Consider the following 54,493-nt stretch of genomic DNA (forward strand, 5'->3'; position numbering starts at 1 on the left):
AATCGGTCAGGACATCACGCGGGTCGTCGTGGCGACGTTCAAGAAACCAGCTAAACATGTCATCGCGAAACAGCGCAATCGCGCTACTCATGACGGCATTCAACATGTCGTCCAGACTCTTAAAATGGTAGGTGGTGGACCCCAGCGGCACGTGAGCCTCATTCGCCACAGCGCGGTGTGTCAGGGCACCAATGCCGTCACGTTTGATGATGTTCGTCGCGGTTTCAACGATATGAGCCGCACGTGAATGCGTGCTTTCCAACCCCGTACCGCTTGGCGTGACGCCTTTTTCCGCCAGCCAGGCAATCGCCCGTTCAGACGTCGTTTCGCCAGAGGAAATAATAGACGTGTCTTGCTGTAAAACGGTGGTAGACGCTAGCGGCGCGGCGTGAGTTGTTCCACCGGTGTGTGCTGTGATCGTGTGCGCGGTATCGTCTGGCGAGAATAAGGATTTGGCATCATTAAGCATCGACTGCCGTTCCTCGCGATCTAGCGTCACGAAGCCTAACCCTTGTAGCAAAAAAACGCCTTCTGTGGCGAGGAACGCCAGGCGGATACGGCGCATTGTCGGCGTGGCATCGCGTAGCTGGTCCAGTCTGGTGCGATAGAATTCCCGCACAGGTTCCAGCATGGCAGGGGAGTGAACCAGCGCGGTAAGCAGGCCAACGGCACGGGATGTGGTTTCGTCTTCTTCCTGAGCAATGGCCGTAATGTGGCCTAGCACATCGGCGTGAGGCTGAGCGTTATAGCGTGAGGTTTGCAGCAGTGCTTCCTGCTCAAAACGGCTGAGTTCGCGCGACAGCATAGTCATGATCAACAAGTCTTTGCTGGGAAAACTGTAAACCAACCCGCCTTTGCTAATACCTGCTTCTGCAGCAACGGCATCTAGCGTGAAGCGATGCACGCCATCGCGTAGCAGCACCTTTTCTGCGGCATCCAGAATCAGATCGTTTTCAATGGTTTTTTTGCGCGCCATCACATTGCCTTGTATTTTCGACTAGTCAGTCATATATTGCGCTCAGCAACACGCATCTTATCCGATTCGCAGTCCCTTTGCTGTCGGTTCTTCATGATTAAGTCGTCTATTTTTGAGGTGTTATCGATGTCTGATTCGTCTTTACTGGCGTCGCGCAGTTTTGTTCTCATCGGCATTTTAGGCATTCTGTGTGCCTTTGATGCCATGTCGATTGATATGTATCTCCCTGCTTTTCCTGCGATCCAGCAGGATATTGGGGCCGATGCGGCGGGAATGCAGACCTCGTTGTCTGTCTTTCTGATCGGGTTGGCGCTTGGGCAACTGGTTTATGGGCCGCTGACCGATCGCTATGGCCGCAAAGGTCCGCTGCTGCTCGGTATCGTGCTGTTTGCCGTGTCTTCTTTGCTTATCGTTCATGCCTCCACGCTATCGTGGTTTGTCTTCTTCCGCCTGATGCAAGGCCTCGGCGGTGCAGCCGGATTGGTGATCCCGCGTGCCATTGTGGCGGATTTGTACTCGGAACGTGATGCGGCAAAGGTATTTTCTCTGCTCATGCAGGTGATGGCGATAGCGCCGATTATCGCGCCGCCGCTGGGCAGTGTTCTGCTCGGCTCGCTGGGTTGGTCGGCCATTTTCTGGGTGCTGACGGTGGTGGGTATGCTGATGCTGTTTGCCACCTGGCGCTGGGTGCCGGAAAGCCTGCCACGGCGTGAGCGCGTCGGTGGCGGTATGTTGTCGGCCTTAACGGGTTACGCGGCGTTACTGCGGCAGAAAAAATTCATGGGCTATACGCTTTCCGGCTCTTTTGTCATGGGCGGCCTGTTTACCTACATTGGCGCGTCTGCCTTTATTTTTATTGAATATTTCCACCTGTCGCCCACCACCTACAGCTATATTTTTGCATCGAATGCGCTTGGCATGGTGGCGCTGGGGCAAATCAATATCTTTCTGCTGAATCGCTGGCGCGAATATCAAATCTTGCCCATCGGGATTGCTCTGCATGTTGCGGGAGGGCTGGTGTTATCCGGTGTTCTGCTGGCTGGCATGACGTCGCTGTGGGTTGTTACGGCATTGCTGTTCCTGACCATGAGTTTCCTGAGTCTGGTGTTCGGCAATGTGGTGGCGGTGGCGATGAATGCGGCACCGGGCCAGACCGGTTCGGCTTCTTCGCTGCTCGGCGTATTGCAGTATGTTTTCGGCGGGGTTGCGGGCGTCATCATGGGGATGGTGCATGACGGCACGCTGCTTCCGCCAGTGATGTTATTGACGGCCTGTGCGATAGGGGCACTGCTGAGTTGGTGGTATGCCTCGCGCCAAGTGGATATCGATACGGCGAAAGAGGCGTTGGCAGATAACGGTACGCCGCAAAGGGAAGGGAACTAAGGCGAATCGAGATGCCGCCTGCGGTGATCGGCAGGCGGTAGAAGATTAATCCAAATCAGATGCCTGATGGCGCTCGGCGACCTGCTCAGATTCTTCGCCCCAGGTCCGGTTGACCTTGCGACCACGAATCACTGCCGGACGAGCGGCAATCTCGTCAGCCCAACGAATCACATGCGTATAGTCGTGTACGGATAGGAACTCTCCGGCGGAGTAAAGCGCGTTTTGTACCAGCCCGCCGTACCACGGCCAGACGGCGATATCGGCAATCGTGTAGCTGTCACCTGCCAGATAACGGCTCTCTGCCAGTCGACGGTTGAGCACATCCAACTGGCGCTTGGTTTCCATCGTGAAACGGTTGATCGGGTATTCAAATTTTTCCGGCGCGTAGGCGTAGAAGTGCCCGAACCCACCACCAACGTAAGGGGCTGAGCCCATCTGCCAGAAGAGCCAGTTCAAGGTTTCGGTGCGCGTGGCGAGGTCATTCGGCAGCAGTGCGCCAAATTTCTCGGCCAGATACACCAGAATAGAACCGGACTCGAACACGCGAACCGGTTTTTCGCCGCTTTGGTCAAGCAAGGCGGGGATCTTGGAGTTCGGGTTGACGTCGACAAACCCGCTGGAGAACTGATCTCCATCACCTATCTTAATCAGCCAGGCATCGTACTCTGCTCCCGAATGGCCTAGCGCCAGCAGCTCTTCCAGCATGATTGTCACTTTCACGCCATTTGGCGTTGCCAGCGAGTAAAGCTGAAGTGGATGCTTGCCAACGGGCAGCGCTTTTTCGTGCGTTGGGCCAGCGATTGGGCGGTTAATATTGGCGAAGGCACCGCCGGAAGAGGCGGGCTGCCAGACTTTTGGCGGCACATAGGTTGGGGACGTAGCCATTCAAATCTCCTTATGCATGAAAAGAGAGCGAGTTAAGTCAACACCATAACAAACTCACGCGGCTCGCTGATACCGTTCTGTTCTATCTCTACTTATTTAGGGTATAACGCGAGATCCGCACATTGCTGAGGGAAGAAATCAATGTACGGATCGCCGTCAAGGCTTAATAGCCGACGGTAAAGCGCTGACGAGTGTGTGCCGGGTTTTCAATTTCATCAACCAGCGCAACGGCATAGTCTTCGAAGGAGATACTGCTGCCTTTATCGTGACTCAGCAGTGTGTCTTTGCCGAGGCGGAAGGTGCCGGTGCGTTGACCCGGAACAAATTCGGCGGACGGTGAGAGGAACGACCAATCAAGATCGTTTTCCTGTTTTAACAAGTCGAGGAAGGCTGCGCCGCGAGAGGCTTCAGGACGATAAGCATCAGGGAAATTTGGCTGATCGATCAGGCGCTGGCCGGGTGCAATTTCAAGGCTTCCCGCGCCGCCGACGACCAGATAGCGTTTCACGCCTGCGGCTTTAACGGCTGCAATCAGGGTAGTCGGATCGGACGAACCAAATTTAACGGCGCTGACCACGACGTCATGTCCTTTGAATAATGCGACGAGAACCTCTTTGTCCAGTGCGTCACCCTGCTTAGCAGTAACGTTCGGCAGTGAAGCAATTTTTTCTGGCGAGCGTGCGATGGCGGTGACCGTATGTCCACGGTCCGATAGTTCTTTAAGAATGCGTGAACCGGCATCGCCTGAAGCGCCAATGAGAGCGATATGTGACATGTGAACTCCTTATTCTCTTGTTTTGGGACTAAGTAACAAAAATAGACTATAGAGAATCTGGATGGTACATTCCCGACTTTCTCTCCACAAGAAGTCACCGGTATGCAACCAGGTCACACAACAATGACTAATGACACCCTCAACGATGACGCGGTTAGCCAAAAAACATCGCCAGCGGAAAACCCCAACGATTCCGCGTTTGATCATCCTTGCCCGATCCGTGATGTGCTGGATCGCATCGGCGATCGGTGGAGTTTGTTAATACTAGAAGCGCTGGCGCAACAGACGCTGCGTTTTAATGAATTAAATCGCCATATCGACGATATTTCGCGTCAGATGCTGTCACGCACGCTAAAACGACTCGAAGCTGATGGGTTCATACATCGGACGATCTATGCGGAAGTTCCCCCGCGCGTGGAATACACGCTGACGCCATTAGGGCACTCCTTTTTGCAACCCATGCAGTTGTTGATTCAGTGGGCTGATAAGAACCATGCCGAAATTTGCCGCTCTCGCCGTCAGGCCAGACAAAACAATGCTTGAACGGCCATTTGACTCTTAATCAATTGCTCTCTCCAATCTAAATATCACCTCATTGTGCGACCTTGCTCGCACGGTGTTGGCAATGCTATTTCATCTGCATAGAAGTATTGGAATTCGCCTTCCGATTTCTCTCACTGACCTGTGCATATCTTCTGCTGTCGCTTCATAATCTGAATTATAGCTTTTCATCTATATAGGGTGTGATCTATATTTATAAGGAGGATTTGTGTGGAGAATTGAAACGACGGACGTGTTTGATAGCTGGTTCAGCGCCTTAAACGATAGGGATCGAGCTTGCGTGCTTGCAGCACTTATCGTGTTGCGGGAAAAAGGTCCAATGTTATCTAGACCTTATGCCGATACGGTTAAAGGTTCTCGTTATAGCAACATGAAAGAGCTGCGTATTCAGAGCCGAGGAACGCCGATACGGGCATTTTTTGCCTTCGACCCACATCGTACAGGGATCCTGCTCTGCGCGGGCAATAAGTCCGGCAATGAAAAGCGCTTTTACGATGAGATGCTCCCGTTTGCTGAGCGGGAGTTAACAAATTATCTGAAAAAATCAGAGAAGAGGGAGTAATGCTATGGGCAGAACGCTGGAACAGCTTCTTGCGGATGAAAAACCAGAGGTTGTGGTCGATGCTCACGCTATAGCGACAGAGATGCTGCTCAATATTCATCTCGCTGAACTGCGTGAGAGGGTGCAAAAAACGCAAGTAGAAATGGCACAGGTGCTTGGGTTAAAACAGCCGACCGTGGCGGTAATGGAGAAACCCGGCCGAGATCTGAAACTTTCCACGCTTAAACGCTATGTCGAAGCGACCGGCAGTAAGCTACGTCTTGATGTTGAACTGCCGGACGGCTCGCATTACGAATTTATGCTGTAGCGCCTCCCGCAGGTTACCCAGCAAAGAGGCGCTTGTTCTACCGGTTTACGTCGGCTGTCGCCTCATTAAGCAACGTTAGGTAGCGTGACCCCGAAATGTTCCTGCCGGTGACGACGCAGACGGTTTTGCGTCCGCCAATTTCTTTCGCGTAGCGAATGGCTCCCGCGACGACAGGTACCCCAGAAGGTTCGACAACATGGCGATGCAGATCGAGCATTGATCGCATCGCGGCTTTGATTTCGTCTTCTGAGACGGTGAGCACGCGATCGACGCGATCACGAACCAGTGGCCAGGTCATTGCACTGGGCTCTATGTAGCCACTGACGCCCTCGGCGATGGAGGGAGCCAGATCGACGGGAAGTGTTTCACCGGCTTCTTTCCAGCGAGCGAACGTCGGACTCGCTTCACTTTGTATGCCCCACACTTCGATAGCGGGGTTGATTGCTTTGGCCGCTGTCGCAATCCCTGAGACCAGCCCGCCGCCGCCGATATTCACCAGGATGATCTCCGCATCCATCCAGTCTTCCATAATCTCAAGACCGACGGTTCCACCGCCTGCAATCATCTGTGGGTTATCGTAGGCCGAAACGAAGGTGGCACCAGACTGTTGTGCAGCCACTATCGCCGCCTGCCGCGCGTCTTCTATGTCATCAAAGAACGTAATACGCGCACCACAGCCTTTCATGGCTGCGACTTTCATGGGATCTGCCGCGCGTGGCAAAAAGATGGTTACGGGGATGCCCGCGACCTGCCCGGCATAGGCGAGCCCTAACCCGTGGTTTCCTGCCGTTGGGGCGATGACGCCAACGCGGCGCTGTTCTGCATCCAGATTGGCAAGAACGTTTGCTGCCCCCCGTAGTTTGAAGCTACCGGTCTGCTGGAGGTTTTCCATTTTGAGTCGAATTTCTGCACCAACAAGAGCGGATAATTCCTGCGAGTGATCTAGCGGTGTTCTGCTTATTGTTGCTTTGATCTGCTGAGACGCAGCATAAATGTCCTTCAACGTTACAGAGTCGGTTGCCCTTTGATATTGGTCTGTCATAGTATTTCTCTATCAGCTGTATATGGAAATGACTATATAGGTATTTGGCTATATGAACAAGCAGGCAACGACAACGGCCGATCTATTACGGGCGCTCGGCAATGAACAGCGGCTCATCATTCTGGAGTGGTTGGCCGATCCTCGGGCACATTTCCCAGAACAGCAGGATGGCGATCTGGTTAAGGACGGGGTGTGTGTAGGGTTTATCACTGAGAAGATCGGCCTGAGTCAGCCGACTGTCACCGGCCATCTTCAATATCTATCGAAAGCCGGAATTGTCACATCGAAACGCATCAAAAACTGGGTGTTCTATAAACTCGTCCCTGAGCGCTTAGACGAGGCAACCACCGCATTATCTGAGCTTGCAAAGCTCGCCTCTCGTCAGCAGTAAAGGGCGCTAAAATTATTACTTTCCCTGCGATTTTGGCCTGGCTGTGCGTCCCCGCGCAGCAGGTTTGACGGGCACCGTTTGGCCGTATTCTATCCACCATGCGGTTAACGCCTGCATTGTCGGCCCAAGCCCGCGAGCCTTATCCGTAATTTCATACTCGACACGTGGAGGCACTTCCGCGAAAACGGTGCGAGATACCAGACCATCCGTTTCCAGCTCGCGCAGTTGGGCCGTCAGCATGTGTTGCGTAATGCCGGGTATCGCTTTTCGGAGCTCTCCGAAGCGATAAATCCGTTGATTGAGCAGCCACATAATTTCTAGTTTCCACTTGCCTGCCAGCAGCCCAAATGCACGGCGCATTTCCTCGTGCATGTTGATCTCAGGATCGCCATTAGTCTTATTTTCCATACTAACCATCACTATTTCATCCTACTTGCGGTAATTCATGTTAGCAGACATTCTGCACCAACGTTGGAAAACACCTTTGAGGAAATGTCATGCAAGCACACTATATTTACTGGATCAGTACCGCACTGTTGTCACTGCTGTATATCGCCTCAGCGACGATATATATCACCAAAAGGGAGTGGGTTCGCCAGACCATAATTAATTTTGGTTATCCCGGTTATCTTGTGCCGATCCTCACCGCAGTGAAGCTCCTCGCTGTCGCTACCATCCTCTCCCGCATTAGCGTGCCGCTCAGCGATCTGGCCTATGCGGGCATGTTCTTTCATCTGCTTCTTTCGGCTATTGCGCATATTGGCGTGCGCAAACCTAGCGGCGCATTACCCGCAGGACTGGGGCTGGTCTTTTTGCTCGTTTCATTTACCACCCAAAATACTGCGCACGATACTTCTTCACCCTATGGCGGCGTTATCGCGGGGCAACACCTGACGTTCAGCGGACAGGGGAGCGCGCACTGAAGCGTCTGAGTCTGGTAAGCCGTCGGTTATTACTGACTCGCTTACCTGCCGATGGCAGCCTTGTTTTTTGACATTTCACATCTTGGTTATTCATTTTGATAAATACATAAAGGTGCAACATGAAAGTGACATTGTTCGGCGCGACGGGGAAAACAGGGCGTTATTTAATCGCCGAAGGCCTTAAACGTGGAATTGAACTGACGGTGTTTGCGCGCACAGGTTCTTTATTTGACGATCCAAACGTCCGTGTTATTCGCGGTGAATTCACTGACAAAGAAGCGCTGAAAAATGCGATTCAGGGTGCAGATGCTGTGTTGTCCGCGCTTGGCCCAACCGCATTCAAGCACCCTAAAGCGTTACCGATTACCCGAGCGATGCAATCCATTATTACGGTGATGAAACAGGAAAATGTCACCCGCCTGATTGCTATATCGACCGGAACGGCGGCTGACCCAGACGACGGTTCGGACTGGAGAATTCGGTTGCCTGCATGGTTGATCAAAATAATGATGGCGAGCGCTTATCAGGACATTATTGCTCTCGCAAAAACAATCCGCGCCTCGGAATTAGATTGGACGTTGGTCCGCGTCGCCTTTCTTAATAATAATCCTGCGTCGAGTTACCTCAACGTGGGGCTTTATGGTAAGACCAAACACACCATGATGTTATCCCGGGAAGAAGTAGCGACGTTCATGTTCGATCAGCTATTGGATGGACAATTTATAAACATGGCACCGGGAATTAGCACCGGATGAAATACGTCTAGATTATTGCTCCAGCATGAATGTAGTCGCATTGCTTCTGATTCATTATTCGTCCAAATCAGCCGGTTTGGATCGTGTCTAACCAGTGGGTGACTGTTTCTGTTGTCTTTCTTTCCTGATCGCATTCAATGACGAGTGGCTTTCTCCATCGGTTCCCTGGCGTCAGGGCGGCAAGAATATCCTCACTGTTGCCGAGGCCGTATCCCCCGTGGGTAATGAAAGGAATGAGTATTTTTCCTGTCAGGTTATGTGAACGAAGAAAGGTTTGCACGATAGGAGGAACGGTTGTCCCCCAAATGGGGAAACCTAAATAAATCGTCTGATAGCGTTCGATATTGGCGACGTCATTTTTTAATGGTGGTCTTATTTCGCGGTCACGTTCGTCTTTTGCCTGCGCCACGGTCTGAAAATAATCCTCTGGGTAGGGATTCGCAGGCTCAATTTCAAAAAGATCGGCTTTCAGGCTGCGATGAATTACGCCTGCGATGACCCGCGTATTACCGCTTCTGGAAAAGTACGCGACCAAAATTCGGCTATTGATGGGCTTATTTCTGGCGTCGGCAGCAGTGGACGGCAAAGCGACGTTCGCCAGCGTTAATCCTGCCAATGCGGTAATCAGCATCCTTCGAGTGGAATCATGTTCGTCAGTCATGGCCTCAGGTTCCTTATCGTTCCGATGATGGACAAGTTTGATGTGTTACTCGCTAACTGGCTGTCTTCGTGACTGGTGTGGTGAGTGCGATTACCGCGCTGGCTGCGGTAAACAAGGCGATGATCCACGCCATGGTCCACGGCGTCCCATCGCTCAGTAGCGCAAGCAGTAAGGAGGAGATAATGCCGCTGCCGTACTGTAGCGACCCTATTAATGCTGACGCTGAACCGGCCATGTTTGGCACCGCATCAAGTGCGGCGGCTGTTGACGTTGCGGCGATGATGCCGTTCATCGAAAAGAACACGAACACCGAGACCACAATCAGAATTATTCCCCCGATATGCAGTTTCGTGCCAATAGCCAGAATGAACGATGCGGCGGCTGCGATCAGCACGGCAAATTTAAGCAGCTTCTCAAGCGGATAACGCTGAACCAGACGGCGGTTTACCACGCTCATGCCCATCACGCCGACGATATTCAGCGCAAATAGCCAGCCGTAATGCTGTGGATCGATACCGAAGTAGGTGATGTAGACAAAGGCCGAGCCGGTAATAAAGGCGTAGGCGGCAACATAATAGAACGTCAGGCATAAGGTGAAACGCATGAAGTTCGCGTTCGTCAGCAGGGCATAATAGTTGCGAAAGGCGCTGGGCAACGACGCTTTCACCCGCCTGTCTTCGGGTAACGTTTCGGGCAGCCAGCGTAATGAAATCAGCATAGCGACGCCAATCACCGCCAGCAGCCAAAAAATGGCATGCCATGATGTCACTTTGATCAATTGCCCGCCGAGTAGCGGCCCGGCAATCGGCGCAATCGCCATCACGATCATGAGTGTCGAGAGCATTTGCGCTGCACGGGTACGGCTAAAGAGGTCGCGAATCATAGCACGAGCCAGCATTGGGCCTGTACATGCTCCCAGTGCCTGAAAGATACGCCAAAAAACGATCTGCGGCATATCCGTAGACAGGGCGCAGCCGACGGAGCCAATGATAAACAGGACCATACCAATAAACAGCGGTATTCGGCGACCCAGATGATCGCTTAACGGCCCCCAAATCAGCTGTGCGATGCAAAAGCCGATTAAAAAGCCGGTGATGGTTAGCTCTGCATTCCCCTGTAAATCCTTCGCCATGATGGGCATAGCCGGTAAATAAATGTCTGTCGATAAAGAGGTAAACGCCATCAGTGCACTGAGAATGGCAATAAAAAATAGCCCTGACGTTTTTTCTGGGCGCGTCTGAACTTGAGTCATATCTGTCCGTTTGGTTTTACATTCTTTGGATTATCTTACCGGGATTACGCCCCGTGATAATCGTGCGCGACTGGATAGACGTTATGAATGACGCTCATAAATCATTGGTGATTTATAGCGGGAAAGGGGCGCCGGCGCCCCGAATTCAAAAGGTGCATGTCTGATCTGTTATCGGGCGGCCTGTTTCCACTTTGGTAGTCGGGTAAATGCGATGGCGACAAGCACCATAGCGCCAGCCAGAAAGAAGGTGAGCTGCATGCCATTCGCGAGGGAAGCAGGTGCAGCATGGGTAAAGTCTTCCGTTCCGACCCCTAAAGCGAAAACCTGCCCCATGATCGAGGCACCGGCGATCAACCCAATATTGCGCGACAGGTTAAGCAGGCCAGAGACGGTACCGCGCTGGTTCCCGGGAACCTCGGCAAGGGTGGCGGTGTTGTTGGCCGCCTGAAAGAGCTGGTAGCCCGGTGTCAGGACAATAATGGCAAGAATGTATCCCGTGACGCCGAGCAGATTGGGCAAGATCGCCAGCATAAAGGTGCCAGTAACCACGAGAGAGAGTCCGGCGGTGAGAGCCCGTCTAAACCCCCAGGTATCAACCAGTCGCCCTGATGGAATCCCGCTAAAGGTCGCAACGGCAGGGCCAATGGCCATCACCAATCCCACCAGCGTTTCCTTCAGTCCAAGACCTAGGCCAAGATAGTAGGGGCCGACGATTAGCGTCGTCATAATAACGGCAGTGACGGCCGCATTGATCGTGAGATTCGACAGCAGCGTGGTGTTCCGCAACGATAATCCCCCTGAGTGCGACGCTTTTTCCTTCACCTGCGTGGCTGGCAGTAGAGTAAAGGCCATGAAAAGAACGATCGTGACCAGCGGGATTTGTATCCAGAACAGGCTACGCCATCCTGCTATCGCAAGAAGGAACCCTCCGACAGAAGGGCCAAGCGCGGTACCGAGTGCGGATACTGTTCCCACTATCCCCATTGCTCGCCCGACATGCTTCTCACCGGCTGTTTGCCTCAGCAGTGCCATGCCGAGCGTCATCAGGAAGGCCGCGCCGATCCCCTGAAGTGCTCTTGCCGCGATAAGTTGCCACAGCTGGGGGGCAATGGCGCATAGCAGCGAAGCGATGGCGAAGAGCCCAAGACCTGTGATGAACACGGGCTTCAGCCCATAGCGATCGCCAAGGCGACCCGCGATCACAACCGAAAGCGCCATGGCCGCAAGATAGGCGATGACAACGGCTTGCACCTGCGCGAAGGGCGCTGAAAATACCGCTGTCAGCGTCGGAAGGGCAATATTGGCAATACTTGTTCCCAGAGAAGCCGACAGTATTGCGAGTGCCAGTGTGAGGGTGATCCCCGGTTTGGCCTGATCTGGTTCGTCCGGTTGGTTAATTGTCATTTTTTATCCTTGTCAGAATGTGGGTTCCAGAGCATGCTACGAATTAAAGTCGACTTGAGGTCAAGCATGAAATTTCTGGATATAGGTGAAATCGCAGAGAAGAGTGGGATCAAGCCTTCCGCGCTGCGTTATTACGAGGAGATTGGGCTGATTGCTTCGGTGTCCCGGAATGGGCTCCGGCGGCAGTTTCCTGCTGACGTGCTGCTGCAACTCAGGCTGATTACGATGGGGAAATCGGCGGGGTTTTCACTGCAAGAAATCGCCGGAATGTTTAACAAGGATGGGATGCCGGATTTGCCCCGCACCACGCTGCATCAGAAGGCCGACGACATCGATCGGCAAATCCATGAGTTGACGATATTGCGCGACACGCTGCGGCACGTCGCCGACTGTTCTGCGCCATCGCATATGGAGTGTCCGACGTTCAGGAAGCTCGTTGAGACCACGCATCGAAGGGGCCAGATTCAGGATAAAACGCGTAAATCAGCCACGCGAAAGGTGCCTCAGAAGACGAAAAAATAAAGCGCAATCCGCTGGCCGTGGCGAATGTTCTTATGCTGGCGGACCCGCATACACCGGATATGCAACCGGTTTCTTATTGCTGTTCATGTCCTCTTTTTTCCTCTAGAATTTCTGCCATTCGGGCCGCGCTGAATCAAATCAACATCAGGCAGACCCACCACATTAAAGAATCATCATCGATAAATAATCAGCATTGATAAAGGATAAGTGCCATGAGCGAAAGATTTCCGCACGGCTTTATGTGGGGCGGGGCAACTGCAGCGAATCAGGTCGAAGGGGCCTACAATATCGACGGCAAAGGGTTGTCGATTGTGGATGCTATTCCCGGTGGTAAAGCGCGTTTAAACATCGTGGCTTCCGACGCGTTTGACTTCACGCTGGATGAACAGCGTTACACCTATCCTAACCATAAAGGCATCGATCACTATCATCGCTTTCGTGAGGATATTGCGCTGTTTGCCGAGATGGGCTTCAAATGCTATCGCTTTTCTATTGCCTGGACGCGCATCTACCCGAACGGCGTTGAGCTGCAGCCCAATGAAGCGGGGCTGAGTCACTACGAACAGGTGATTGATACCTGCATCGCCCACGGCATTGAGCCCGTAATTACGATCTCTCACTATGAGATGCCGCTGCATCTTGCCACCGTCTTCGGCGGCTGGAAAAACCGTGAGTTAATTGGTCACTTCGAGCGTTTTGCCCGCACGGTGCTGGAGCGCTTCGGCCACAAAGTGAAGTACTGGATGACCTTTAACGAGATCAATAGTGCTGCCCATTTCCCAATCATGAGTCAGGGGCTGACGGTACAAACCGGCGCACTGGAGCCACAGGCGAAGTTCCAGGCGTGGCATAACCAGTTTGTTGCCAGCAGTCTGGCGGTGAAAATTGCGCATGAGACCAATCCGCAGATCCAGATTGGCTGCATGATTCTGTTTGCCACTAACTACGCTTATGACTGTAACCCCATCAATCAGTTGGCGGCGCTGAAAGAGACTCAGTCATTTAACTTTTACTGCGCGGATGTGCAGGCGGGCGGGAAATATCCCTACTACGCGAAAAGCCTGTGGCAGTCGCTGGGCGTCACGCTGGATATTCAGCCGGGGGATCTGGAGCTGATTAAACAGCACACCGTCGACTATATCGGCTTCAGCTACTACATGTCTTCCACCACCTACAAAACTGACCCGGATGCGGCGGCAGCCCACGGCAACCTACTGGGCGGGGCGCGTAATCCGTTTCTGGAAGCCAGTGAGTGGGGCTGGGAAATTGATCCCGTGGGGCTGCGAATTGCGCTCAACCAACTGTACGACCGCTACGAAAAGCCGTTGTTTATCGTCGAAAACGGGTTGGGTGCGGTGGATAAGCCAGATGAAGATCGCTATATCGCCGATGACTATCGCATCAACTATCTGCGTCAGCATATTGAAGCAATGGCAGACGCGATTGCTGACGGCGTCGAACTGATGGGCTACACCCCGTGGGGCTGCATCGATCTGGTCAGCATGTCTACCGGCGAGATGAGCAAACGCTACGGCTTTATCTACGTCGATCTGGATGACACGATCTCCGGTAGCGGCAACCGCTATAAGAAGAAATCGTTCCACTGGTATCAGAAAGTGATTGCCACTAACGGTGGTGATGTCAGCTAAATGGATCTTTCCCGATGCTGAGGGAATTGGCATCGGGAATGTTCCTTCGCATACCCGAAATTTATCATCAATACTTAACCCAAAGACGTAGTCTGCGCAGGCATTGTGCTTTACACTGCGCGCTGCAAAAACTGAGTAGATAAACGATTAAGTAGGCGGTAATGGCGATGAACGGAACGATCACAACCTGGTTTAAAGATAAGGGCTTTGGATTTATCAAAGATGAAAACGGTGAGAACCGGTATTTTCATGTGATTAAGGTCGCCAACCCCGATCTGATTAAGAAAGATGCGGCGGTCACTTTCGAACCCACGACGAATAACAAGGGGTTGTCAGCTTATGCTGTGAAAGTGGTACCGGAAAGCAAATACATCTATATCGCGGGCGAGCGCATTAAGCTCACGTCGATCAAATCTTATCTGGTTTACAGTGAAGAAGTGCCTGCCGATATTCGCATTGATAAAGAAAATACGGTGCTGTCTGTGGGGGCTCTGATGGGTAGCATCAGGCCGAAGTCAGCCACTAAACCTGGTGACATGCGCTCCCTGAAAAAATTGGCAATCACTACCTTCCAGGGAACGACGTTAATCTTCTCGGAAGATGAGATCGACGTGGATGCCACGGTGAAACTGCTCAAGGTCTGAAATCATTCGGACTGACTCAGTGCCGAAATCCTGCGTCATGCATAAGCAGAATTTCGGCATTGTTTCTGCTAGACCCCTCCAAACTCACCCCACACAGCGATCGGCCCCTGCAACCTGGTGCAGCCTCAAAAATTACAGGTATAATCCCATATATTATTCAACGGGTTTAGGAACGAAGATGACAAAGCTCACTTTACAAGAGCAGATGCTAAAAGCTGGATTAGTGACCAGCAAAAAAATGGCCAAAGTTCAAAGAACGGCTAAAAAGTCACGGGTTCAGGCTCGTGAGGCAAGAGAGGCTGTGGAAGAAAATAAAAAAGCACAGCTTGAGCGTGATAAACAGCTAAGTGAACAACAAAAACAAGCGGCTTTATCTAAAGAGTATAAAGCTCAGGTGAAGCAACTTATTGAAATGAATAGAATCACTATTTCAAAAGGCGATATTGACTTTAACTTCACCGATAATAATTTAATTAAGAAAATAACGGTGGATAAGCTGACTCAAGCTCAGCTAATTAGCGGTCGTCTCGCCATTGCTCGTTTGATGGTTGATAGCAGCGGTGAGAATCAATACGTTATTATCCCTGCGAGCGTAGCCGATAAAATTGCGCAGCGAGATGCGAACAGTATTGTATTAAATAGTGCGCTGAGTCAGGAAGAGCAGGATGAAGACGATCCATATGCTGATTTTAAAGTGCCTGATGATTTAATGTGGTAATTAACGTTTTTGCCAATCCTTATCGATGAAAAGCCCTTCGGGGCTTTTCATGAAGACACTATGTTCAGCCAGTTCATGTAACAACGCAGTGTTATTCTGAACATCTTTGCGACCAGCCGATCGGATTACATCTTTTATCTTCCGCGCTTTTTATCACCTCTACGTTAGTATCTTTTTGCTGTTCTGGATAAACACAGACGTGATCGTCAACGTGTTGCGTGGCGGGATAGAGAAAATGGTCGTCCGATTTTCGGTTGTGGGCACTTCGTGGAGTGCTCTAGAGTCATCCTGTACATTACAACAGGATATCATCATGAACTTCACTGAACTTCATAATCAGAACAAACCATTACTCATCGCGAATGTCTGGGATGCTGGCAGTGCTATTGCCGCTCAAGAGGCGGGTTATCAGGCTCTGGGTACATCAAGCGCAGCAATTGCTGCAATGTTAGGTTATGAAGACGGAGAAGCAATGTCATTTGATGAATTGTTTTATGTCGTCACTCGTATCAAATTCGCCACTCACCTTCCATTAAGCGTTGATGTTGAAGCGGGGTTTGGCAGAACAGCAAGCGAGATAACTGATAATCTTAAGCGTCTCGTTCAACTCGGGGTGGTTGGTGTCAACCTTGAGGACAGCAGAGTCGTTAAGGGTGTCCGACAACTTGATGATGCAATGGCATTTGCCAGCATGTTAAAAGAGATTCGCAATATGTTGGTCATGGAGAGCGATCAATTATTTCTGAATATTCGAACCGACACTTTTCTTCTCGGTCATCATCAGGCTTTGCAGGAAACGCTATTACGCGGCCGGTTATATCAAGAGTCCGGTGCTGATGGTCTTTTTGTGCCGTGCCTCACGTCTGAAAATGATATTGAGACCCTTTCCCGGGAGATTAATTTGCCACTCAACGTCATGTGCATGCCCGAACTCCCGTCTTTCAACAGGCTGGGAAAACTAGGCGTAAGACGTATCTCGATGGGGAATTTTGTTCATTCAGCAATGCAATCAAAGCTTAAAGATTTAATGTTAATTATCCAGTCACAACAGTCATTTTCAGGAGTTTTTTAATGAAAGTTCTCGATAATGACCTGTGTGATGTCTGGTATAAGGCTCTACTTGAACGTTCTCCAGAGTATACGGGTGTGTTTTTTGTTGGCGTAAGAACGACTGGCGTATTTTGTATTTCTATCTGTCGGGCACGAAAACCGAAACGTGAAAATGTTGAGTTTTATAAAGAGGTTAAATCTGCTCTGGATGCGGGATTTCGTCCCTGCAAGGTGTGCAGACCAACAGAAAATGCACATAGTGCACCGCCTTTAATTGAACACGCGCTGGCACTCGTTCGTGCCAACCCTAAAACACGCATAAGCGATGCCGATCTTCGTAAGCACGAGATCAGCCCAGAGCGGGTGCGGCGATGGTTTCTGCAAAATCACGGCATTACCTTTCAGGCTTTTCAGCGTATGCAGCGGGTGAATATCGCACTTCAGGAACTGAAAGGTGGCCGTACTGCTACTGAGGTAGCTTTTGATAGCGGCTACGAGTCACTGAGTGGTTTTGGTTATACCTATAAACGGCTCACGGGCGGTAGCCCAACCGAACAGAGCCAGGTGATTATGCTTCACCGTTTTACCACGCTGCTCGGCCCCATGTTTGTCTGTGCCACCGAGCGTGGTGTTTGTCTGCTGGAGTTTACTGACCGGCGAATGCTGGAGACCGAATTTCGCGATCTTCAGCGCTTGCTCAAGGCTCGAATAATGTCGGGTGAAAATAATCATACTCGGCAAACAGAAAAAGAGATTGGCGAATATTTTTCCGGAACGCGCCAACAGTTTACTCTCGCGCTTGATACCCCCGGCAGTGATTTTCAGCGTATGGTCTGGCAGGAATTACGTGCTGTTCCTTATGGTCAAACCTCTCACTACCAAGCGCTTTCCAGTCTAATAGGGAAACCCAATGCCGTACGAGCGGTGGCGGCTGCAAATGGTGCAAACCGCGTGGCAATCGTCATTCCATGTCACAGAATTATCGGCAAAGATGGTGCGATGACAGGTTATGGCGGCGGTGTTGCACGTAAGGAGTGGCTCATTGAGCATGAAAAAACAGTGCTTATTCCTTTGGAATCGTAAAAGGTATGTCAAACACTTGAGAGCGTTAATCAATACGCATCACCTTACCTTTATTTACGCTCTTCATATTTGCTGGGTTTATGCTGATAGAGTAATTCGTCTGCTTTCAGCATAGCCACTTCCAGCGTGTCGCCCTGATGTAGCTGATGAGCGCCCCAGGAAAAGGCCACCAGTTTTTCTTTATCAATGGTGAGCAAATACTCTTGCGCACGGGCAATGACGTCACGGGATTTTGTCAGCGAATAATCAATAAGGACCAAACAGAATTCATCTCCCCCAAGCCGTATGCCGTAATCACTTTTGCGAATGGCATTCCCCAGCGCTAAACCTAAGATATTTTCCGTTTTTCCAACTGCCACTGTATGGATGACAAAAAATGAAATAAGAATGGTATTATCCAGACCAGATGATACGAGCATCAACAGACATAGACCTTAACCCTTGGGGACGACTTATGAGCAATGAAGTACCGCTTAAATTTTATGACATCACGGATGAGTATTCGACGGAATCTGAAAAACCGGTGAGCGAGTCGGAACGTGACGCTCTGGCGCGCTATTTCCAACTGCTGATCACCCGCTTAATGAATAACGAAGAGATCAGTGAAGAGTCGCAGAAAGAGATGGCCAGTGAGGCCGGTATTGATGAGCATCGTATTGATGATATCGCGACGTTCCTGAATCAATGGGGCAATGAGTAGTGCTTGTTGAGAGCCTTTTGAACAGGATGCGAGGTGAGTGGTGTTGTGTCCACGTCCCATTTAGCTGACCGTCATAAGAGGCTAAAAAAATCCCGCCTAAGTTTCCTGAGCGGGATTTCTACATTTGGTTTCCTGACTGGGGCAGGTTAGGGCAGCGAACGTATTTTATCTATGCCATGTACTGACCTGTTTGTGGCAGTAACTGATAAACCCATGCGATGTTATTTAGCCAAGAGTTCTCTTCGGACGATTTCCGCACCCGCACTTAACGCATTGAGTTTGCCTCTTGCGACGCGGCGAGATAAAGGGGTCATGCCACAGTTGGTAGAAGGATAAAGCTTGTCGGCATCCACAAACTGAAGCGCTTTACGTAGCGTATCGGCGACTTCCTCTGGTGTCTCAATGGTGTTGGTTGCCACGTCAATGGCGCCTACCATCACTTTTTTACCGCGAATGAGTTCAATGAGATCCATTGGAACACGAGAGTTCTGACATTCCAGTGAAATGATATCGATAGCCGATTTTTGCAGCTTAGGAAAAATTTCTTCATATTGCCGCCACTCGGAGCCCAGCGTCTTTTTCCAATCGGTATTCGCTTTGATGCCATAGCCATAGCAAATATGCACCGCAGTTTCACATTTAAGCCCTTCAACGGCTCTTTCTAAAGCGGCAATTCCCCAATCATTCACCTCATCAAAGAAAACATTAAATGCAGGCTCATCAAATTGGATAATATCGACACCCGCAGCCTCTAACTCTTTGGCTTCTTGATTGAGAATTTTGGCGAATTCCCAGGCGAGTTTTTCACGGCTCTTATAGTGGCTATCATAGAGCGTATCGATCATTGTCATGGGACCCGGTAACGCCCATTTAATGGGTTGCGTGGTTTGCTGACGTAAAAACTTGGCATCTTCAACAAAAACGGGCTTTTGGCGAACCACGGCACCAATGACTGTCGGTACACTCGCATCATAGCGATTGCGGATTTTAACGATCTCACGTTTCTCAAAATCAACACCGCTGAGGTGCTCAATAAACGTCGTGACAAAATGTTGGCGCGTCTGCTCGCCATCACTGACAATATCAATCCCTGCCTGTTGTTGATCTGCCAGGCTCAAACGTAGCGCATCTTGTTTGCCCTCAATCAATTCATCGCCTTGCAATTTCCAAGGTGACCACAGTGTCTCAGGCTGTGCCAGCCAAGAGGGTTTCGGTAAGCTGCCAGCCGTTGAGGTGGGTAACAATATTTTCATAATAATCGGTGACCTTTTGTGTTTGGTTAATCAAAGAACGTAATTAGCAGACCATTGCTCAAGAATAGCTTGGTATGGTTTGATGAAGTTTTTCTCAGTAAACTTTCCCTGCTCGATAGCCAACAGGCTACGTTCTTCTCGATCGTAAACAATTTGAGTGAATGAATGATCCTGATGGTTCAGGCTTGGCTGATAGCACAGACCTGCTGCAGAATTCGCATTGTAAATCTCAGGTCGGTAAATCTTTTGAAAAGTCTCCATCGTGCTGATGGTACTGATCAGCTCAAGATTCGTATAATCACTCAATAAATCACCAGAAAAATAGAAAGCCAAAGGCGCGACACTATTTGGCGGCATAAAATAACGAGCCTGCAACCCCATTTTATGGAAGTATTGATCGGTCAATGAATATTCATCTTGCTGATATTCGACACCTAATACGGGATGCTGATTTCCAGTCCGATGGTAGGTGTTTTTACTTGAAACACTTAGGCATATAACCGGTGCTTTACTAAAAGTATCTTTATAAGCATTTGAATTAACGAAGCATTTAAATAGATTTCCATGCAGCTCGCCAAAGCTGTCTGGGGTGCTAAATCCGGGGTGATTCTTATTATGATCTGCCAGTAATACGCTAAAATCATAATCTCGCACGTAGGAGGAGAAATTGTTTCCTACAATGCCGTCAATGCGCTCGTTAGTTTTTTTATCAACGATATTCGTTTTCAATATTTCAATGACTGGGAAGCTGTTGCCATTGCCTTCAATATCAACCTCAACGGAAATGATATCAAGTTCTACAGAATAGCGATCGCTTTTAGGGTTATCCCAATGCGCCAGGGAATTGAAACGATTGTCGATCATCGTTAACGCGTTGCGCAAGTTCTCCTGGCGGTTCTTTCCTCTCGCCAAGTTCGCAAAGTTGGTCGTGATACGCGTGTTTTCAGAGGGGTTATAATTTTCATCGAAACACGTGTTCTTAATCGTAAAGGTAAAATTCTTATTCATCGCGATCTGGCATCCTAATTCTTGATATAACACCTGAATTTATTGCTTGTTTTTCCAAGGTTTTCAGGTCTTACAATTTTGCAGGTTTCGTATTGTCTATAGTAGTGCACAATTTATGCCAGAGTCATTGCGTGAGTAAAAGTGATTTAATTTCAATAGACATGAACCATCTTCATGACTTGATGTATGGTCTGGATCGGCGCTGTTGCAGTGAACCCTGTTAAATAATATTTATACTTTTAATTCAACTGGTTACCTGTGAATAACTCCATAACCTTATGGTAAGACTAAAAAGGAAAAGCTCGTCCTGCCTTTTGCTCTTAAGAGGCTAAACTGTCCTCGTTTAGTTTCTTGTAAGGCGAGTGTTGCTGTATTCGCTTCAACCTTAGCCAACTATCATACGATGCTAAAACAAAAATCCAGCTTCGGTTTCCTGACGCGGGATTCTTAAATTTGGTCCCTTGCTGGGGGCAGGTTAGGGCAGGGAACGTAGCTTATCTATCCCGCGTACTGGCCTGTTTGTGGCTGCAGCTGATAAACCCATGCTGTAACCTGCTGGTCTTCCGCTGTAGTAACCACAACCTCAACGCGATCGTAGCCGTCTTCAAACTCATCCAGCATTGGCCAGTGCGCCTCAAGATTAGCGGACAAAAACAGGTAACCGTTGACGCGCGGCCCGTGATCATCCAGCACGATCCCCGGAAAATCCGCAGCAGCGCCCCAGCCACGCTCATAAAACGTGCCTGTCACGTAACCCGGCAGCCAGTCTCCACCGATGTTTTCCAAAATATAGGCATTTTCGTGACCCGGACGCAGCGTCCCGTAGACAAACAAGCGTTCCATTTTCCCTCGTCAATCAAAACAATGAATACCCAACGGGTGAAGAATAATGCTCACGTTAGGGTTTAATAAAGCGGTTCGCAACAGGTTCTGCCATTTTGTATTGACCTCCAACAATCCTTTAAAGCCAGATTTCCGAAAATATCGAATATCCATACTTTTGCATGGCTTTGTCAATGTTACTGCCTGAGTCGCAGGGGTAAGATTAGTGGGAGGGTACTGTTGGTCGGTGCGGAAGCCGCTGACGCTGATTGATTTTTGTAGTCAGGCGCTTGCCGACATGAGTCGCGCTGAACTGCGGAGGCTAATTCGCTCTGGAGCAGTAAGGATCAATACGCATAAAGAAACTGATGAACGGGCAATGATTAATCCAGAACCCGGCATGCTTCTCTGGTTGGGTAAACATCACCGTTTCATCGTCAGATAGGTGCTGACATCTATCTTGATTATTGGTTTTTCGGCGAAGCGTTGACGTTAAGAAAAATACTGGCGTGCGTGGTGATTGTCACCGGCGCACTGATTATGGGTTAAGCGAATCAGGAGAGCTACCGATGTCTGACTATCCGACTATTGCGCTGATTGGGCCTGGTGCGATTGGTACGACCATCGCTGCGGCACTGCATGAAGTGGGTCGCACGCCGCTACTTTGCGGGCGCTCCGCACATTCAACGTTACTTTTGCGTCACGATGGGGGCGAAATTGTTGTACCAGGTCCGGTGTTAAGCGATCCGACGGCGATCGACCATCCTTTCAATCTGGTTTTTGTCGCAGTGAAAACTACCCAAAACGTCGACAGCGCCGGATGGCTGAGTGCGTTATGCGATGAAAATACGGTGGTCTGCGTTCTGCAAAACGGCGTCGAACAGAAAGCCCAGCTTGAACCTTGGGTCAATGGAGCAACGGTGTTGCCTTCAGTGGTCTGGTTTCCGGCTCAGCGCGAGCCGGATGCTTCAGTCTGGCTGCGCGCCAAACCGCGTCTGACGCTGCCGGATGTCCCACAGGCAAAACGGGTGATTGATGCGCTGAGCGGCACGTGCTGCGCGGTTGAGTTGTCTGCGGATTTTTTATCCGTCGCATGGCGCAAACTGCTGCAAAATGCGGTCGCAGGCCTGATGGTGCTAGCGAATCGCCGCGCCGGAATGTTTTCGCGTGAGGATATCAAAGCGCTGGCTCTGGCGTATCTGCGCGAGTGTCTTGCTGTCGCCCGTGCCGAGGGAGCCGTGCTGGACGATGGGGTTGCGCAGGAAATCGTGGATAATTTTCAACGTGCGCCTGCCGATTTAGGCACATCTATTCTCGCTGACCGTCAGGCCAATCGCCCGATGGAGTGGGATATCCGCAACGGCGTGATACAGCGCTACGGCCATGCTCACGGCATTCCCGTTCCTATTAGTGATGTGCTGGTTCCCCTGCTGGCGGCCGGCAGTGAAGGACCGGGTTAACGCGAACCGGAATGCTTTTCACATGAATTTATTGAATTAAGTGACAAATAACAAAAATCCCGCTTAAGTTTCCTTAAGCGGGATTTTCTAAATCTGGCTCCCTGACTGGGATCGCCTTTGCCAGTAACTGGCTAATAAGTAAGCCAAATCTGAATTACCTTTCTGTCAAGACCACCATAATGACCACCAATTTAGCTCGAGTTGAACATATAGCGAGTTAGCTTTTTAAGCTTCACTACCCCATATATTTTTTGCAAAACTAGCTAACTCTTTCGCTCTGACGGGTTCCCAGCCGTTATTGACCGCGAATTGTCTGATTTCTTCTTCTGTTGCTCTAAATCCTTGCTTTTTTAGGCTAGTAAAAATTCGTTTTGCCATGTCTTTATCTGATGTATGACTAAGCCCTGTTGCCATGTACAGAAAAGTTTTTAGGAATATTAAAATCTAGCTGAATGCTGTTACCCAAATCGATCTTTTGGTCTTTTAGCAAAGCTTTTACCGCTTGCTCGCCGAGAAATGTTGCAATATCAGAGTGAGAAAATGTTCCTTTTGCAGGAAACAGCAATGTGATTCGCTGCAACCCTGCATCTTTGCATAGATGATAGGCTTTGCTTATGGCTAGCTTTATATTGTTCTGATTTGAACCGTTGTTCTCTATCAAAAATCTGGGCACTGACATATGAGCTCCTTTTACTAAGAGTTTAGTCTCCAATATTCCCAGTGCGGTTCACTACGCCTTAAAACCCGGTTTACCATTAGCCTGACGCCATTCTTTTACTTCCTGAACAATACTTTCTGGACTATCATCTTTCCCGTCCTCTGGATAGAAGATAAGGTCAGAACCTGAAGGATGTTCAGCAAGGCGTCTAAATTCTCTGACCAGCCGATTATCATCCTCTTCTGTTGGACCTTCTGCTCTTTAGATTTTACGGACTAAATCTAAAAATTCTCTTTCTGAATAATCAGATAATGTTTTTTATCGCTCATATTATCTACTCTGCCTTGTTGAATGAATTTCGATATGACGCTTTGGAGTAGTTATCCCCATATTATTTACGTTGTAAAAGAGAATGGTTCTCTTAAGCGCGATATATACCGTGTCGTTAGTAAATACCTAAACATTGAGGTTAATCCATACTTTATTTACTTGAGGAATATTTCCTTAATTGTTTCATGTCACGGAGTGGTGGTGAACCAAACAGTCGGGTATATTCACGGCTGAATTGGGATGCGCTTTCATATCCGACACGAACGGCAGCGCTGTTCGCATCAAGGCTTTCGTTCATCATTAACTGTCGAGCTTCCTGTAATCGCAAATTCTTTAAATATTGCAGGGGGCTCATATCGGTTAGCGATCGAAAGTGCTGACGAAAGGCCGAAGGGCTCATATACGCTTTGGCGGCCAATTCTTCCATAGATAGATCCTGTGTGAAATTGAGCTTCAGCCATGATAGGACTTTGGCAATTTGTTGCCCCGGTGACCCCTGTGTGACGAGGTGTCGTAATGTTGGGCCATGTTGTCCGTGTAGTAATCGCGCGGTTATCTCCTGCTGAATCAAAGGGGCAATGTGGGGAAGTAGCGTGCGATCACTCAATAGCCGAATGAGGCGACAGATGGCCTCGAGAAGGTTCTCATCAAGTTCAACTACCGATATTGCACTGGTGCTGCATGCTTTTGTTGTATGGGAAAAATCCATGTCGGCCACCAGTTGAGAGATAAGCCGAGCATCCAGATCCAGACGTATTCCTAGATAAGGTTCTTCTGTGCTGGCTTGAGTGACATAGGAGACAACCGGTAAATCAACTGAGGTGACAAGGGATTGCCCTGGCCCATAGTCGAAGATTTTATCGCCGAGTGTTACCCGTTTCCCACCCTGAACGGTGATGCCTAGTCCCAGTCCATAGATACAAGGCATGGGAGAGGTGGCGGCGCTTCTGCGATAAACTGAGAGTGCGGGAATTGCCGTTTCGTAATCACCGTCAGTGTCTGCCATGTCTGCTACCAACGCTGCCAATGTTGCACTGCTGTTTTGAGTTAGCATTTGTGCCTCCCATTTTCGTACGGTTTTCCCGCGTGTTCAGTGATGAAAAAGTCTAACATCGTTCGGTAAATATATTGCTGATATTGATAGCTGCTAATCGAATTAGGCAAAAAATTAATCATATCTGGCAAACGTGAGTTTCACTCACCGAGCCATACTATCTGCCTACAATTGCTGTCTTTCGCGCACATCTCAAAGCAATAAAACGCAGGAAACATTATGAAGAACGTATTGATCATCAACGCACATCAGTTCTATGAAGGAATTTCGTCAGGGAGCTTAAACAAAGCATTAGTCGGCGTGATTCAGGAGGAAATGGAAAAGCGTGGTTACACGGTGAAGCTGACTGATATTGAGCGAGGCTATGACATTAATGAAGAAGTTGAAAAACATCTTTGGGCCGACATCATTATTACCCAATCTCCCGTGTACTGGTTCAGTACGCCCTGGATTTACAAGAAGTACGTCGATGAAGTCTTTACTGCTGGTCTTATGCAACAGAGTTTTCTGGTGGATGATGGCAGAACACGGCAAGATCCAAGTCGACAATATGGTACGGGTGGGAAAATGCAGGGTAAGCAATACATGCTCTCACTGACGTGGAACGCCCCGAAAGAGGCCTTTGATGACAGCCGCCAGATCTTATTTACCGGAAAGTCGGTGGATGATGTGTTCGCTTACAATACGGCTAACTACAAATTTTGCGGCGTCGAACCGGTGTCGTCATTTTCGTGTTTTGATGTAATGAAAGCACCAGAAATCACTAAAGACATCGAAAGATTGAAAGAACATTTGGCGCATGTTTTTTCCTAAAATAGAGATCTGATTTTATTACCGCACCACATATTATGGGCTGGTTGATTTTTATAGCACTCATTTCTACTAGTTGGTTGCATTAATTTTTTAGAGACAGGGGGGGCTAATGAACCAATTTCCCCTGGCTCTTAATAAATTTTTGTTATCGATAAATAAACGTTAATTGACCCAATATGACTCTGTTCGCGAGATATTGTTGAATATTTAATTTCATCGAAAGGAATAAAGAGATGACAAAAATTCTGCACATTGATGCCAGTGCACGCCCTGGTTTAGGGGGGATTGATTTACACGGTTCTTATAGTCGCCGCCTTACCCATGATTTCGTGAAGCATTGGTTATCACGTCAGCCAGAGGCTCATGTACGCTATCGTGATGTAGGGCTGCAACCACCCGACCATGTGAACCATTCATGGATTGAAGCCGCGTTCGGATCGGGCCTTGATCCCGCAGAAACTGCCCGCGTGTTGGAAAAAAGTAATGAGCTGGTCAATGAATTACTGTGGGCCGATGTGCTGGTTTTGGGTGTTCCTATGTACAATTTTGGTATGCCGTCTAGCTTGAAAGCGTGGATCGATAACATTGTACGGTTGGGGCAGACATTGTTTTATACTCCCGATGCTGCTGGGCATCCTTTTACAGGGGCCTTTGCTGAACGAAGACTGCCAGTTGTACTTCTGTCTTCACGCGGGGATCATGGAATGGATCCTGGTGGGGAGTATGCCCATATGAATCACCTTGATCCTGCGATAAAGACGGCACTGGGCTTTATTGGCATCAATGAAGTTCATAGTATTGCTATCGAACATCAATCGGAAGGTGGGGAAGCCTTATCTCATTCCCTACAGAGTGCTCTATTGCGTACGACAGATTTGGCTGAAACGCTGTTGGCGGCACGCGGAGTCTGAGATTTTTAGGGTATATCGCGTTTGAGACAAACCGTTGTGCTGCAACATCTTTTGCAGCACAACATAGGGATTCAACCGTTGCAATGGTCGAGTGAGGCAGCGGTGGCTTTTAGAGTCCAACCATTTTCATTCCGCTTTCCGGAAGACGTTCTCCTACCACTGATATCGTTGATACGGCTTCGTCGATTTCCATCCTGTCTTCAACAGTGAGCCCAACGCTGGCCGAGCCCAGATTTTCTTTCAATCTGTGTGGCTTAGTTGTGCCTGGTATGGGAACAATCCATGGTTTTTGAGCAAGCAACCAGGCTAGCGCTAATTGTGCTGGAGTTATTCCTTTACGCAGAGCAAGCGTTTTTAACACGTCGACCAGAACAGAATTAGCTTTGCGCGCTTCAGGTGAAAAACGAGGAACCGCAGTGCGAAAATCGGAGCGTTCGAACGGCGTATTCTCATCAATCTTTCCGGTGAGAAAGCCTGCGCCTAGAGGGCTGAAAGGGACGAAGCCAATACCGAGCTCTTCGAGAACAGGCAATATTTCATTTTCAACGCCTCGGTAAAACAGTGAATATTCACTCTGAACCGCAGCCACAGGAAGGACTGCATGGGCGCGGCGGATTGTTTGTGGCCCTGCTTCAGAAAGGCCAAAATGTTTGACCTTGCCTTCAATAACCAGATCTTTAACCGTGCCTGCGACATCTTCTATCGGCACGTTTGGATCAACACGATGCTGATAGAGTAGATCAATCCTATCGGTTCTCAGCCGTTTTAGCGATGCTTCTACAACAAGCCTGATGTGTTCGGGGCGACTATTGAGTGTTCCGTGGCGATAGCCTGTCTCCTGATCGATGTCGAAACCAAATTTGGTTGCGATCACGATGTTGTCGCGGATTGGCGCAAGGGCTTCACCTACAAGCTCCTCATTAGTGAATGGGCCATAAACCTCCGCTGTATCGAAGAATGTGACGCCTTGATCGAATGCACTTCGGATGAGGCTAATGGCCTGTTGCTTATCTATTGCTGTTCCATAAGCGTGGTTTAGTCCCATACAGCCTAGCCCCAGGGTAGAGACTTCTAGCCCATTATTGCCCAGTATGCGTTTTTTCATTTTTCACCATTTCAGTATGTTGCGGGTAATTCTTATGTTGAGTCTAATCGTGTGATGAGGAGGACAATCCATATGGATTATCTTGGCTCAATTTGAAAGATGAGACTAGATAGTAAAATTTGCATGCTGTTATGAATTCTATTTATAAGTTCTATTTATTGGCGTTAGTGAGGTGGTTTAAATAATAAAAAATGCCCAATTTATTTATTACAAGAATGATTGAATTAGGCAATTAACGTGACGAATTGGGCAATCAGTTTTGGTGTGGGGCACGTATGGTTATGTGTTTAAGAATGAATGCGAGAAATAAAGCATGAAAGCATATCGTTTAGATAATTTCACAAGTATTGATGACCTACGTGTACAGAGTGAGAATGTCACACAGCCACAACAAGGTGAGGTATTAGTTCGCGTTCATGCGGTATCACTGAATTTTAGAGATATTGCAATCCTGCGCGGTCAGTATCCCGCCCCCCATTTAAAGGGATTGATCCCCACAAGCGACGGGGCCGGCGAAGTGATTGCCGTAGGGCCGGGCGTTGATTATTTTAACGTCGGAGATCGGGTCATGGGGGCGTTCCACCCTCGTTGGTTTGCGGGGCAGATGCCGACAAATCTTTTTCATTATGGCTATGGCAGTTTGTCTGATGGTTGGCTGGTTGAGCAGAAAGTTGTCAGTCAGGAGTCACTCGTTCGTATACCAGATAACCTTTCCTACGAGGAGGCTTCTACATTGCCTTGTGCTGCGTTAACAGCATGGAGTGCGCTGACTGACGGTTCTCCTGTTCGCTCTGGTGATACGGTGCTCATCCAGGGAACTGGTGGCGTCTCTATCTTTGCACTCCAACTGGCGAAAGCTGTTGGAGCTTCTGTTATTGCGACGACATCCAGTGCAGAGAAAGCTGAGCGTTTGCGTGAGCTCGGAGCCGATCATGTGGTTAACTACCGTGAGGAACTGCATTGGGGCGATCGCGTGCGGGCCTTATCTAACGGACAAGGTGTGGATCGTATTGTGGAAGTGGGTGGGCCAGGGACAATAGCGGAAAGCTTACGCGCAATCCGTCCCGGTGGCGACATTGCCCTTATCGGTTTCGTAAGTTCTGGAGGCACGGGCGTTGATTACATCGATATGTTTATGAGTGGTGCGACACTACGGCACATTTCGGTTGGCAGCCGTGAAGCACTTAAGGATCTCTCACGCGCCATCGCAATGGCTGATATCAAACCTATTATTGACCGTGTTTTTGACTTTGAGGAAGCGAAGCAGGCTTTTGCCTATCTTGATAGCCGATCCCACTTTGGGAAGGTCGTTATAAGGTGTTCTTAGGAGCAGGTCTATGTAGAGTGCTACATTTTTCTACTCACCATCTCTGTGTTGATGTTTGCTGTTGATCATTGAATTATGAACACCGACTCGCTGATTTCGGCCAGCGAGTCGGTGTTGTATTTTTTACACTTTATTCCCTTCCGTCGATTTTCTTCGAAAAAATAATAGCCATGATAGATATCTTGTCAGATAAGAGAAAAAAATAATGACAGCAAAGAAATCCCAATAAAAAAGTGATTTAGATTCTTCAAAGTCGAAGAAAGCAAAATCTACCTGAATCAACAAATAGGGCAGCATATCTCGATGAATAAAAACATGCAGACCGTAGAGTGATGTCATGATAAAGATCAGTGGCATTATTTTGGTAGCGAATAAGGAAGTAGGTAATATATTCCAAATTTTACAGAAGAAATTAGCCAGCATCTTCCAGTGTAGACCTAAATGCAGAGCAATAATAACCTGCACCCAATGCACGCTGGTCATGTGAATTTTTCTGACAAAATCTGATGTGCTATGAATAGGCAAATCAGGCAAGACATGTCGTGATAGCAGGATCCCACTCACGATGGCGGCAAGGAGCGTTAGCATCAAGAGCATATTTGTCGCCACCTGTAAAATACGAAATGCTGAGTATTCTCCCTGGGTGAGTTTTTTGAACCAGTGGGTATTTAAGCCGTTATGCAATAAAATGATGAAGAAAAAAATAACGCCAAGCCATTCATGTATGTTTTCATCCCATAAATGAAACCCCATCAGTGATAATAAAATTATCAGCATCAATGTATCCTGAATGACCTGAAATTTATATTTCGCTTTCATTCATTACCCTGTTATTTCTGTTCGCGAGGCAATTTACCCAGCCAATTGATAACATCAGTTATCGTCTCATCATCTGTCACGTCATTTCTTGAAATTGCAAGGCCTTCAGTAATCAGCTGAGAATTTGGTTGAAGGCGTGCAATTTCGCGAAGTGAGTCTGAAAAACGGCTACCACCGTGTGTCGTAAAAGGAATGATGGTTTTTCCCTGTAAATCGTGTTGTTCTAAAAAGCTGTATAACACCATGGGCATTTTGTACCACCAGATGGGGTAACCAATAAATACTGTGTCATAATCTTTAAGGTTTTGAACTTTGGCTTTCATTACTGGGCGCACATTTTCTTTTTGCTCTTTTTCCGCATATTGCAATAAAGGGTCGTGCTGCACGGGATAAGGTGTCACTGTTTCTATACGAAATAGTTCCCCACCAGTCTGCTGCTGAATGATCTGAGCAATATATTGTGTACTGCCGAGTCGCTCATTATTTTTCTGTAAAACACTGGCTCCCGAGACTCCATCAACACCCTCTAACGTGACATCTTCAGGCTGAGAAAAATAGACAATTAAAATACGTTTTCCCACCTGCGACTGTGCGGCGGTGGCTGATAAGCAGTTGACTGATATTGCCAGCAAAACAAATAATCGTAGTGCGATGAGCCGCATGGGTGAAAATCTCATATAGTAATCCTCATAATATATCTGGAATTTATGTTGATACTCATTTGCGGTACCCACTGCCGTGTAGGCAGTGGGTGGTTTTCCCTGGTGTGGCAAGGTTTCAATTTACGCCAGATATTGTTGGTAAAATGCCGTTAATTTTGTGACAGCGGGCGTAACGTATTGGGGTTTGTCATACATGTCGATATGGCTTGCACCAGGAACAAGGAAGAGCTCCTTGGGCTCCTGCGTTTTCTGATAGGCAAGCTCGCTAAAATACAAGCTATCGGCTTTCGCACCGGCGATCATCAACGCGGGGCGCGGTGAGATCGTCTCTAATTGTTCAAACCCATAGAATACCATCTGGGACGGAATACTGGAAAATACGGCACGAGCGGGGGCATTAGGGTGTTGTCCTCGTGCTGTACGGTAGTATTCATAGCCTTCCCGATACATAACGGGCGTATTTTCAGTGAAGTCTTTGGTCGATTCTGGCACGGTTGGGGTGAGCCTAATTGCCTCTCCTCGCGCCTCACGAGTCCTTTGCTCTGCGGCATCCTTCAGGAGCTGCATGCGTTGTTCGTAGGTGCGGGAATTCGAAAGACCATTCCGCCGTAAATCCCCAATTTCAGCGGCGCTGACGGTAGCAACGGCCTTGATTCGTTGCTCTGTTTGGGCCGCGCTCAATACATATCCTCCGCCGCCACAGATACCGAGTGAACCGATTCGGTTGGCATCGACATAAGAAAGGGTGCTGAGAAAATCGATGGAGCAACTGATATCGTCCACGCGAGCGCTCGGTAGCTCCATCAAATGTGGCTCACCGCCACTTTCTCCCTGATAAGAGGCATCATACGCCAGGGTAATAAAGCCCTGTTCGGCCAATTTCTGAGCGTAAAGTCCTGCCGTTTGTTCTTTGACGCCGCCGATGGGGTGTGTGACAACAATAGCGGCATATTTCTTATTCTGATCGAAGCCTGCTGGCTTGAACAGGTTAGCAACGATGCTCGTCTGTGTATTTCTGTTGGGGTATGTGACGCGCTCAATGAGCAGGCCTTTTTCGTTAGCGTACCCAATCACTGTGGGTACTGTTGTTGTTGCGCGTGGCAAAGAAGTTGCGGCTTTTGCTGAGGCGAAGGAAGGCACCAGCATGCTACCCCCCATGGCAACGCCAGAAACGACCACAGCCGAGGTACTGAGGAACTTACGTCTTTGCTCGTTGAATATTTTATCGTTCATCGTTAACTCCACCATTGTTACAACACTTATTAGTTTGATTGTGTTGTTAATTTGAAAGTATTGTTATTTTGGTAACGGTATTCGATAGATGAGTGACGAATACGTTTCCGTAAATGAATGGTATTTCATTGATAGGGTCACGATGCTGACATTTTGCTGACACCATTGTCAGAATAAACTCTGATGAGGACATTTTTATACATTTATATCGAATGGTTTTTTCTGACAAAAATGTTATCAACGGGTCATGCTAATGTCAGGTTCATTTGCTTATTATGGTGGCGTTAATTGAGTCATCCTGAATAAATTATTTAACTAAGATGGTTGTTATGAAATATATTAAATATATTCTTGCTGCATGTGCTATTTGTACCGTGTCAACCAGCGTTTTTGCTGCCAAGAGCGTGAGTTCTGGTGAGGGGTTAACGAAAGTGGGTGTTGTTTCTGTGCGCGGTGCTTCTTCGCTGGATAGTCTGGAAAATAAAATTTCCGAGAAAGCAGATAAAGCCGGCGCTAGTGCCTACCGAATTATTTCTGCCCAAGGAAATGATAGCCTGAACGGTGTTGCGGTTATTTATCGATAATTCTTATATAGTTAATTAAATATGTTTTTGAAAATGGCGATAATATTTACTATCGCCATTTTAATTATTGTTTTTTTAATGTGTAATATATTTCACTGATTTTTTTCGTGTGGCGCGATAGCCAGAGAAAAGCCAAACGTATTGATGCCGTCTCTGCTTTTAGCAAATACATCCCCATGATGCATTAACGCGACAGCCCGGACGATCGATAGGCCCAGCCCATGGTGCATATCGCTACGAGTACGTGAGGCATCTACACGATAAAAACGTTCAAACAGACGTGCCAGATGTGTATCCGTAATGGGATCTCCCACGTTAGTGACGGCGATATGGGCCAGTTCGCCTACCTTTTCGAGCGTTACCGTCACTTCGCTATTTTCCGGAGCGTGCCGCGCGCTGTTTTCCAATAAATTGGCGAGAGAACGGTGAAAGAGTCGACGGTCTACCTGAGCGAGGATGTCACCTTCAATACGGAGAGTCAGTGTTTTTTCAGCAAACGAGGGCTCCACGTATTCTGCTGTTTTTAATGTTTCCTCACGTAGCGATACCTTGGTTAATTGCGTTGCAAACTGGCCAGCCTGTGCATGAGAAAGGAATAGCATGTCATTGACAATCGAGGTCATTCGCTCAAGTTCTTCGAGATTCGATTGGAGTAAATCTTCCCATTCGTGGATGTTACGCTCCCGCGATAACCCGAGCTGGGTTTGGCCGATGAGGTTAGTGAGCGGTGTGCGTAACTCGTGGGCGACATCGGCATTGAAACTTTCTAGTTGTTTCCAGGCAACTTCCTGACGTGCGAGGACTCCATTGAACGAGGTCGCAAGTTTTTGCAGCTCAATAGGGAGATCAACGGTATCCAGACGCCGGCTGTGATCTCCGGGAGCAAGGGTATGGGCCTGTCGACTGAGATTGTTAACCGGGCGCATGCCAATTCGCGCAATAACGAAACCTAGCACCGCGACTAATAATACGCCTAATACCGTAATAATAATCAATACTCGGGTAAATTCGTTTAGGGTGCCCAGATAAGGTGTGGAATCAATCGCCACTGCGGAACGCAGAGCTGGGCGTTCACCTCGTGCGGGGATATCGGTAATTAGCAGGTAAAATGAACGGGCATTTTCATTATCGGGCATTTTGGTGAAACCACTTTTCAACTGTGCCCAATTGACTCCGCCGGGGAGGGGGGACCCTATGCGATAGCGCACGTCTTCGCTGAGGATCCAATATTGTGCTTTTCCCCCTTCGACCTGAATGAGGTTGTCGAATTTTGCCTGAATCATCTGCCAGTCTTTTGGCGTGGTTAGCGAAGTTAAATAGGGGGCAATGAGCGAATGGCGAAACTGCAATTCTTTGTGCATTTGATTACGCAGTGACTCATGCAAAGAGTGGTGTAACAAGAGTGCATAACCGGAAACGATGGTCATAGCGGCCAAGGCGAACATCAGCGCCAGACGGATGGATATCGAGGGTTTCATCACGGTCAACTTATTATTCAGGACGAGGGGCTGGGCGGTTTTCCAGTACGTATCCCATCCCCCGGACCGTATGGAGTAATTTTACCGTATAAGGGGCGTCGACTTTCGCTCGCAGCCGTTTAACAGCAACTTCTACTACGTTAGCGTCGCTATCGAAATTCATATCCCAGACCTGTTCGGCAATCATCATTTTCGACAGTATTTCGCCCTGATGTCGTGCCAGTAGGCTCAGCAGCGCGAACTCTTTGGCAGTCAGGTCCAGACGTTGCCCCGCACGGGTTACGCGTCTTGCCAGAAGATCGAGATGCATATCATCGATATGTAGCTGTGTGACATCAACGCCGTCACTGAGTCGGCGACGTAGCAGTGCCTGAATACGGGCGACCAGCTCAATCAAAGAAAAAGGTTTTGACAAATAATCGTCAGCACCGTGTCGTAACCCTTTCACGCGTTCATCGACTGAACCACGGGCTGATAGCATCAGCACTGGCGTTTGTTTATGGAGGCGTAAGCCCTCCAGCACCGCGTAACCATCTTTACCCGGTAGCATCACGTCCAAAATTACGGCGTCATAGTCGTACTGAACCGCAAGATGCAAACCATCTATCCCGTCGGCAGCCACATCGACCGTATAACCGAGCTCACTTAGCGCCCGGTAGATATAAGATGAGGTTTTCTCTTCATCCTCGACCAGCAGTAATCGCATGTTACCTGTCTCTATCATGTTATTTTTTGCACCTATCTGCGTTTTTCCACAGTATAAATGCCTCTATCCAACGCCAGCCTGACTGTCTCCTGACATTTCTGACAGCCAGGATAAACTGCACCTAATGTACATAGAGCTATGGGGGATTGATTCCCGATTTCAGGAATATGGCGACTTGCTTAAGCGCAATCATATTGAGTGGCTGATGATGTAGCAGTATGGCGGGGATGAAAATGAACTGGATTGCCAAATTTGATTTAATTTTTGCCTATTTCAACATAATGTAATAAAGCATGATGGTAATAAAAAAGAGAAGCGAGAAGTCAGCGATACGCTTTATTTTATTTCCTTTTTGATTAACCTTTTTATTTTAAATACCGATGAGAGTATGGCGCAATTTGCGATAAACTATACAAAGGTTGATATACCTAAAAATTCTGTTTCAGTGAAAATCACATGTCGGCTTACCGGGATAGGATATCTGAATGAAAAAAGGTGATTTTAGTGATTTTGCCGTCTTTATTGCTGTGGCTGAAGAGGGCAGTTTTACGCGGGCAGCGGCAAAGCTTGGGCTGTCACAGTCTGCACTGAGCTATACGGTACGCATGCTTGAGCAGCGTCTTGAGACTCGCTTGCTGTCACGAACTACCCGCAGCTTATCACTAACTGATGCCGGAGAACGCTTGCTCCATGCGTTAAAACCAGCATTTGAGCATATCAACCATGAAATTGCAGCGCTCAGCTCCCGGCAGGGTAAGCCCGCTGGGACGATCCGCATCACCACGTTTCGACATGCCGCCAGAACAGTACTCCTGCCAGCCCTCACTCCATTTTTACACGATTACCCTGATATCATCGTCGAGATCAGTGTTAACGAAGGACTGACCGATATCGTTGCTGGTCGGTTTGACGCCGGTATTCGCCTGGGAGAGCAGGTGCAGAAAGACATGATTGCAGTCAGAATCAGTCCCGATATTCGTATGGCCGTTGTTGGCTCTGCCTCCTACTTTGCGGCGCGAAAAGTCCCCAACACACCGCGTGAGTTGAGTGAACACCGCTGCGTCAGCTACAGGCAGAGTTCAGGTGGGGGGATTTATGCTTGGGAATTTGAAAAAGAGGGCGATGCGCTGGAAGTGCGTGTTAATGGGCCGTTGATTATCAACGACAATGAAATGTTGGAGGATGCTGCGCTCAGTGGATTGGGCCTGGTTTACACTTTCGAAAGTCATGTTATTCAGCACATTACTGCTGGGCGTTTAATCCGGGTATTGGAAGACTGGTGTCCGCCTGTATCGGGTTACCACCTTTACTACCCCAGCAGAAAACAACATACACCAGCCTTCGCCCTTCTGATTGATACACTCCGCTACAAAGGCTAGCAGGACATGGGCTCTCAGCTGGTTATGTTATAAATCTGCGTGCTGTAGCCTATTCATAAAATTCCTTTCTAAGGGCATGCAAATTATTGCCTCTAATCGAGCCGATTTTTTCCGGTTATTCTCCCCTTAATTTACGACTACAGACGATCTATTTTCGTCGCATCAATAACCACACTGGGGAGTTTAGATAATGAAAAAACGTTTTATCGGTGCTATAGCTGCAATGAGTCTGGTGCTTTCCGCTATGGGACATGCACAGGAGACTCAACCGCGCGGATATATGATCGCAAATTACGATATTAAAGATCAGGCTGGTTTCCAGAAGTATATGGATGCTGCCGGATCGCTGGCGCCGAAATATCATGGCACCGTGACCGTCTTTAATTTGAATGCAACCGCTGTGGAAGGTCATCCTAAATCAGTCATGGCGATTGCAGAATTCCCAAGCCTTGCGGATGCACAGCGCTTCTACAATTCTCCTGAATATACAGCAGCCAAGAAATTCCGCATCGCGTCGACGGAAGGTTCTGTGATCCTTACCGAAGGGTTCGTGCCGCCGAAACCATAGAGGAAAATTGCCTCCATGGGTTAACGGCAACTCACGTTTAGATTAGGAAATGAGGAGACTCACATGCGCCATACTAGCGGTACCAACACTGAGCAGGAAAATCCCCTTTTGCAACGTCGCCGACAAATCTTAAAAGCAGGTTTGTCACTTGCCACTCTCCCTATTGTCGCTGCCGTGTCTTCGGGGGTGATGGCCGCGAGTACGTCAACAGCCACAACTGCAACGAACGTCACGGCTGATACCGCATCCGATGCATTCATCAACGGGTTGGCTGACTTAATGGCGCACTCGACTCGGACGCCTATTTTGAGATGGCCAAACGAGTATGGTATGGAGTTCGAGGAAATATTTTTCCCCGCTATCGATGGTGTTACGGTAGAAGGCTGGTTCATTCCCGCTGACTCGGACAAGCTGATCATCTGTAACCATCCAATGCCGTGCAATCGCTATGGCTACCCTGGGCACTTGGAGCCCTGGACCAATTTTGGTGGTTTCGAGGTGAATTTCCTGCCGGAATATAAAGTGTTGCATGATGCCGGTTATAACATTATTGCTTACGACATCCGCAATCATGGACGTAGCGGGATGGGAAGCGGCGGAGTCAATGGACATGGTGTATTGGAATATCGGGATGTGATTGGTTCTCTGCGCTATGCGAAATCTCGCGCGGAGACAAAAAAGATGAAAACTGCGCTTTACAGTCGCTGCCTGGGAGCCAACGCGACCATCGTGGGGATGCATAAGCACCCGAAAGAGTTTGCGCATGTTAAAGCGTTATTTGCGTTGCAACCTGTGACGCCTCGGGTGTTCGTTGAGAAAGCGGTTGAAGCACAAAACATCGTTAATGGCGTAGAGAAATTTGATACCGCATTTCACCGGAGAACCGGATATCGTCTGGCTGATGTCTGGCCGATGGAATATGCTAAAGCTGTCACCGTGCCAACGCTGGTTGCGCAGGTTCGCAATGATTTTCTGACCAAACCCTCTAATGTGCAGGAAATTTACGACACTATCGCAGCTAAAGATAAAAAGTTGTATTGGATAGAAGGAACCGATCAGCGTTTTCAAGGCTATAACTATTTTGGCAAAAATCCAGAAGTCATGTTGGATTGGTTTAATAGCCATATCTGAATATAGCAGCCGGATTTAAGGTCCGCGCATCATCATTAAGAACGTGAGAAATATTAGTAATCAGATAAATTATGGTGTTCGCGCTGACCTGTGTTGAATGTAGTCTTGTGTTTTCTCGATTAAAGAATATTTAACTGATGAGGTATTTATGGGTGGCATTAGTATCACGCAGCTATTAATTATCGCGGCGATTATTATTTTGCTCTTTGGGACGAAAAAATTGAGCAGCCTTGGTGCTGATTTGGGCGCATCGATTAAAGGTTTTAAAAAAGCGATGGGGGAGGAAAATGATAAAACCACGCCTGTTGAAGAAAGTAACAAGATTACCCCATCTCTGAGCGATCATCATTTTAATGATATGCCGGATGAAACCCAGAAAAAAGATAAGTGAAAACGCGTGCCGCCACTTCCAGCAAACCTTTTTTCTCAACCCCTTTCAGTAGATCGATGACGTGGCGAGTTTTCAGTTCTGTGACTGGCAGGTGTCCAATTATCAGGAAGATATGATTGTTCATGCTGGCGAGCAGGCGGGTTCATGGTTCTTCGACCATGCTCGGTTGCTTTTATGCCAGCTCAATGCCACGGTCTTGAAACTCTTAGCAGGAGAACGAGCTGCTTTTTCAGCGGCACGTTGCTGTGCCGGGTTGATATTTTGCACCAGTAGTTTACGGAGTTCATCACGCTTCTGGCGTGCTTCTGACAGACTGATTAACGGATAAGCGCCCAACGCTATGCGGGTCTCTTTGCCAAAAAAATAGTATCTGAAGTACCAGAGACGTGAACCAGTAGGTTTAACGTGAAGGTACAGACCGTGAGAATCGGAAACGTTGAAAGGTCTTGCGGATGGTTTTACGTTGCGGATTTTTGAGTCGTTAAGAGACATTTGGGGGTCACCCCGTCATCGAACCAACGTGACCCCGAATCTGACCACCATATTCTCCCAATGCGGGATACAGACGAAATGTGTACCGGAAATACTTTTGCACGTGAAGGCATTGAATAAAATGATAAAAACAAAAATCCCGCTTAAGTTTCCTTAAGCGGGATTTTCTAAATTTGGCTCCTCTGACTGGACTCGTATTTCATCTGTAACCCCTGTTACTCGTGGTTTTCATAATGTTAGTGTTTTTTATACCAACACTTCTACCAACATTATTTAATCTGCTTGTATAAAATGTCAATTAAAAACAATTAGTTGTTGTCATAACATGTTGTCTATTGATGCATTGGAAAGGTTTGATGATCAACATCATATTGTCAGTGTTTTTATGATTTTTCTGCTTGAGAAACAGATCATTATTGAATGATAACTCAATTTTTAACATTATTCCTTGGTTGGGGCTCAACTGATTGAAGTTGAATTCATTATGCCACTACACACACCTAGATGTTATTCGACAGGCTGCTTTGAGCGCAGACTGTGAGAAAACGTTTTTGGTCGCTAACTATTACCAAGAATAGGGCTGAAAACTGCGCTCATACGTAAAATCCAGCTCTGCTTCTACTAGTCAGCCTATCAATTTCAGATTTTACATATACGCACGTACTTCAGTTTTAGGTCAGGTTTTTCACACAGCCTGAGCGAAAAGTGGACATTAGGCCTTGCCCTTGAGTAAGAAACTCTCATCAAGCGCTGCAGGCAGTGAACCATTTAATTTATTAATAATCTTTGTCAGCATGAAACCTGCCAGAGCAATATTTCGTGGACAGACAGACACGCATCATTCTGATTCCTAACGCTTGAATTGCGAGTGGTTTTCCGCTGTGTTTTACGCCAGTTCGATAGTATGGGCTATGAAATTTAGTGTTCTCGAAATTGAGCATTCCATTGTCTAGCCTTATGACTCGTTTCTTTGAGGTTTATCTCTGGATAGTTTTGATGGATAAAATTTGTAAAATCATAAAGAAGAGAACGATATTCTTGATACAGGACTTCCAATTGATCATAAAGATCATGTTCTTCTTTACTCCTACAAAAATCCATTGGCATAGGGAATATTAGCTGTTTTGTATTCGCTTGATACTCATAAGTAAATAGACCTTTGCAGATGATTTCATACCATTTATCAAGCCAAGAGTGGAGCTTTATACCTAACACCTCATCGTGAATGTAAAAAGAAGGATTAGCTCTTATTGGATTAAAGGTGTCAGACGCGCATAGAAAATTAGCATCAAGTGATTTAGGAGCCATTTCTATCGCGTAGGGAATACTTTCCACGTCAATATATTCGAAGAGTCCTTTTATATTTTCGATATCTCTTTGCCTTAAATCCAATATAGGAGGCTGGGTATACTCTAACTCCGAAAACATCTGTGGATAATGGCGTCTAACAGCATTTACATCTTTTGTTAATTCTTGAATAATATCGTTCCAGAATAGTATACCAACAGAGAATTTCCCCTCCTGAACTCTGGCAATAGACAAGGTACGGACATACTTCTGTAGATTTACATCTGATGGGGATGTTGTAGCAATATATAAAGTGGATATTGCTGGCTGAAAACTCTCTGCATTAGAGATTTCCTCATTGATTAACAATTCACTTATCGATTTCGTAGTTAATTTGCATTGAATGCCAACTAAACGTCCGAGGTCATCTGTTCCATATATATCTACTCCATTTTGCTTTTGTCCTTGCCGACCATGCATTGTCAGGTTACTAGTTCGCCATCTCAATTCCAAGGCACTTTTTACGATACTCTCAAATTCCTCCCATCCGTTTGGGGGTGGGATCATCATATTTCCAAAAGTAGGCAACTTGTTACTCCATTTGTTCATGGTGCTGAAGGGTCTTTAGAAATCAAACGATTTAATAGAAGATAAAATATACGCAAATTGGAGTTTTTTCTCCTAGACTAATTTTTATACATACCAATCTAAATCCGAATTACATCTTTTTCAACAAATTTTTCTATAATTAGTCAAAGCATTTCTGACAAAATCTAGGTGCTCTATAAACAAGATGTTTTTAATCCACTTTTTGGCGAATTACTGGGTGTTCAATCAGTGGTTTTTGCGAGTGTTCATTGGAAAATGAAATGAAAAACTAAACAATATCTGTCTGCTCTTGGCGCTAAGCAGAATAACAGCTTAGGCCAAGGCTAAACTTCTTGAAGGTATTGGGGATCGAGTGATTTGTGAGAATTGGTTAAATAATGATCAGAAGGAACACCAAGTCACATTCAATGTTTCAATGCCCTTGGCTTGGGTGACTGACATCTTTTTTTCACTTTCTCTATGCTGTTGAATGAGATAGCTTTATCACAGCTCAAAACCAACATTTATAGAGAAAACAATGATAAAAAAGATGCCTAAAGCGGAGATCGTCGAAGCATTAAGCAAGTGGTTTGATGTAAGCCGTTACGATGTGCTGAAAGACTTAACGCTAGAACAAATTTATGCTGAGTTGGAAAGACGGATCTTTGCCTATAAAACCAGACAGCAATGGGAAACAGCAGGCGAAGAGAACCAAATGCTGGCGATCTACCATGATGCCCTGATCCGTTCTGGTAAGGTCTTACACGAGGATAAATGGATCTCTGACAGCCATATGCTGGCACACAGTTATGCTGTCAGGCCAATGACAAGAACTTCGCTGTTTAACTATGGAAGGGCGATGTATCGTCTAGAAAACAACGTGCCTAAAGATGATGTTTCAGTGAGTTCGGCATACATATCTGAATACCTGAAACAGGGTGGGTTAAACCCTGCTAACAAGATGCTGATTGAGATTGATTTAGATGAAGCCAGTAGTGACGATCTGGCTGAACACCTAAAAGTGCTTATCAGTCAGTGGCAGAAGCACCTGAAAGCACCTAAGCCCCCGGAAAAAGATTTCCGCTTTGGTCATAAAACATTCCAAAAGATACTCGATTACAAGATCATCCCGTTGATGGATCTTATCGGATGGGAACAACTCAACAATCAGAAGATCCCGTATCCTGTATTGGCTGGCCTTCTACACCCCGATATACGTTATGCCAGAGGCAGCGAGCAAATCAAAGACACTGATTACCCTCTAGCCTATGACTTCTTGAACAATGACAATTATTTCAAGTCGTTAAATGATTTTTTCATAAAAAACATGCATGTAAAAAGTTCGAATATTATTGAAGTCATCACTATGAATGACAAACCTGAACCTAAGAAGAAAACAAGGGAAAGTCGCTAAGCCTGAACGTCCCCGGCATTCACCCCTCGTAAAAATCCCCTAAATTCACTGGTCCTGAACTTCCCCTCTGTTCAGGGCTGGTGAACCAACCTAGTTTCTCACAAGCGATCTCCATACAATTATTTCCATCGAAACAACATACAGAAAAACGAAATATCAGAGATATTACGTAAATAACATAGGAGATAAATATGGTTCAAATCGTAGCAAACAAAAAACAACGCCTTATCCGTTTACCAGAAGTAAAAAGAAGAACAGGTTTTGGGAAAACGTGGATTTATACGCTTATTAAATCTGGACGTTTTCCTTCACCGGTGAAAACGGGTGTAAGAGCAGTTGCCTTTATTGAAAGTGAGATTGATGCATGGATTGAGAAAATCATTTCTGATTCACGCCCTGTATCTGAATAACAAATATTTTAATAACAACAAGAGGAAATAAAATGAAGAGTAATGAAATGAAAAAAATCAAAGAGTCATCTACCAATATTTTTACTGCTATGGCGAAGAATCTTTATATCACAGGAATACGTATATATAAAGAACAAGAAGATTATGAGGTATTGGAAGCCATAATGTTAGATAGCAACAGAACGGAATCATATCTTTCGCATGTTAAAGAGTATCTGGCAAAACGCTTTGATGAACATATGGAAGAAGCTGGGAAAAGAGAAAGACTGATTTATGTTGATATGGATAAAGTCATGTCTGAAATGAGATATGTACATACTCAAGCATTACTTTTTAGTATGAGCTAACAATACAGTATTTGGCCCCGAAAGGGGCTAATAAAAAACAAAATGAATTAAATAAGCATTTAACTATGAGGATATATACATGTCTAAAGAAAAAATAAACATTAATAAATCAACCGAACTGTTCTATGAGCTTGCTTGTAGATCATTTGCCGCAAGCTGGAATATGTTTATGGAAGTTAATGGTGATGGTGACGCCAATGATTATTTGGATGACCCGGATTTTATGAGTCCATTTATTATCCATGTGATTGACCATATTCAGAACAACTTTGAAAGATTCACTGCCCAAGAAGGAAATAACGGCAATATTAATCAAGTTAACTTTGAACTGGTCGCTGCCATGTTAGTAGAGTATTCAGACAGCTTTAGTAAATAAGAACTAATCTTGCCCCGCAAGGGGCTAACCAAAATATAAGAGGGAAATATAAATGATAAACAACAACGAACAAAGTTATATGACAAATGAAATATCTGTAGTCGTAAGTATGTTGTGCGAAGGAACCCCGAAAGTAATAAATACTATTCAAGAAAGCTTTGATGTGTTTGTTGCCCTTAGTGGGTATTCAGTAGAAGAAATGATAGGGGATAAGAACTTGATTGGTGCTTTAAATCGACATATCAATAACGATTTAGTTGATGAGTTAGATCTGGAATATGGTTCCGTCATCATCAATATCGTTTATAACAACTAATTATTTTTACTAACTATTAACATAATGAAAGGATTAAAGATGAAAGAGATTATATTGAACAGTAATGAGGAAACAAAAAACGAACTTATTGCCAACATCTTACAAGGATACTGTGATGAAATATATGCCATTTATGAAAAACATCCTGAAACAGCAATCGACATTTTGAATGATGGGTTCCTTTCAAGCATCACATATGATGTTTTGATAACTCGTGAGATGAAGAAATACTCTATCAAAAATGATGTATCTGATATCAATAGAAGAGATTTAAAAGCCACTATCTTGTATTGGCACCAAGAACACATCATTGAGCTTGTTTCGAAAAATATAAATCAGGATGAAAATGGAGATCCTGTTTATTGGAAGCTGAAAATGACAGTTGTTTGATCTTCAATATTATGAATATTCCCTCGAAAGAGGGAAATAACATGAATGATAAACTAAGGGTTATAATATGATTGATGAATTCCACGTTATGTTTATGTATAGAAAAATCCAAGCAGAAGCCGCTACTACTGATATCAAAACATTGAATCAACTGTTAAAGAAGTTCCGCAAAGTAGTAGCGGAGCGACGGGAAGAATACTATCGGGAGATTGGTGAGCAAAAGGCTCAGAATTTGAGGGCTAAGAGATTACAAAAGTTGCTTGAGAAAATGGGGCGTGATCGTATTTCACTTAAGGAGCTATTCTGCACGAGTTCAGACAGGGCCGGATCACACTTTGTTAAAAAATTGAACTATTCTCTAATAGACTGATCTCAAAGTAGAATAACTTTTTGAGGTCTTGATATGACACTTTTTGACCACCTCTCTCTGGTAGAGGAAACTCGTTCTCCTATTAATCAACAACATCATCTTGTTGATGTCCTATTTCTTGTTCTCGCTGCGGTCGCCAGTGGACAAAATGGGTGGGCTGAAATTCAACAGTTTGGTGAACTACGCCTCGACTGGTTAAGAAAATTTCGATTATTTTCCAATGGCATACCACGGCGTCATACTATTGCCAGAATAATGAAAGCCGTCGATCCCGACAGCTTTCAGTTCTGTATTTTTAGCTGGATTAATGACATTCGCGCCAAATCAAGCAAGCCACTCATTGCGATTGATGGAAAGACGCTGAAAAGTGCCTCTCTGTGGAGTCGTAACGATTTTCACTCTGTTAATGCTTATGACCTGAATAATGGCATTGCGCTTTATCAGGATATGGCCGAGGGAAAAGGAAAAGAAATCAAAACAGTACAGAATCTTGTTTGCATGCTTAACATCAAGGATGCACTGATAACGCTTGATGCGTTACATGCACAAAAAGAAACGCTTGAAAGCATTGTGGCGAGAAAAGGTCATTACCTTGTACAAGTCAAAGGAAATCAGCCGACATTGTTTAATGCAGTGAAAGCGCAATTCCATGAGGCGTTTAACGATAATACCGCGTTAGCACAATATGAAATGCAGGATAAAGGGCATGGCCGAATGGAGCGCCGTATTACTTTTCAAATACCGGCAGAGTTGAGCCCGGAGTTACAGGAGAAATGGCCTTCAATAAAAACACTGGTCGCGGTTGAAAGACACCGTAAAGACAAAAAATCGAATACGCTGGATACGGCATTTTATCTGTCATCTTACGATATTGATGCAGAGTTTATGGCGACATCGGTCCGTCATCACTGGGGCATAGAGAACAGTCTGCACTGGGTATTAGATGTTGTTTATAAAGAAGATGCTTGCCGTATTCACGATGAGAATGGTACAAAAGTCTTGTCATTAGTCAGAAAGATGGCGCTCAATCTGGCAAAGATGGAGAGCACACAAAACCGGAGTATGAAAAGCAAAGTGCAACGTGCACTATTGGATGATGACTATCGGGAGTTAATGATTTTTGCGAATGTTAAATGTCATTAACAAAGTATGCTCCGGCCCTGCGAGTTCAGACTTGAGCTGATGTCATTCCCGTAGCTATAACTAAACTAACATGTAGATTTTTGCAAATAACCCATACCACTTATGTCCAGCCATATTTAGAGTATTGTTTTTTTTAAAGAGGCAGAGTATTATTTGATGGTCTTAGTAAATATAAGTTGGTATCATTACATGTTATGTAACATAAACTTACTGGGAGTTTGTCCATTAAATGAAATTTCTGAACAGAATTGATGAGTTTCTAATAAAGGAAAAATCCGATTTAATTGGGCATGTTGAAGTTTATAATGCCTGTAAAAAAGTTATAAATCTAGTGCATTCTTCTGATAAAGAAATGTTGGAGATTTGTGAAGAATTAGATATCAGGAGTATAAATATATTTTATGGTGAAACGGGGACTGGAAAAACCACATTATCTTATTCGTTGGCTAAATATGCACTAGATGAGTTCGAAGCTGAGTTATATGAAATAAACATACAGCACATTATAACATCTGATTTAGGGAAGACACTAGAAAACTTTCACGCCGCCTATGAAGAAATAAAGGATTTGAGTGCTGATGGGAATGGCATTGTTCTATTTTTAGATGAAGTTGATAGATTGTTTGTAGATAGGAACCAAACTAATGAGGTTTCGGAAATGAAACGAGCATTTATATCTTTCATGGATTTTTTACAATCAATTTCATTCGAAAATAGAATAACGATTCTTGCGACAACAAACTGTTTTGAACTATTGGACCCGGCACTTAAACGTAGGTTCTCTTTCCAATATGAAATTAAATGCAATAGATTTGAATTAGATTTGTATTTGAAGAGGATAAAAGAAAAATTACCAGAAAGAATAAGTAAGGATATATCATGGGATGATTTTAGTATGTTTAAAACCATTGCGGAAATAAAGCAAAAAATTAGAGTTGATATAATTGAATCATTATAGTGAGGTGAAGTTATATGGGCATGAGTTTAAGTATTGCTAAGTTTAAATGGCGAGGTGATAAACTAGATGCGAATTACAAAGAGCTTTCTCAGGAAGTAGTGGTTACTGATTTCATGGATTCTATAATATCTGAAAAATACATATCATTTTTTATTGTATTTGAAGGTGATGAAGAAGTGAAATACAGGGAGATTTCTAAAGAATCACTTCGCAGATTTTCAGAAGAGATAGACGCGAAAGTAGATAATTTATTGATTGATTTAGAGCAGGTTTCAGGAAAATCAAGAAAAGAAGAAACAACATTAGAAATAAGATCTATTTTTTTGCTAAATAAATTGATAAAAGAATTCTTATTTAACCAGTGTACTGATAGTACATGCGTTATTAAATTTTTAATTTCCTAGGTAATTAATTATGGGTAACGGTAGTATATTGGAAGGTACCTCTCTTGAGATTGGAGGGTTGATGCAACAAGATACAAGTGGAAAAATTGAACATCTACGCAAAAAAACCACTAATCAACAAGATGATGGTGTTGATTACGAGCGTGTAATCAAGTCTGGCACTGATTATTTTAAATATTTGAGAAAGTTAAAAAATGGAGAAGAAAATGGTTAAAAAAGGAGTTGTGTATGGTCAGGATAAAAACTATAACGGCAAATTGCCAACTAAAGAATTAGTGAAAGCTATAAATAAGCTCAAAAAGCGATATCAAGATCATTCAGATGATACCACTACTGTAATTGGTTTCGAGATTAATGGAGGAGAGGGGCTCACTAGTACGGGGGCAGAAGTCATGAAGGAGTTTCAAAAATGGTCCAGAGATAAGGACATGGATGCAGAATATAACTCTAATGAGGATTTGAGGAATATAAAGCAAAGGCTAAGAAATAATGTTGATAATAAGAATGGTAACTGAATTTGGAATCATGACGTGATAATGCTGCTGATGACAACCATGTTGGTGAAGTTACCAATATGGTTGTGATTTTTTTATTTAAAAAGACATTCTCTTTCTATTTCTACTTGATGACTCAAAATCTGATGAGATGCTGGAAAGCTGTTCAAGACTCAGCTCAACAGAACGCTGAAACTCCAGAGCCGCTTCTGTGCGTTGTTTTACCACCAGAGCAACAATCTCAGCGTCTGTTTTTTCTGAAATAGCTCTCTGGAAGATCATGCGCCCATGCATGATATCAATATTACCGGATGATTTAGCGGCTGTTCTTGCCGTAGAGCTGCTTATCGGATTAAGTTCGTCAATAAAGCTATCTATGAGTGATTGTCTCTTTTTATCAAGTCTGCGTAGTTCACTATGAGCAGATCTATATTTATCTACTTCGGTGCCGAAAGGGCTATCTTCACGAACTTTACGATAGCCTTCCAGATATTCATCCATTGAGGGTTGTTGTTTTAGTTTTTCTACAGTCTCGAAATAGGTTAATAAATCGCTGTTATCTAGTTTTATTTTTCTCATGACATCCCCTTTAATTAGATACGTTATAATATATATTAAGGGATAGATAATAACTGTCAAATTCAGCAGGAATAAATAATGAGATATTTTATTTTTATTACTTCAAATATGTTGTAATATTATTCTAAGTGAACTCATTATTATTAGTGTGAATCTCGATTGTTCTAACTTTCCCTTATTTCCCTTTTATTGAGTATCGAATGTTTCTTCAAGTATCATCATTTTTTCAGCCAATACATTAATAATGTCGTTTTTTGATAACCTTTCATACGGTTTTATTTCAAATTAAGCGGGTGGTTTTTTCATTTCTTCACCTTTTTATTAATGGCTTTATTAGAGTTTTTACTTGAAAGATAATATGTTTTCATAAATGTTAAACGATCACCATTAAACATATAGTCTGGATTAATAAAGTAATAGTTCTGTATCATAGTCTCTGCGATAAATTTTTTGTCAGCAAGTTCTTTCATTCCCTTGAAATAGGTTGTTCTTGATATCTTTACGACATCTTGATCAACAATATCGTATGACATCAAAATAGTATCAGTATCCTTGTTATCTCTGATAGCAAGATAAAGGATCTTGAAAACTTTTTTACCCGATGAAGAAAGCCCTTCGATAGCTGATACTCCATCAACATAAAGTTTCACGAACTGTGTTTTATCTACCTCCATAGCTTGAAAGAAACCACCATTACCAACTTGCTCTCCCGTATTTTCATTAACTAATGCCAATCGGTCTTTTCCTGTAGTAATACGCCTGACACCCGTTTTTGTATGTAGGTTTGTATCATTAAGAAATGGGTTTTTCGTATGGCGTGGAAGACCTCTTCTTGATTTCTTTATTTCATTTTGTATATGATTTTCAATCATGTTATTTATTCCTTTATTATTTTAGTTATATATTTAAGTAAATACTATATTCTTCATGCAAGTCAACACTTAAAGTTTATATTTTTTAAAATAGTTAACACTTGATGTTTCTATTTCTGAAACTTGTAGTATTACAGCAGATGTATAAATAACACTTTATCATTTTTATTTGAGAATACTTATCAACTTAAGTACCGGGATTCGGGACTTTAACTCCCGGATGTCGGTACTTGGTTTTAAGCTATAGCTGGTCTGAGAGCATTTTTCTTCTTCATTATTCAATTAGCGAAGCTGAGAGCAGCTATGTAGGGGTATTTTAGGGATATAGTTTTACCGTTTATTGTATTGTTTATTTTTTGTATTTAACCTGTTTTACAATCTGCTGTTCTTTTTCTTGAGTTTATATTTCAGCAAAGTGATTGTTTCATACAATCACGAAGCGCTGCTGGTATTTTGGGATATTGTGATTTGTTTTTCCTTTACTTTATTAGCGGCTATTGCCGCAATTCTTTATGGATAAATCCATCATTAACAGGGGTAAGCCCTGTTTCAGCAATGTGATTGTTTTGGACAATCACTCAGTGCTGCTATTGGGGATATAGTTTTACTATGTGTTTAAGAGCAAATGCTATAGCCTCGATGAGTTTCTAGTTAATAGATACAGAGAAGGGGCGAAGCCATGAGCGAAAGCTCATAAGAAAAGATCTGTTTTCAATATGAAGTTTTAATTAAGTATAGGTAAAGCTACGCATTGAATATCTTAAAAACTAAACCGCATATGAAGTGGTAAGTTTAATTATACCTTTGTTGCTTTATCGGCTATTGCCGATTTTTTTGGATAAATCCATCACTAACAGGGATGAACCCTGTTTCAGCAATGTGATTGTTTCGGACAATCACTCAGAGCTGCTTCTGTAGATATAGTTTTCCTATATGTTTAAGAGTAAATGCTATATGTTATTGCGGTAATGCTATGTTTAAAAATAGGATCAAATTATTAACTTGATGATAAAACGATCTGAAACAGATCTATTATCCTTTTTCTATCAACATTGAAACTACCTTATCACGATAAAAATATTGATGTCAGAGTCAGGGCGTAGCCGTGCATATGAAAACAAACTTATCGTTTTCGGTAGAACCTGAGCGTTAGCTCATAGATGGTGGTGATTTTCAAAAAAAGATGTTAGTGCAATAAAAAGGAAATCTTCGCAATGAAAATTATATTTTTAATACAAATATAACCAATCATTGCTAAATTTTTAAATCCCATATAGCGTTCATGAAAATTGCCCGTTTTCTTTTAATCCTCTTAAGTATTATCTCTTACTTCTTGCAAAATTAAATTATGTTAAAATCGGCTTGTAGCCCTTGCGGTATAAGGCTTATGAAGAAAATACGCGACTGACCGTACAGTCAGTGTTCCTGACTCTATGGTCCGTATTCCTGACTGCACAGTGAGATTTCCTGACTCTGTAGTCAGTTTCTATGTCATTTTTTAGCTTAAAAACGACAGCACTTTAAATTATCGTCACTGAAATATTGGCGATTTTTTTAATATTTTTGCAATAAAACATGCAAAAAAACTTGATATCTATTTTGTGCATGGTATTTAATTGACTATAAATAAAATAATAAGAGGAAATAATAGGATGAATGAAATAGATATTGATTTGGATTTAGGCTTAAATCCTTTTTGCTTTGATACAGAACTTAAGATTGAAACAAGAAAGAAAAATCTAACTGTTTCAAGAGGAACGGAACTTATCGAAAGGAAAGATACCAGTAAAAGTTATTTCGCCAATATCGTACATACACAAGAGGTCGATAAAGAAGAGTTTATTAAACTCTATACGTCTCAGATAAAAGCATACTTTGATCTCACGAAAACAGCATATAAGGTGTTTTTTATCTTTTTACGAATATATCAGGATTCGATTGGAAAAGATCACTTTTATCTGAGTTGTAAAAAAGCAATGTCGCTCGCAGAAAAAATAGATCACTTTGCTTTGTCTGAGTCTATTTTTTACCGAGGGGTAAAAGAACTTATAGAGAAACGTATTATTGCTAAAACTAATGAAAAGAACTGGTATTTCATAAACCCAGCTATTGTCTTCAATGGTGATCGTGCTCGCTTTGTTTCAGAGATTGTAAAAAAGAAAGAAGTGATGGAAGAACAACATGAAAGTATTACCAGCACGGACCAAAGCAATAAAAATATTAAAGAAGAAGATAGATCAATTGAATCAGTCATAGATGGCGTAAATAGCCAAGAAGACATAGATTTGTTAATCGCAAGATTACAGGCTAAAAAGTCCCAAGAGGCGACGATAAGTAAAAGTATGGGAGAATGTATAGCCATTGATACAACAACTCTTCTGCCACCAGAGAAACCGTTAGATTGGGATAATATTTAAAGGTATCTACTGATATAATAAATCTAAACTTACAATAGTCATCTATCTCAACTTATCTATTAGCCTTTTGGATGATGATTAAAGTAATAAAAAAGACAAATAACACACTAGAATAATTTACGAGCAAGCATACTTAATCCGAATGCTCACTATTAAAATACAGTTAAGATAGATTAATATTTTTATCCTAAAAATAATCAATTGTTGATTGACGAAGGATTTAAACTCGATTATTAATATTTAAGTAAAAGAGAAAGGTGAGTGTGAAAATTAATTATAGTGAAGAGTTTGAATCTGAATTTAGCCATGAAAATAATAATATCTATGATTTTAATGAAATTCTGAAAAAGATATTGGTATTTATTCATCATGGGCATGGTTTAACCCTAGAAGAGATTCGAGATAATATATATATGCAAAATGTTATTTCCTTTACTATGTCTATGAACTGGAGAAAAAGACATGCACAATTTAATTTTATTAAGATGTTAGCTTATCTTCCTGAATCTGTAAGTTTACATATTTTAAGGAATGCTCATGAAATGTGTTTTATAACAGAAGTAGCATATTTGGATGTTAAAAAGAAAAGTGATTGGTGTAATGCTGTTATCACCTATATAGGACGAATAGATAAGAGTAAAACCGAATCGAATTTGAAATCCCTTTCGTTTGAAATAATGGAAATATTTAACACGAAAATCAATATTCCGTGCTAATCCGGTAGTAAATCTGTCGGCAAGAATAAGACTTCACATTTTTGGTAAAACTAATGCAAAGATTTTCATAACAGACATTAATCTGTAGCGGGTATGATGTAATTTACGGCTTATAGCCCGGATGTTCAGGCTCATCGGTAAATCCCTTGAGATTCTCAAGGAGTTCTTCATCAGCGGCTTTAAGCTCTTTATTCAATGCTGTAGCCTCTTTTTCTGCATTAACAGGTAGATCATAACGTTTGGCGAGTATTACACCGCTTTCAGAGTCATATACATCCCATTTCTTTTCAATAACAGTACCATCCGGCTCTTCGAGTTTAACAACAACAGCACGATATCGAGACATGGGGATTATCAACCTTCAGTATTGTATATGATGTATTAACCATAGCATTTAGAAGCAATCAGAGCTATCACAAGCAAGCGAGTAATAAAGGAAGGTATGCGTCTACAGCATCACTGAACTGAAACCCCAACAGTGTTGAGGCTCATTGTCGGCATTGTTATTTAAGCGTAGATGAAAGGATTAGGCGTCAGTAATACACGATTCAATCCAACAGCCCTTTGGAAACCTTGCTAGCTGTCTGACTGAAATTATAACGATCTACAACATCCCCTTTAAACCAAATCTCAAGGGAATTCATATGGGCTGTGCTGCTGTTCTTTAACAGGGCCAGACCGGGAATGTAGTTAGATAGCTGTGTTTCCCCTGACATACTGGAATAAGACCACATTTCCTGACCATCATTACTTGCTCGTGTCTGTGGCTCACCGAAAGCAGCTAAGATTTCCTGCCGGGTTGTTTTCCCTTTAACGATTTTGCTTTTGACGGTTTGTTGGGATTCGTCTTTCAGGGACTTGTTGCCATAAGTCGTGCAGGCAGTAAGAGGAAGGATAACCAGCGCCACGATAAACAGCTTTTTCATGCTAACTCCATAGAAGGTGACAAACACCAGAAAAGTGAGAAGGGACTTGAACCAGCTTTGCTTCTCGCTACCAATAAATGTTGCTAATCAGTGGTAAGAAACCTGCGCTCAAGCCCATACGATTTTGCTGTTTACTCTATCCATTAACACTTCATTCAGCAATAAATTGATCGGTATAGCAGATCAATATATTGTGTTTGATAGTTATAATCTATTAGTAATGCGTTATTGATCGGTGTTTAATTACTTTAATAGATCGATTAATTGTTATTGATAGTCTATATCTATTGTTATTTTATTTTTGATCGGTACAAACGATATGACGAATGTCAAAAATAATTGAATGCTATCAATTAGTTAATTAGACGGTTTAGCTATGCGATACCTGTTCCTATACAAGATAAAACAGGTACATACGATGACTGACCAAACAAAAGAACAGCATTTCTATTATTAGGATGGATGTATATGAAGAAAATTTTACTGGTTTCTGGCACTGCTCTGGTTCTTGCTGGATGTGGTGAGAAGGGCGATTTTGAGAAAGCGATTAATGCAAGGCTCTCAACATCAGAACTTTGTTACTCACTACAGGATAATGATTTTGCCTTTAACAAAGGTTTCCCGGTGAAGGTTAACAACGGGTATCGTTCTTCTGGATATAATGCCAGTGATGAGATCTTAAATGGTTTAGCTGAACAGGGTTTACTGACTGTTTCACAGCAGCCTAATGGCTTTGGCAGCATGACTGTTTTAGAAGTCACAGATAAAGGCCAAGAGGTTGATTTTTGGAACCGTGAGAAGGGTGCTTGTGTTGGTCACCGTGCTGTTGCTGAGATCAAAAGCTGGACTGAGCCAAGTGAAGGTAATGGCGTGAAAATGACGCAAGTTACTTTTACATGGAAACTGGCAGGTGTTCCAAGTTGGGTTGATAAGGATGCTTTTTCTGGTGTGAAGGGTATGGATGAACCTGTTGAAACTAAAATTGTTCTGGTTAAGACCAGTGATGGTTGGAAAGCGAACTAAGAAGCTATTGTAAAAAATCATCCGATTCCTTTCTGTCTGAAAAAGTCAGAAGGGGATTCACGTCTGCATTGGCTGCCAAGCATCAGTATGCTATGAAGCTTACCGTCAGTAGTACACTCAGATGATGATCTTTTAAGCTTCTTCTGTTAATCATAAATAAATATTATCTGTTATTACGGAGCTACTATCGTTCTATAGATAATTGTTATGGCTAGATTAACAATTTTTTTAGACAATTTCCGTTGACGGACATTATAATTCAACAAGATGTGATGATATTGAACATTTTTATAATATTTATGCATTGAATTTCACAAAATATAGTTTTCTAGTTTTTTGGCAAGAGATTTTACGGTTTTAAGACAGTTTTTGTCTACGCACTCATATTTTTCGTTATATTTTATTAGTGATACAAGATATGAACGGTACCCTTTTAGTTTATTTTGTAATTGATCTTCAGCATATTTTAGGTAGAAAGAATAGCTATCATTGAAACTATTTTTAAATTTCGAACGACTTAAATAGAAAAAATTTTCCATTATATCAGTAGCACTTTTTTTCTTATAAAGTGCAGCTGCAACTTTCTTTACAATTTGTAATTTTTTATTTGATAATCTGATTGTGCCTACGGGATTATCGCTATAAAACATGGTGAAGATTGTTTTTTTAGGTTTTGTATTTTGAATGACATAACCATTTAGTGATATGGTATTTATGCAAGCTCTTCGTTTTGATTTTTTCAGATTTAATGATAGAGTTGAAATGAAAATAGATATTTCTTTTTGAAATTGTTCAGAATGAATAAAGTTACTATTGATTGACGAAAATAATAAATCATCTGCATATCTAGTATAAGTTATATTCTTATCATCACAATACTTTTGGATTAATATATCAACTTTTCTAAATATAATGTTCGATATTATGGGTGAGGAGGGGAAGCCAATCGGAAGAATATATTCTCCTCGTAAGCTTAAATCAGGGAAACTCTTACCAACCGTATGTAAGACTGAATTCTTTGCTAAATCTAGAGCCG

65 protein-coding genes and 2 pseudogenes (2 of these 67 cut by a window edge) are annotated in these 54,493 nt (G+C 44.6%); 38 read left to right on the forward strand and 29 right to left on the reverse strand.

All coding sequences use genetic code 11. The features are described 5' to 3' along the window. Window positions 1-976: the 5' portion of a TetR/AcrR family transcriptional regulator gene (locus EIP93_RS08235; RefSeq protein WP_109226034.1), read on the reverse strand. The gene continues 278 nt to the left of window position 1, outside the view; 976 of the gene's 1,254 nt are visible here — the first part of the coding sequence; it begins with the start codon at window positions 974-976; its stop codon lies off the left edge, out of view. A gap of 126 nt (window positions 977-1,102) precedes the next feature. On the opposite strand from EIP93_RS08235, the gene EIP93_RS08240 reads away from it, so the two are divergent. Continuing rightward, a complete protein-coding gene (locus tag EIP93_RS08240) occupies window positions 1,103-2,359 on the forward strand; it encodes a multidrug effflux MFS transporter (RefSeq protein ID WP_103941182.1) in 1,257 nt (418 codons plus the stop codon). A gap of 45 nt (window positions 2,360-2,404) precedes the next feature. On the opposite strand, the gene yghU is transcribed toward EIP93_RS08240, so the two are convergent. Further along, window positions 2,405-3,244 carry a glutathione-dependent disulfide-bond oxidoreductase gene (gene yghU / locus EIP93_RS08245; protein ID WP_010298718.1) on the reverse strand — a complete coding sequence of 280 codons (840 nt, stop codon included), beginning with the start codon at window positions 3,242-3,244 and terminating at the stop codon, window positions 2,405-2,407. A gap of 163 nt (window positions 3,245-3,407) precedes the next feature. After that, on the reverse strand, window positions 3,408-4,019 hold the full coding sequence (locus tag EIP93_RS08250) for an NAD(P)-dependent oxidoreductase (RefSeq protein WP_125232550.1): 612 nt from the start codon (window positions 4,017-4,019) through the stop codon (window positions 3,408-3,410). 102 nt (window positions 4,020-4,121) lie between these two features. On the opposite strand from EIP93_RS08250, the gene EIP93_RS08255 reads away from it, so the two are divergent. From EIP93_RS08255 to EIP93_RS08265, 3 genes are all read left to right on the forward strand, one after another. Next, a complete protein-coding gene (locus EIP93_RS08255; RefSeq protein WP_125232551.1) occupies window positions 4,122-4,562 on the forward strand; it encodes a winged helix-turn-helix transcriptional regulator in 441 nt (146 codons plus the stop codon). A 226-nt stretch (window positions 4,563-4,788) separates the two neighbouring features. Next, on the forward strand, window positions 4,789-5,142 hold the full coding sequence (locus tag EIP93_RS08260) for a type II toxin-antitoxin system RelE/ParE family toxin (protein WP_044203475.1): 354 nt from the start codon (window positions 4,789-4,791) through the stop codon (window positions 5,140-5,142). Window positions 5,143-5,146: 4 nt separating this feature from the next. Beyond that, window positions 5,147-5,449 carry a helix-turn-helix domain-containing protein gene (locus EIP93_RS08265; protein ID WP_010298722.1) on the forward strand — a complete coding sequence of 101 codons (303 nt, stop codon included), beginning with the start codon at window positions 5,147-5,149 and terminating at the stop codon, window positions 5,447-5,449. A gap of 37 nt (window positions 5,450-5,486) precedes the next feature. Here the strand turns inward: EIP93_RS08265 and EIP93_RS08270 are convergent, their stop codons facing one another. Then, a complete protein-coding gene (locus EIP93_RS08270) occupies window positions 5,487-6,491 on the reverse strand; it encodes a threonine ammonia-lyase (RefSeq protein ID WP_125232552.1) in 1,005 nt (334 codons plus the stop codon). Between the two features lie 52 nt (window positions 6,492-6,543). Here EIP93_RS08270 and EIP93_RS08275 point away from each other — a divergent pair, with 52 nt between their 5' ends. Beyond that, a complete protein-coding gene (locus EIP93_RS08275) occupies window positions 6,544-6,882 on the forward strand; it encodes an ArsR/SmtB family transcription factor (RefSeq protein WP_103862011.1) in 339 nt (112 codons plus the stop codon). A 15-nt stretch (window positions 6,883-6,897) separates the two neighbouring features. On the opposite strand, the gene EIP93_RS08280 is transcribed toward EIP93_RS08275, so the two are convergent. After that, window positions 6,898-7,290, reverse strand: coding sequence for a winged helix-turn-helix transcriptional regulator (locus EIP93_RS08280; RefSeq protein ID WP_125232553.1), 393 nt, complete (start codon window positions 7,288-7,290; stop codon window positions 6,898-6,900). 89 nt (window positions 7,291-7,379) lie between these two features. Here EIP93_RS08280 and EIP93_RS08285 point away from each other — a divergent pair, with 89 nt between their 5' ends. Together EIP93_RS08285 and EIP93_RS08290 are read left to right on the forward strand one after the other, a co-directional pair. Next, window positions 7,380-7,805 (forward strand): DoxX family protein, encoded by a 426-nt coding sequence (locus EIP93_RS08285; protein ID WP_039540880.1) that lies wholly within the window; start codon window positions 7,380-7,382, stop codon window positions 7,803-7,805. Between the two features lie 119 nt (window positions 7,806-7,924). Next, the gene (locus EIP93_RS08290; protein ID WP_107333072.1) at window positions 7,925-8,560 is read left to right on the forward strand and encodes an NAD(P)-dependent oxidoreductase; all 636 of its coding nucleotides are present in this window, start codon (window positions 7,925-7,927) and stop codon (window positions 8,558-8,560) included. A 67-nt stretch (window positions 8,561-8,627) separates the two neighbouring features. Here the strand turns inward: EIP93_RS08290 and EIP93_RS08295 are convergent, their stop codons facing one another. The 3 genes from EIP93_RS08295 to EIP93_RS08305 all read right to left on the reverse strand — a co-directional run bounded on the left by EIP93_RS08295 (window position 8,628) and on the right by EIP93_RS08305 (window position 11,877). Beyond that, window positions 8,628-9,221: a flavodoxin gene (locus tag EIP93_RS08295; RefSeq protein ID WP_119158537.1), complete on the reverse strand. Its 594-nt coding sequence runs from the start codon at window positions 9,219-9,221 to the stop codon at window positions 8,628-8,630. A 52-nt stretch (window positions 9,222-9,273) separates the two neighbouring features. After that, a complete protein-coding gene (locus tag EIP93_RS08300; RefSeq protein ID WP_125232554.1) occupies window positions 9,274-10,473 on the reverse strand; it encodes a multidrug effflux MFS transporter in 1,200 nt (399 codons plus the stop codon). 168 nt (window positions 10,474-10,641) lie between these two features. Next, on the reverse strand, window positions 10,642-11,877 hold the full coding sequence (locus EIP93_RS08305) for an MFS transporter (RefSeq protein ID WP_125232555.1): 1,236 nt from the start codon (window positions 11,875-11,877) through the stop codon (window positions 10,642-10,644). Between the two features lie 66 nt (window positions 11,878-11,943). Between EIP93_RS08305 and EIP93_RS08310 the strand changes: the two genes are divergently transcribed. The 6 genes from EIP93_RS08310 to EIP93_RS08335 all read left to right on the forward strand — a co-directional run bounded on the left by EIP93_RS08310 (window position 11,944) and on the right by EIP93_RS08335 (window position 17,543). Then, window positions 11,944-12,399: a helix-turn-helix domain-containing protein gene (locus EIP93_RS08310; RefSeq protein ID WP_040030942.1), complete on the forward strand. Its 456-nt coding sequence runs from the start codon at window positions 11,944-11,946 to the stop codon at window positions 12,397-12,399. A gap of 212 nt (window positions 12,400-12,611) precedes the next feature. Further along, a complete protein-coding gene (locus EIP93_RS08315) occupies window positions 12,612-14,048 on the forward strand; it encodes a glycoside hydrolase family 1 protein (RefSeq protein WP_125232556.1) in 1,437 nt (478 codons plus the stop codon). Between the two features lie 161 nt (window positions 14,049-14,209). Then, entirely contained in the window at window positions 14,210-14,692 is a 483-nt protein-coding gene (locus tag EIP93_RS08320) for a cold-shock protein (RefSeq protein WP_040030778.1), read from the forward strand. Window positions 14,693-14,870: 178 nt separating this feature from the next. Next, the gene (locus EIP93_RS08325) at window positions 14,871-15,410 is read left to right on the forward strand and encodes a DUF2058 domain-containing protein (RefSeq protein WP_039506966.1); all 540 of its coding nucleotides are present in this window, start codon (window positions 14,871-14,873) and stop codon (window positions 15,408-15,410) included. A gap of 313 nt (window positions 15,411-15,723) precedes the next feature. Next, the gene (locus EIP93_RS08330; RefSeq protein WP_103160597.1) at window positions 15,724-16,482 is read left to right on the forward strand and encodes an isocitrate lyase/PEP mutase family protein; all 759 of its coding nucleotides are present in this window, start codon (window positions 15,724-15,726) and stop codon (window positions 16,480-16,482) included. Then, window positions 16,482-17,543 carry a bifunctional transcriptional activator/DNA repair enzyme AdaA gene (locus EIP93_RS08335; protein WP_103971195.1) on the forward strand — a complete coding sequence of 354 codons (1,062 nt, stop codon included), beginning with the start codon at window positions 16,482-16,484 and terminating at the stop codon, window positions 17,541-17,543. The genes EIP93_RS08330 and EIP93_RS08335 overlap by 1 nt, the downstream gene beginning before the upstream one ends. 50 nt (window positions 17,544-17,593) lie before the next feature. Here the strand turns inward: EIP93_RS08335 and EIP93_RS08340 are convergent, their stop codons facing one another. Next, window positions 17,594-17,962, reverse strand: coding sequence for a diguanylate cyclase domain-containing protein (locus tag EIP93_RS08340; RefSeq protein ID WP_039492676.1), 369 nt, complete (start codon window positions 17,960-17,962; stop codon window positions 17,594-17,596). Between the two features lie 35 nt (window positions 17,963-17,997). On the opposite strand from EIP93_RS08340, the gene EIP93_RS08345 reads away from it, so the two are divergent. Further along, the gene (locus EIP93_RS08345) at window positions 17,998-18,243 is read left to right on the forward strand and encodes a YmjA family protein (protein ID WP_039492675.1); all 246 of its coding nucleotides are present in this window, start codon (window positions 17,998-18,000) and stop codon (window positions 18,241-18,243) included. Between the two features lie 221 nt (window positions 18,244-18,464). Here the strand turns inward: EIP93_RS08345 and EIP93_RS08350 are convergent, their stop codons facing one another. From EIP93_RS08350 to EIP93_RS08360, 3 genes are all read right to left on the reverse strand, one after another. Then, window positions 18,465-19,496, reverse strand: coding sequence for a methionine synthase (locus EIP93_RS08350; RefSeq protein WP_039357231.1), 1,032 nt, complete (start codon window positions 19,494-19,496; stop codon window positions 18,465-18,467). Window positions 19,497-19,526: 30 nt separating this feature from the next. Beyond that, the gene (locus tag EIP93_RS08355; protein ID WP_125232557.1) at window positions 19,527-20,504 is read right to left on the reverse strand and encodes a DUF1852 domain-containing protein; all 978 of its coding nucleotides are present in this window, start codon (window positions 20,502-20,504) and stop codon (window positions 19,527-19,529) included. Window positions 20,505-21,002: 498 nt separating this feature from the next. After that, entirely contained in the window at window positions 21,003-21,347 is a 345-nt protein-coding gene (locus EIP93_RS08360) for a gamma-glutamylcyclotransferase family protein (RefSeq protein WP_103941198.1), read from the reverse strand. A gap of 548 nt (window positions 21,348-21,895) precedes the next feature. Between EIP93_RS08360 and EIP93_RS08370 the strand changes: the two genes are divergently transcribed. Further along, window positions 21,896-22,786 carry an oxidoreductase gene (locus EIP93_RS08370; RefSeq protein WP_103862002.1) on the forward strand — a complete coding sequence of 297 codons (891 nt, stop codon included), beginning with the start codon at window positions 21,896-21,898 and terminating at the stop codon, window positions 22,784-22,786. Between the two features lie 225 nt (window positions 22,787-23,011). Here the strand turns inward: EIP93_RS08370 and EIP93_RS22740 are convergent, their stop codons facing one another. The 4 genes and pseudogenes from EIP93_RS22740 to EIP93_RS08385 all read right to left on the reverse strand — a co-directional run bounded on the left by EIP93_RS22740 (window position 23,012) and on the right by EIP93_RS08385 (window position 24,828). Further along, a complete protein-coding gene (locus EIP93_RS22740) occupies window positions 23,012-23,164 on the reverse strand; it encodes a hypothetical protein (RefSeq protein ID WP_155278003.1) in 153 nt (50 codons plus the stop codon). Between the two features lie 19 nt (window positions 23,165-23,183). Next, on the reverse strand, window positions 23,184-23,465 hold the full coding sequence (locus EIP93_RS08375; protein ID WP_039492666.1) for a hypothetical protein: 282 nt from the start codon (window positions 23,463-23,465) through the stop codon (window positions 23,184-23,186). A gap of 51 nt (window positions 23,466-23,516) precedes the next feature. Next, window positions 23,517-23,711, reverse strand: a pseudogene (locus EIP93_RS08380) (bacteriocin immunity protein). A gap of 214 nt (window positions 23,712-23,925) precedes the next feature. Continuing rightward, window positions 23,926-24,828, reverse strand: a complete 903-nt coding sequence (locus tag EIP93_RS08385; RefSeq protein WP_039492664.1) for an AraC family transcriptional regulator — start codon at window positions 24,826-24,828, stop codon at window positions 23,926-23,928. 219 nt (window positions 24,829-25,047) lie between these two features. Between EIP93_RS08385 and EIP93_RS08390 the strand changes: the two genes are divergently transcribed. Further along, window positions 25,048-25,641: an NAD(P)H-dependent oxidoreductase gene (locus tag EIP93_RS08390; RefSeq protein WP_103862001.1), complete on the forward strand. Its 594-nt coding sequence runs from the start codon at window positions 25,048-25,050 to the stop codon at window positions 25,639-25,641. A gap of 233 nt (window positions 25,642-25,874) precedes the next feature. After that, entirely contained in the window at window positions 25,875-26,552 is a 678-nt protein-coding gene (locus EIP93_RS08395) for an FMN-dependent NADH-azoreductase (RefSeq protein ID WP_039492660.1), read from the forward strand. Between the two features lie 109 nt (window positions 26,553-26,661). On the opposite strand, the gene EIP93_RS08400 is transcribed toward EIP93_RS08395, so the two are convergent. After that, on the reverse strand, window positions 26,662-27,657 hold the full coding sequence (locus EIP93_RS08400) for an aldo/keto reductase (protein WP_039492658.1): 996 nt from the start codon (window positions 27,655-27,657) through the stop codon (window positions 26,662-26,664). Between the two features lie 313 nt (window positions 27,658-27,970). Between EIP93_RS08400 and EIP93_RS08405 the strand changes: the two genes are divergently transcribed. Beyond that, window positions 27,971-28,984 carry a zinc-dependent alcohol dehydrogenase family protein gene (locus EIP93_RS08405; RefSeq protein WP_040030784.1) on the forward strand — a complete coding sequence of 338 codons (1,014 nt, stop codon included), beginning with the start codon at window positions 27,971-27,973 and terminating at the stop codon, window positions 28,982-28,984. A gap of 123 nt (window positions 28,985-29,107) precedes the next feature. Here EIP93_RS08405 and EIP93_RS08410 read toward each other — a convergent pair whose 3' ends face one another. The 3 genes from EIP93_RS08410 to EIP93_RS08420 form a co-directional block, all read right to left on the reverse strand. Beyond that, complete coding sequence (locus EIP93_RS08410) at window positions 29,108-29,803, reverse strand: DUF4405 domain-containing protein (protein ID WP_010305040.1); 696 nt, start codon at window positions 29,801-29,803, stop codon at window positions 29,108-29,110. Window positions 29,804-29,814: 11 nt separating this feature from the next. Continuing rightward, window positions 29,815-30,480 carry a flavodoxin gene (locus EIP93_RS08415; RefSeq protein ID WP_044203501.1) on the reverse strand — a complete coding sequence of 222 codons (666 nt, stop codon included), beginning with the start codon at window positions 30,478-30,480 and terminating at the stop codon, window positions 29,815-29,817. 105 nt (window positions 30,481-30,585) lie between these two features. Beyond that, on the reverse strand, window positions 30,586-31,698 hold the full coding sequence (locus tag EIP93_RS08420; protein ID WP_164498007.1) for an alpha/beta hydrolase: 1,113 nt from the start codon (window positions 31,696-31,698) through the stop codon (window positions 30,586-30,588). Between the two features lie 329 nt (window positions 31,699-32,027). Between EIP93_RS08420 and bhsA the strand changes: the two genes are divergently transcribed. After that, complete coding sequence (bhsA, locus tag EIP93_RS08425) at window positions 32,028-32,282, forward strand: multiple stress resistance protein BhsA (RefSeq protein WP_107333069.1); 255 nt, start codon at window positions 32,028-32,030, stop codon at window positions 32,280-32,282. A gap of 92 nt (window positions 32,283-32,374) precedes the next feature. Here bhsA and EIP93_RS08430 read toward each other — a convergent pair whose 3' ends face one another. After that, entirely contained in the window at window positions 32,375-33,763 is a 1,389-nt protein-coding gene (locus EIP93_RS08430; RefSeq protein ID WP_164498025.1) for a heavy metal sensor histidine kinase, read from the reverse strand. Window positions 33,764-33,773: 10 nt separating this feature from the next. Next, window positions 33,774-34,466 (reverse strand): heavy metal response regulator transcription factor, encoded by a 693-nt coding sequence (locus EIP93_RS08435; RefSeq protein WP_039492651.1) that lies wholly within the window; start codon window positions 34,464-34,466, stop codon window positions 33,774-33,776. A gap of 485 nt (window positions 34,467-34,951) precedes the next feature. On the opposite strand from EIP93_RS08435, the gene EIP93_RS08440 reads away from it, so the two are divergent. The 4 genes from EIP93_RS08440 to tatA all read left to right on the forward strand — a co-directional run bounded on the left by EIP93_RS08440 (window position 34,952) and on the right by tatA (window position 37,935). Next, on the forward strand, window positions 34,952-35,845 hold the full coding sequence (locus EIP93_RS08440; RefSeq protein ID WP_103941200.1) for a LysR family transcriptional regulator: 894 nt from the start codon (window positions 34,952-34,954) through the stop codon (window positions 35,843-35,845). Window positions 35,846-36,035: 190 nt separating this feature from the next. After that, window positions 36,036-36,413 carry a DUF1330 domain-containing protein gene (locus EIP93_RS08445; protein ID WP_039492648.1) on the forward strand — a complete coding sequence of 126 codons (378 nt, stop codon included), beginning with the start codon at window positions 36,036-36,038 and terminating at the stop codon, window positions 36,411-36,413. Window positions 36,414-36,476: 63 nt separating this feature from the next. Beyond that, complete coding sequence (locus tag EIP93_RS08450) at window positions 36,477-37,544, forward strand: alpha/beta hydrolase family protein (protein WP_040030785.1); 1,068 nt, start codon at window positions 36,477-36,479, stop codon at window positions 37,542-37,544. A 148-nt stretch (window positions 37,545-37,692) separates the two neighbouring features. Next, window positions 37,693-37,935 carry a Sec-independent protein translocase subunit TatA gene (gene tatA / locus EIP93_RS08455; RefSeq protein ID WP_039492644.1) on the forward strand — a complete coding sequence of 81 codons (243 nt, stop codon included), beginning with the start codon at window positions 37,693-37,695 and terminating at the stop codon, window positions 37,933-37,935. Here the strand turns inward: tatA and EIP93_RS08460 are convergent. Together EIP93_RS08460 and EIP93_RS08465 are read right to left on the reverse strand one after the other, a co-directional pair. Beyond that, window positions 37,898-38,427: pseudogene (locus EIP93_RS08460) on the reverse strand (tyrosine-type recombinase/integrase); the annotation flags it as partial. The gene tatA and the pseudogene EIP93_RS08460 sit on opposite strands and share 38 nt — an antisense overlap. Before the next feature lie 918 nt (window positions 38,428-39,345). After that, a complete protein-coding gene (locus tag EIP93_RS08465) occupies window positions 39,346-40,302 on the reverse strand; it encodes a hypothetical protein (protein WP_125232558.1) in 957 nt (318 codons plus the stop codon). A 538-nt stretch (window positions 40,303-40,840) separates the two neighbouring features. On the opposite strand from EIP93_RS08465, the gene EIP93_RS08470 reads away from it, so the two are divergent. From EIP93_RS08470 to EIP93_RS08525, 12 genes are all read left to right on the forward strand, one after another. Further along, a complete protein-coding gene (locus EIP93_RS08470) occupies window positions 40,841-41,716 on the forward strand; it encodes a DUF6387 family protein (RefSeq protein WP_125232559.1) in 876 nt (291 codons plus the stop codon). Window positions 41,717-41,907: 191 nt separating this feature from the next. After that, window positions 41,908-42,126 carry a helix-turn-helix transcriptional regulator gene (locus tag EIP93_RS08475; RefSeq protein ID WP_125232560.1) on the forward strand — a complete coding sequence of 73 codons (219 nt, stop codon included), beginning with the start codon at window positions 41,908-41,910 and terminating at the stop codon, window positions 42,124-42,126. 32 nt (window positions 42,127-42,158) lie between these two features. After that, a complete protein-coding gene (locus EIP93_RS08480) occupies window positions 42,159-42,473 on the forward strand; it encodes a hypothetical protein (RefSeq protein ID WP_125232561.1) in 315 nt (104 codons plus the stop codon). Between the two features lie 79 nt (window positions 42,474-42,552). Further along, on the forward strand, window positions 42,553-42,849 hold the full coding sequence (locus tag EIP93_RS08485; protein ID WP_125232562.1) for a hypothetical protein: 297 nt from the start codon (window positions 42,553-42,555) through the stop codon (window positions 42,847-42,849). Window positions 42,850-42,928: 79 nt separating this feature from the next. Next, on the forward strand, window positions 42,929-43,165 hold the full coding sequence (locus EIP93_RS08490; RefSeq protein WP_125233324.1) for a hypothetical protein: 237 nt from the start codon (window positions 42,929-42,931) through the stop codon (window positions 43,163-43,165). Window positions 43,166-43,204: 39 nt separating this feature from the next. After that, window positions 43,205-43,555 (forward strand): hypothetical protein, encoded by a 351-nt coding sequence (locus EIP93_RS08495; RefSeq protein ID WP_039535820.1) that lies wholly within the window; start codon window positions 43,205-43,207, stop codon window positions 43,553-43,555. A gap of 67 nt (window positions 43,556-43,622) precedes the next feature. After that, entirely contained in the window at window positions 43,623-43,925 is a 303-nt protein-coding gene (locus EIP93_RS08500; protein ID WP_125232563.1) for an H-NS family histone-like protein, read from the forward strand. A gap of 33 nt (window positions 43,926-43,958) precedes the next feature. Beyond that, complete coding sequence (locus tag EIP93_RS08505; RefSeq protein WP_025919286.1) at window positions 43,959-45,068, forward strand: ISAs1 family transposase; 1,110 nt, start codon at window positions 43,959-43,961, stop codon at window positions 45,066-45,068. A gap of 229 nt (window positions 45,069-45,297) precedes the next feature. Then, window positions 45,298-46,026: an ATP-binding protein gene (locus EIP93_RS08510; RefSeq protein WP_103158520.1), complete on the forward strand. Its 729-nt coding sequence runs from the start codon at window positions 45,298-45,300 to the stop codon at window positions 46,024-46,026. A 14-nt stretch (window positions 46,027-46,040) separates the two neighbouring features. Continuing rightward, window positions 46,041-46,430, forward strand: coding sequence for a hypothetical protein (locus EIP93_RS08515; RefSeq protein WP_103158521.1), 390 nt, complete (start codon window positions 46,041-46,043; stop codon window positions 46,428-46,430). A 10-nt stretch (window positions 46,431-46,440) separates the two neighbouring features. After that, window positions 46,441-46,644, forward strand: coding sequence for a hypothetical protein (locus EIP93_RS08520; RefSeq protein ID WP_103158522.1), 204 nt, complete (start codon window positions 46,441-46,443; stop codon window positions 46,642-46,644). Then, window positions 46,637-46,945, forward strand: a complete 309-nt coding sequence (locus EIP93_RS08525) for a hypothetical protein (protein ID WP_103158523.1) — start codon at window positions 46,637-46,639, stop codon at window positions 46,943-46,945. Before EIP93_RS08520 ends, EIP93_RS08525 begins: the two co-directional genes overlap by 8 nt. 78 nt (window positions 46,946-47,023) lie before the next feature. Here the strand turns inward: EIP93_RS08525 and EIP93_RS08530 are convergent, their stop codons facing one another. Next, window positions 47,024-47,503, reverse strand: coding sequence for a DUF4756 family protein (locus tag EIP93_RS08530; protein WP_103158524.1), 480 nt, complete (start codon window positions 47,501-47,503; stop codon window positions 47,024-47,026). 302 nt (window positions 47,504-47,805) lie between these two features. Beyond that, the gene (locus EIP93_RS08535) at window positions 47,806-48,375 is read right to left on the reverse strand and encodes a replication/maintenance protein RepL (protein ID WP_125232564.1); all 570 of its coding nucleotides are present in this window, start codon (window positions 48,373-48,375) and stop codon (window positions 47,806-47,808) included. Window positions 48,376-50,027: 1,652 nt separating this feature from the next. Here EIP93_RS08535 and EIP93_RS08540 point away from each other — a divergent pair. Both EIP93_RS08540 and EIP93_RS08545 read left to right on the forward strand, forming a co-directional pair. Continuing rightward, on the forward strand, window positions 50,028-50,792 hold the full coding sequence (locus tag EIP93_RS08540; protein ID WP_103158526.1) for a hypothetical protein: 765 nt from the start codon (window positions 50,028-50,030) through the stop codon (window positions 50,790-50,792). Window positions 50,793-51,055: 263 nt separating this feature from the next. Continuing rightward, complete coding sequence (locus EIP93_RS08545) at window positions 51,056-51,508, forward strand: hypothetical protein (RefSeq protein WP_125232565.1); 453 nt, start codon at window positions 51,056-51,058, stop codon at window positions 51,506-51,508. A gap of 103 nt (window positions 51,509-51,611) precedes the next feature. Here EIP93_RS08545 and EIP93_RS08550 read toward each other — a convergent pair whose 3' ends face one another. Both EIP93_RS08550 and EIP93_RS08555 read right to left on the reverse strand, forming a co-directional pair. Further along, complete coding sequence (locus EIP93_RS08550) at window positions 51,612-51,854, reverse strand: hypothetical protein (RefSeq protein ID WP_103158528.1); 243 nt, start codon at window positions 51,852-51,854, stop codon at window positions 51,612-51,614. A 202-nt stretch (window positions 51,855-52,056) separates the two neighbouring features. After that, window positions 52,057-52,434 (reverse strand): hypothetical protein, encoded by a 378-nt coding sequence (locus EIP93_RS08555; RefSeq protein WP_103158529.1) that lies wholly within the window; start codon window positions 52,432-52,434, stop codon window positions 52,057-52,059. 468 nt (window positions 52,435-52,902) lie between these two features. On the opposite strand from EIP93_RS08555, the gene EIP93_RS08560 reads away from it, so the two are divergent. Continuing rightward, window positions 52,903-53,457, forward strand: a complete 555-nt coding sequence (locus EIP93_RS08560; protein WP_103158530.1) for a DNA-directed RNA polymerase subunit beta — start codon at window positions 52,903-52,905, stop codon at window positions 53,455-53,457. A 311-nt stretch (window positions 53,458-53,768) separates the two neighbouring features. Here EIP93_RS08560 and EIP93_RS08565 read toward each other — a convergent pair whose 3' ends face one another. Beyond that, on the reverse strand, window positions 53,769-54,493 hold the 3' portion of the coding sequence (locus EIP93_RS08565) for a reverse transcriptase family protein (RefSeq protein WP_103158531.1). The gene runs 379 nt beyond the window's last position; the window shows 725 of its 1,104 coding nt (coding positions 380-1,104); its start codon lies beyond the right edge, outside the window; its stop codon occupies window positions 53,769-53,771.

This window comes from Pectobacterium versatile (genome assembly GCF_003932035.1).
Taxonomy (GTDB): Bacteria; Pseudomonadota; Gammaproteobacteria; order Enterobacterales; family Enterobacteriaceae; genus Pectobacterium; species Pectobacterium versatile.

What these genes read in the sequence shown, in the direction of transcription:
- EIP93_RS08240 (WP_103941182.1), top strand. Translation starts at nt 1,103, where the DNA reads ATGTCTGATTCGTCTTTACTGGCGTCGCGCAGTTTTGTTCTCATCGGC.
- yghU (WP_010298718.1), bottom strand. Translation starts at nt 3,244, where the DNA reads ATGGCTACGTCCCCAACCTATGTGCCGCCAAAAGTCTGGCAGCCCGCC.
- EIP93_RS08250 (WP_125232550.1), bottom strand. Translation starts at nt 4,019, where the DNA reads ATGTCACATATCGCTCTCATTGGCGCTTCAGGCGATGCCGGTTCACGC.
- EIP93_RS08255 (WP_125232551.1), top strand. Translation starts at nt 4,122, where the DNA reads ATGCAACCAGGTCACACAACAATGACTAATGACACCCTCAACGATGAC.
- EIP93_RS08265 (WP_010298722.1), top strand. Translation starts at nt 5,147, where the DNA reads ATGGGCAGAACGCTGGAACAGCTTCTTGCGGATGAAAAACCAGAGGTT.
- EIP93_RS08270 (WP_125232552.1), bottom strand. Translation starts at nt 6,491, where the DNA reads ATGACAGACCAATATCAAAGGGCAACCGACTCTGTAACGTTGAAGGAC.
- EIP93_RS08275 (WP_103862011.1), top strand. Translation starts at nt 6,544, where the DNA reads ATGAACAAGCAGGCAACGACAACGGCCGATCTATTACGGGCGCTCGGC.
- EIP93_RS08280 (WP_125232553.1), bottom strand. Translation starts at nt 7,290, where the DNA reads ATGGAAAATAAGACTAATGGCGATCCTGAGATCAACATGCACGAGGAA.
- EIP93_RS08285 (WP_039540880.1), top strand. Translation starts at nt 7,380, where the DNA reads ATGCAAGCACACTATATTTACTGGATCAGTACCGCACTGTTGTCACTG.
- EIP93_RS08290 (WP_107333072.1), top strand. Translation starts at nt 7,925, where the DNA reads ATGAAAGTGACATTGTTCGGCGCGACGGGGAAAACAGGGCGTTATTTA.
- EIP93_RS08295 (WP_119158537.1), bottom strand. Translation starts at nt 9,221, where the DNA reads ATGACTGACGAACATGATTCCACTCGAAGGATGCTGATTACCGCATTG.
- EIP93_RS08300 (WP_125232554.1), bottom strand. Translation starts at nt 10,473, where the DNA reads ATGACTCAAGTTCAGACGCGCCCAGAAAAAACGTCAGGGCTATTTTTT.
- EIP93_RS08305 (WP_125232555.1), bottom strand. Translation starts at nt 11,877, where the DNA reads ATGACAATTAACCAACCGGACGAACCAGATCAGGCCAAACCGGGGATC.
- EIP93_RS08310 (WP_040030942.1), top strand. Translation starts at nt 11,944, where the DNA reads ATGAAATTTCTGGATATAGGTGAAATCGCAGAGAAGAGTGGGATCAAG.
- EIP93_RS08315 (WP_125232556.1), top strand. Translation starts at nt 12,612, where the DNA reads ATGAGCGAAAGATTTCCGCACGGCTTTATGTGGGGCGGGGCAACTGCA.
- EIP93_RS08320 (WP_040030778.1), top strand. Translation starts at nt 14,210, where the DNA reads ATGGCGATGAACGGAACGATCACAACCTGGTTTAAAGATAAGGGCTTT.
- EIP93_RS08325 (WP_039506966.1), top strand. Translation starts at nt 14,871, where the DNA reads ATGACAAAGCTCACTTTACAAGAGCAGATGCTAAAAGCTGGATTAGTG.
- EIP93_RS08330 (WP_103160597.1), top strand. Translation starts at nt 15,724, where the DNA reads ATGAACTTCACTGAACTTCATAATCAGAACAAACCATTACTCATCGCG.
- EIP93_RS08335 (WP_103971195.1), top strand. Translation starts at nt 16,482, where the DNA reads ATGAAAGTTCTCGATAATGACCTGTGTGATGTCTGGTATAAGGCTCTA.
- EIP93_RS08340 (WP_039492676.1), bottom strand. Translation starts at nt 17,962, where the DNA reads ATGCTCGTATCATCTGGTCTGGATAATACCATTCTTATTTCATTTTTT.
- EIP93_RS08345 (WP_039492675.1), top strand. Translation starts at nt 17,998, where the DNA reads ATGAGCAATGAAGTACCGCTTAAATTTTATGACATCACGGATGAGTAT.
- EIP93_RS08350 (WP_039357231.1), bottom strand. Translation starts at nt 19,496, where the DNA reads ATGAAAATATTGTTACCCACCTCAACGGCTGGCAGCTTACCGAAACCC.
- EIP93_RS08355 (WP_125232557.1), bottom strand. Translation starts at nt 20,504, where the DNA reads ATGAATAAGAATTTTACCTTTACGATTAAGAACACGTGTTTCGATGAA.
- EIP93_RS08360 (WP_103941198.1), bottom strand. Translation starts at nt 21,347, where the DNA reads ATGGAACGCTTGTTTGTCTACGGGACGCTGCGTCCGGGTCACGAAAAT.
- EIP93_RS08370 (WP_103862002.1), top strand. Translation starts at nt 21,896, where the DNA reads ATGTCTGACTATCCGACTATTGCGCTGATTGGGCCTGGTGCGATTGGT.
- EIP93_RS22740 (WP_155278003.1), bottom strand. Translation starts at nt 23,164, where the DNA reads ATGGCAAAACGAATTTTTACTAGCCTAAAAAAGCAAGGATTTAGAGCA.
- EIP93_RS08375 (WP_039492666.1), bottom strand. Translation starts at nt 23,465, where the DNA reads ATGTCAGTGCCCAGATTTTTGATAGAGAACAACGGTTCAAATCAGAAC.
- EIP93_RS08385 (WP_039492664.1), bottom strand. Translation starts at nt 24,828, where the DNA reads ATGCTAACTCAAAACAGCAGTGCAACATTGGCAGCGTTGGTAGCAGAC.
- EIP93_RS08390 (WP_103862001.1), top strand. Translation starts at nt 25,048, where the DNA reads ATGAAGAACGTATTGATCATCAACGCACATCAGTTCTATGAAGGAATT.
- EIP93_RS08395 (WP_039492660.1), top strand. Translation starts at nt 25,875, where the DNA reads ATGACAAAAATTCTGCACATTGATGCCAGTGCACGCCCTGGTTTAGGG.
- EIP93_RS08400 (WP_039492658.1), bottom strand. Translation starts at nt 27,657, where the DNA reads ATGAAAAAACGCATACTGGGCAATAATGGGCTAGAAGTCTCTACCCTG.
- EIP93_RS08405 (WP_040030784.1), top strand. Translation starts at nt 27,971, where the DNA reads ATGAAAGCATATCGTTTAGATAATTTCACAAGTATTGATGACCTACGT.
- EIP93_RS08410 (WP_010305040.1), bottom strand. Translation starts at nt 29,803, where the DNA reads ATGAAAGCGAAATATAAATTTCAGGTCATTCAGGATACATTGATGCTG.
- EIP93_RS08415 (WP_044203501.1), bottom strand. Translation starts at nt 30,480, where the DNA reads ATGAGATTTTCACCCATGCGGCTCATCGCACTACGATTATTTGTTTTG.
- EIP93_RS08420 (WP_164498007.1), bottom strand. Translation starts at nt 31,698, where the DNA reads ATGAACGATAAAATATTCAACGAGCAAAGACGTAAGTTCCTCAGTACC.
- bhsA (WP_107333069.1), top strand. Translation starts at nt 32,028, where the DNA reads ATGAAATATATTAAATATATTCTTGCTGCATGTGCTATTTGTACCGTG.
- EIP93_RS08435 (WP_039492651.1), bottom strand. Translation starts at nt 34,466, where the DNA reads ATGCGATTACTGCTGGTCGAGGATGAAGAGAAAACCTCATCTTATATC.
- EIP93_RS08440 (WP_103941200.1), top strand. Translation starts at nt 34,952, where the DNA reads ATGAAAAAAGGTGATTTTAGTGATTTTGCCGTCTTTATTGCTGTGGCT.
- EIP93_RS08445 (WP_039492648.1), top strand. Translation starts at nt 36,036, where the DNA reads ATGAAAAAACGTTTTATCGGTGCTATAGCTGCAATGAGTCTGGTGCTT.
- EIP93_RS08450 (WP_040030785.1), top strand. Translation starts at nt 36,477, where the DNA reads ATGCGCCATACTAGCGGTACCAACACTGAGCAGGAAAATCCCCTTTTG.
- tatA (WP_039492644.1), top strand. Translation starts at nt 37,693, where the DNA reads ATGGGTGGCATTAGTATCACGCAGCTATTAATTATCGCGGCGATTATT.
- EIP93_RS08470 (WP_125232559.1), top strand. Translation starts at nt 40,841, where the DNA reads ATGATAAAAAAGATGCCTAAAGCGGAGATCGTCGAAGCATTAAGCAAG.
- EIP93_RS08475 (WP_125232560.1), top strand. Translation starts at nt 41,908, where the DNA reads ATGGTTCAAATCGTAGCAAACAAAAAACAACGCCTTATCCGTTTACCA.
- EIP93_RS08480 (WP_125232561.1), top strand. Translation starts at nt 42,159, where the DNA reads ATGAAGAGTAATGAAATGAAAAAAATCAAAGAGTCATCTACCAATATT.
- EIP93_RS08485 (WP_125232562.1), top strand. Translation starts at nt 42,553, where the DNA reads ATGTCTAAAGAAAAAATAAACATTAATAAATCAACCGAACTGTTCTAT.
- EIP93_RS08490 (WP_125233324.1), top strand. Translation starts at nt 42,929, where the DNA reads ATGACAAATGAAATATCTGTAGTCGTAAGTATGTTGTGCGAAGGAACC.
- EIP93_RS08495 (WP_039535820.1), top strand. Translation starts at nt 43,205, where the DNA reads ATGAAAGAGATTATATTGAACAGTAATGAGGAAACAAAAAACGAACTT.
- EIP93_RS08500 (WP_125232563.1), top strand. Translation starts at nt 43,623, where the DNA reads ATGATTGATGAATTCCACGTTATGTTTATGTATAGAAAAATCCAAGCA.
- EIP93_RS08505 (WP_025919286.1), top strand. Translation starts at nt 43,959, where the DNA reads ATGACACTTTTTGACCACCTCTCTCTGGTAGAGGAAACTCGTTCTCCT.
- EIP93_RS08510 (WP_103158520.1), top strand. Translation starts at nt 45,298, where the DNA reads ATGAAATTTCTGAACAGAATTGATGAGTTTCTAATAAAGGAAAAATCC.
- EIP93_RS08515 (WP_103158521.1), top strand. Translation starts at nt 46,041, where the DNA reads ATGGGCATGAGTTTAAGTATTGCTAAGTTTAAATGGCGAGGTGATAAA.
- EIP93_RS08520 (WP_103158522.1), top strand. Translation starts at nt 46,441, where the DNA reads ATGGGTAACGGTAGTATATTGGAAGGTACCTCTCTTGAGATTGGAGGG.
- EIP93_RS08525 (WP_103158523.1), top strand. Translation starts at nt 46,637, where the DNA reads ATGGTTAAAAAAGGAGTTGTGTATGGTCAGGATAAAAACTATAACGGC.
- EIP93_RS08530 (WP_103158524.1), bottom strand. Translation starts at nt 47,503, where the DNA reads ATGAGAAAAATAAAACTAGATAACAGCGATTTATTAACCTATTTCGAG.
- EIP93_RS08535 (WP_125232564.1), bottom strand. Translation starts at nt 48,375, where the DNA reads ATGATTGAAAATCATATACAAAATGAAATAAAGAAATCAAGAAGAGGT.
- EIP93_RS08540 (WP_103158526.1), top strand. Translation starts at nt 50,028, where the DNA reads ATGAATGAAATAGATATTGATTTGGATTTAGGCTTAAATCCTTTTTGC.
- EIP93_RS08550 (WP_103158528.1), bottom strand. Translation starts at nt 51,854, where the DNA reads ATGTCTCGATATCGTGCTGTTGTTGTTAAACTCGAAGAGCCGGATGGT.
- EIP93_RS08555 (WP_103158529.1), bottom strand. Translation starts at nt 52,434, where the DNA reads ATGAAAAAGCTGTTTATCGTGGCGCTGGTTATCCTTCCTCTTACTGCC.
- EIP93_RS08560 (WP_103158530.1), top strand. Translation starts at nt 52,903, where the DNA reads ATGAAGAAAATTTTACTGGTTTCTGGCACTGCTCTGGTTCTTGCTGGA.